The 51,541-nt window shown below is 42.3% G+C and carries 39 protein-coding genes; 16 read left to right on the top strand and 23 right to left on the bottom strand.

The window, feature by feature from the left end:
* Positions 1-209: 209 nt before the first annotated feature.
* The 6 genes from ACI2IW_RS13145 to cysM form a co-directional block, all read right to left on the bottom strand.
* Positions 210-650, bottom strand: coding sequence for a hypothetical protein (locus ACI2IW_RS13145; protein WP_201571495.1), 441 nt, complete (start codon positions 648-650; stop codon positions 210-212).
* Between the two features lie 290 nt (positions 651-940).
* Positions 941-1,882 (bottom strand): bifunctional DNA-formamidopyrimidine glycosylase/DNA-(apurinic or apyrimidinic site) lyase, encoded by a 942-nt coding sequence (mutM, locus tag ACI2IW_RS13140; RefSeq protein ID WP_404693903.1) that lies wholly within the window; start codon positions 1,880-1,882, stop codon positions 941-943.
* Between the two features lie 55 nt (positions 1,883-1,937).
* Complete coding sequence (locus tag ACI2IW_RS13135; protein ID WP_404693902.1) at positions 1,938-4,475, bottom strand: RelA/SpoT family protein; 2,538 nt, start codon at positions 4,473-4,475, stop codon at positions 1,938-1,940.
* Positions 4,476-4,898: 423 nt separating this feature from the next.
* The gene (rlmD, locus tag ACI2IW_RS13130) at positions 4,899-6,470 is read right to left on the bottom strand and encodes a 23S rRNA (uracil(1939)-C(5))-methyltransferase RlmD (RefSeq protein ID WP_379543768.1); all 1,572 of its coding nucleotides are present in this window, start codon (positions 6,468-6,470) and stop codon (positions 4,899-4,901) included.
* Positions 6,471-6,532: 62 nt separating this feature from the next.
* Positions 6,533-7,357, bottom strand: coding sequence for a 3'-5' exonuclease (locus ACI2IW_RS13125; protein WP_404693901.1), 825 nt, complete (start codon positions 7,355-7,357; stop codon positions 6,533-6,535).
* A gap of 148 nt (positions 7,358-7,505) precedes the next feature.
* Positions 7,506-8,474: a cysteine synthase CysM gene (gene cysM / locus ACI2IW_RS13120; protein ID WP_404693900.1), complete on the bottom strand. Its 969-nt coding sequence runs from the start codon at positions 8,472-8,474 to the stop codon at positions 7,506-7,508.
* 591 nt (positions 8,475-9,065) lie between these two features.
* Between cysM and ACI2IW_RS13115 the strand changes: the two genes are divergently transcribed.
* The 10 genes from ACI2IW_RS13115 to tsf all read left to right on the top strand — a co-directional run bounded on the left by ACI2IW_RS13115 (position 9,066) and on the right by tsf (position 22,640).
* Positions 9,066-12,680, top strand: a complete 3,615-nt coding sequence (locus ACI2IW_RS13115; protein WP_404693899.1) for an ATP-binding protein — start codon at positions 9,066-9,068, stop codon at positions 12,678-12,680.
* Between the two features lie 223 nt (positions 12,681-12,903).
* Positions 12,904-13,716: a crotonase/enoyl-CoA hydratase family protein gene (locus tag ACI2IW_RS13110; RefSeq protein ID WP_404693898.1), complete on the top strand. Its 813-nt coding sequence runs from the start codon at positions 12,904-12,906 to the stop codon at positions 13,714-13,716.
* A gap of 355 nt (positions 13,717-14,071) precedes the next feature.
* Positions 14,072-15,331 (top strand): multidrug effflux MFS transporter, encoded by a 1,260-nt coding sequence (locus ACI2IW_RS13105; protein WP_101204230.1) that lies wholly within the window; start codon positions 14,072-14,074, stop codon positions 15,329-15,331.
* A 359-nt stretch (positions 15,332-15,690) separates the two neighbouring features.
* Positions 15,691-16,560, top strand: a complete 870-nt coding sequence (locus tag ACI2IW_RS13100) for a transporter substrate-binding domain-containing protein (RefSeq protein ID WP_404693897.1) — start codon at positions 15,691-15,693, stop codon at positions 16,558-16,560.
* Between the two features lie 12 nt (positions 16,561-16,572).
* The gene (locus ACI2IW_RS13095) at positions 16,573-18,753 is read left to right on the top strand and encodes an ATP-binding protein (RefSeq protein ID WP_404693896.1); all 2,181 of its coding nucleotides are present in this window, start codon (positions 16,573-16,575) and stop codon (positions 18,751-18,753) included.
* 61 nt (positions 18,754-18,814) lie between these two features.
* Complete coding sequence (locus tag ACI2IW_RS13090; protein WP_057758425.1) at positions 18,815-19,177, top strand: response regulator; 363 nt, start codon at positions 18,815-18,817, stop codon at positions 19,175-19,177.
* Between the two features lie 30 nt (positions 19,178-19,207).
* Positions 19,208-19,657, top strand: coding sequence for a chemotaxis protein CheX (locus ACI2IW_RS13085; protein WP_201607363.1), 450 nt, complete (start codon positions 19,208-19,210; stop codon positions 19,655-19,657).
* 35 nt (positions 19,658-19,692) lie between these two features.
* Complete coding sequence (locus ACI2IW_RS13080) at positions 19,693-20,142, top strand: chemotaxis protein CheX (RefSeq protein WP_102091536.1); 450 nt, start codon at positions 19,693-19,695, stop codon at positions 20,140-20,142.
* A 464-nt stretch (positions 20,143-20,606) separates the two neighbouring features.
* Complete coding sequence (gene rpsB, locus ACI2IW_RS13075; RefSeq protein ID WP_057758431.1) at positions 20,607-21,398, top strand: 30S ribosomal protein S2; 792 nt, start codon at positions 20,607-20,609, stop codon at positions 21,396-21,398.
* Positions 21,399-21,758: 360 nt separating this feature from the next.
* A complete protein-coding gene (gene tsf, locus ACI2IW_RS13070) occupies positions 21,759-22,640 on the top strand; it encodes a translation elongation factor Ts (RefSeq protein WP_057758434.1) in 882 nt (293 codons plus the stop codon).
* Between the two features lie 156 nt (positions 22,641-22,796).
* Here the strand turns inward: tsf and ACI2IW_RS13065 are convergent, their stop codons facing one another.
* From ACI2IW_RS13065 to hflX, 4 genes are all read right to left on the bottom strand, one after another.
* Positions 22,797-23,603 carry a lytic transglycosylase domain-containing protein gene (locus ACI2IW_RS13065; protein ID WP_102094603.1) on the bottom strand — a complete coding sequence of 269 codons (807 nt, stop codon included), beginning with the start codon at positions 23,601-23,603 and terminating at the stop codon, positions 22,797-22,799.
* Positions 23,604-24,089: 486 nt separating this feature from the next.
* Positions 24,090-24,779, bottom strand: a complete 690-nt coding sequence (locus ACI2IW_RS13060; protein ID WP_101204237.1) for an LrgB family protein — start codon at positions 24,777-24,779, stop codon at positions 24,090-24,092.
* Positions 24,780-24,795: 16 nt separating this feature from the next.
* Positions 24,796-25,230 carry a hypothetical protein gene (locus ACI2IW_RS13055; protein ID WP_057758440.1) on the bottom strand — a complete coding sequence of 145 codons (435 nt, stop codon included), beginning with the start codon at positions 25,228-25,230 and terminating at the stop codon, positions 24,796-24,798.
* 376 nt (positions 25,231-25,606) lie between these two features.
* A complete protein-coding gene (gene hflX / locus ACI2IW_RS13050) occupies positions 25,607-27,034 on the bottom strand; it encodes a ribosome rescue GTPase HflX (RefSeq protein WP_057758442.1) in 1,428 nt (475 codons plus the stop codon).
* A 306-nt stretch (positions 27,035-27,340) separates the two neighbouring features.
* On the opposite strand from hflX, the gene ACI2IW_RS13045 reads away from it, so the two are divergent.
* Positions 27,341-28,141 carry a 1-acyl-sn-glycerol-3-phosphate acyltransferase gene (locus ACI2IW_RS13045; protein ID WP_201568507.1) on the top strand — a complete coding sequence of 267 codons (801 nt, stop codon included), beginning with the start codon at positions 27,341-27,343 and terminating at the stop codon, positions 28,139-28,141.
* Positions 28,142-28,314: 173 nt separating this feature from the next.
* Here the strand turns inward: ACI2IW_RS13045 and ACI2IW_RS13040 are convergent, their stop codons facing one another.
* Positions 28,315-29,355, bottom strand: a complete 1,041-nt coding sequence (locus ACI2IW_RS13040) for an aldo/keto reductase (RefSeq protein WP_404693895.1) — start codon at positions 29,353-29,355, stop codon at positions 28,315-28,317.
* A 100-nt stretch (positions 29,356-29,455) separates the two neighbouring features.
* Positions 29,456-29,953 (bottom strand): peptidylprolyl isomerase, encoded by a 498-nt coding sequence (locus tag ACI2IW_RS13035; RefSeq protein WP_179799027.1) that lies wholly within the window; start codon positions 29,951-29,953, stop codon positions 29,456-29,458.
* A gap of 183 nt (positions 29,954-30,136) precedes the next feature.
* On the opposite strand from ACI2IW_RS13035, the gene ACI2IW_RS13030 reads away from it, so the two are divergent.
* Positions 30,137-30,805: a DUF1294 domain-containing protein gene (locus ACI2IW_RS13030; protein ID WP_404693894.1), complete on the top strand. Its 669-nt coding sequence runs from the start codon at positions 30,137-30,139 to the stop codon at positions 30,803-30,805.
* Positions 30,806-30,943: 138 nt separating this feature from the next.
* Here ACI2IW_RS13030 and lspA read toward each other — a convergent pair whose 3' ends face one another.
* The 4 genes from lspA to ACI2IW_RS13010 form a co-directional block, all read right to left on the bottom strand.
* Complete coding sequence (gene lspA, locus ACI2IW_RS13025) at positions 30,944-31,588, bottom strand: signal peptidase II (RefSeq protein WP_404693893.1); 645 nt, start codon at positions 31,586-31,588, stop codon at positions 30,944-30,946.
* Positions 31,581-34,442 carry an isoleucine--tRNA ligase gene (gene ileS / locus ACI2IW_RS13020; RefSeq protein ID WP_404693892.1) on the bottom strand — a complete coding sequence of 954 codons (2,862 nt, stop codon included), beginning with the start codon at positions 34,440-34,442 and terminating at the stop codon, positions 31,581-31,583. Before ileS ends, lspA begins: the two co-directional genes overlap by 8 nt.
* A 450-nt stretch (positions 34,443-34,892) precedes the next feature.
* Positions 34,893-35,441 carry a protein disulfide oxidoreductase gene (locus tag ACI2IW_RS13015; protein WP_404693891.1) on the bottom strand — a complete coding sequence of 183 codons (549 nt, stop codon included), beginning with the start codon at positions 35,439-35,441 and terminating at the stop codon, positions 34,893-34,895.
* Positions 35,442-35,627: 186 nt separating this feature from the next.
* Complete coding sequence (locus tag ACI2IW_RS13010; protein WP_102094613.1) at positions 35,628-37,265, bottom strand: carbon-nitrogen hydrolase family protein; 1,638 nt, start codon at positions 37,263-37,265, stop codon at positions 35,628-35,630.
* Between the two features lie 537 nt (positions 37,266-37,802).
* On the opposite strand from ACI2IW_RS13010, the gene ACI2IW_RS13005 reads away from it, so the two are divergent.
* The gene (locus ACI2IW_RS13005) at positions 37,803-38,432 is read left to right on the top strand and encodes a BLUF domain-containing protein (protein ID WP_114701153.1); all 630 of its coding nucleotides are present in this window, start codon (positions 37,803-37,805) and stop codon (positions 38,430-38,432) included.
* Between the two features lie 92 nt (positions 38,433-38,524).
* Here ACI2IW_RS13005 and ACI2IW_RS13000 read toward each other — a convergent pair whose 3' ends face one another.
* The gene (locus ACI2IW_RS13000) at positions 38,525-39,961 is read right to left on the bottom strand and encodes an FAD-binding oxidoreductase (protein WP_404693890.1); all 1,437 of its coding nucleotides are present in this window, start codon (positions 39,959-39,961) and stop codon (positions 38,525-38,527) included.
* Between the two features lie 336 nt (positions 39,962-40,297).
* On the opposite strand from ACI2IW_RS13000, the gene serA reads away from it, so the two are divergent.
* Positions 40,298-41,524 (top strand): phosphoglycerate dehydrogenase, encoded by a 1,227-nt coding sequence (gene serA / locus ACI2IW_RS12995; protein WP_057758460.1) that lies wholly within the window; start codon positions 40,298-40,300, stop codon positions 41,522-41,524.
* 149 nt (positions 41,525-41,673) lie between these two features.
* Here serA and ACI2IW_RS12990 read toward each other — a convergent pair whose 3' ends face one another.
* From ACI2IW_RS12990 to ACI2IW_RS12975, 4 genes are all read right to left on the bottom strand, one after another.
* Positions 41,674-42,747, bottom strand: coding sequence for a rhodanese-related sulfurtransferase (locus tag ACI2IW_RS12990; RefSeq protein ID WP_404693889.1), 1,074 nt, complete (start codon positions 42,745-42,747; stop codon positions 41,674-41,676).
* Between the two features lie 229 nt (positions 42,748-42,976).
* Positions 42,977-43,558 carry a tetratricopeptide repeat protein gene (locus tag ACI2IW_RS12985; protein WP_057758462.1) on the bottom strand — a complete coding sequence of 194 codons (582 nt, stop codon included), beginning with the start codon at positions 43,556-43,558 and terminating at the stop codon, positions 42,977-42,979.
* A gap of 413 nt (positions 43,559-43,971) precedes the next feature.
* Positions 43,972-44,580, bottom strand: coding sequence for a methionine biosynthesis protein MetW (gene metW / locus ACI2IW_RS12980; RefSeq protein WP_404693888.1), 609 nt, complete (start codon positions 44,578-44,580; stop codon positions 43,972-43,974).
* The gene (locus ACI2IW_RS12975) at positions 44,577-45,962 is read right to left on the bottom strand and encodes a homoserine O-acetyltransferase (RefSeq protein WP_404693904.1); all 1,386 of its coding nucleotides are present in this window, start codon (positions 45,960-45,962) and stop codon (positions 44,577-44,579) included. The genes metW and ACI2IW_RS12975 overlap by 4 nt, the downstream gene beginning before the upstream one ends.
* Before the next feature lie 468 nt (positions 45,963-46,430).
* Here ACI2IW_RS12975 and hemH point away from each other — a divergent pair, with 468 nt between their 5' ends.
* Positions 46,431-47,450, top strand: coding sequence for a ferrochelatase (hemH, locus tag ACI2IW_RS12970; protein WP_102090514.1), 1,020 nt, complete (start codon positions 46,431-46,433; stop codon positions 47,448-47,450).
* A 117-nt stretch (positions 47,451-47,567) separates the two neighbouring features.
* Here hemH and ACI2IW_RS12965 read toward each other — a convergent pair whose 3' ends face one another.
* Together ACI2IW_RS12965 and ACI2IW_RS12960 are read right to left on the bottom strand one after the other, a co-directional pair.
* The gene (locus tag ACI2IW_RS12965; RefSeq protein ID WP_101204249.1) at positions 47,568-47,942 is read right to left on the bottom strand and encodes a hypothetical protein; all 375 of its coding nucleotides are present in this window, start codon (positions 47,940-47,942) and stop codon (positions 47,568-47,570) included.
* Positions 47,943-48,232: 290 nt separating this feature from the next.
* Positions 48,233-48,691 (bottom strand): hypothetical protein, encoded by a 459-nt coding sequence (locus ACI2IW_RS12960; RefSeq protein ID WP_227684724.1) that lies wholly within the window; start codon positions 48,689-48,691, stop codon positions 48,233-48,235.
* Between the two features lie 420 nt (positions 48,692-49,111).
* Here ACI2IW_RS12960 and ACI2IW_RS12955 point away from each other — a divergent pair, with 420 nt between their 5' ends.
* Positions 49,112-51,367 carry a restriction endonuclease gene (locus ACI2IW_RS12955; RefSeq protein WP_404693887.1) on the top strand — a complete coding sequence of 752 codons (2,256 nt, stop codon included), beginning with the start codon at positions 49,112-49,114 and terminating at the stop codon, positions 51,365-51,367.
* Positions 51,368-51,541: the final 174 nt, after the last annotated feature.

Here is a 51,541-nt window from a genome sequence, read left to right as displayed (position 1 = left end):
TTGCTCGGCCAGTTTTTTAATGTCAGATTGAGTAGTCATTGCTTATTCTCCTGTTAATGGATTATAAGCAGTTACACAGTTTTTAGGAAACTCCCAAATTATTAACTCGTTGACAATAAAAAAGGCTAACTTCTCGTTAGCCTTTTTGCTATGAAATAGTCACAGTCATTTTTTGTGAACTATTTGATGTGCCTACTAAAAGCAAATTGTTATGGAGTGACCACTACATAGTCATTGGTATTAATTAGAATTTCTGATGGTTGATCGACAACGATACGTACCACGTTATTATCAACAACTTGAGACTTATAATAGTTGTCTTCAGCAACTGTACAGCCTAAACAACGTCCCATCGCATCCCAAGGTTCAACAAATAGTTTCTGTTGTGCTTGATCTGCATTACCACCAATAAGTGAGAAAGGTAAGCTAACGATATAAGCTGCCGTACCAGCTACCGCATTCACGAGTTGCAGTGGTTTGCCGACAATCGTATCAACTACCATCGTCTCGTATGAAGGCCCGAAATCAGTTTCATCAATTTCTATAGCTGCAAAAGTAGGCTGAATGGTCACAACTACCAATCCTAAAGTTGCCAATACAGTAAAAAATCTCTGCTTAACTGTGCGTTGAGTTTTTGCTTTAACAGTCATAACGATATCCTGAAACTCATAGTAGTATGATTAATGGCTGCTGCTATCTTCACACAGGAATTTTGCGGCAACAATAGTTAGGCTAAATATTACAGAAAAATAAATGATACGCACTATTTATGTAAGCGCTAGCACTATTAAAGCAAGATGTGCGCTAATAAGCAACAAAAATGAGAATAATCTAACTATAGCTTTGGCAATATATAATGATTTTGAAAATGAATGCTCTGTTCAAATATTGTCTTCATTTAATCTAAACGCAGCACAAGTAAGTGGATATCATTTATTAGTTATTCTAACGGCTGACAATTTGGACAATAAACACTGGCTCTACCAGTAAGCTTAATGTTTTCTAGCGTCGTGCTGCAATGTAGACAGCTTTCTCCTTGTCTACCATACACATTTAAGGTTTGCTGAAAGTAACCAGTTTGACCACTTGCTACTGTGAAATCTCGTAGTGTCGAACCGCCCAACTTTATCGCTTTCTTTAAAATTTCTTTAATATGATTCACTAAAATGACAATCTGATCGTATGAAATTTGATTGGCTGGCGTAGCAGGGTGGATGCTGGATAAATACAGGCTTTCAGTCGCATAAATATTGCCAACACCGACCACGACTTCTTGTTCCATGATGACAGATTTAATCGCCCGAGTAATGGGTTTTAGTCGCTTATTCGTTTTAGTATCATCTGACGATGACCCATTGCTATCTTGACTAGATAAATCAATACGCTGGATTAAACTATATAAATAGTCTGCGGTAAAATCTTTTGAAAGCGGCTCAGGACCTAGATGATCTAGTAGTTTATTGCCGTAATCTTCATGCCATAGTACTGAACCAAAACGTCTTGGATCATAGTAATGTAGCTGAGATTTTTTATTATCAGTATCATTAAAAACGATGACCAGATGATCATGTTTACGCTTATCAGTACCATAACTGTGTTGCTGTAAGCTACCTGACATTCCTAAGTGAATAAGAAGCTGACGTGGTTCAACTTTGCTGGCTAACATTGGAGCGTTATTCTGTACATCTACTGGCAGAAAATTAAGAATCAGATACTTTGCTCGGCGCTCGACACTCTCTAATGTGTAATTAACCAGCTCGTCCAAGTTATCTGGCATCATCCATCGCAGCTTTGGCTGAAATACTTTAACATCAACTACCTGTTGCCCTAATAATGGAGCAAGACTGGCTTTAGTGGTTTCTACTTCAGGTAATTCAGGCATAGTATTTTTTGACAACTCTATTATGGAATAAACAACGACTGACTTAACGTTTTATTTACACGACTGCACGGCGTGCGTGCAAAATACCATGTTGCTGCTCTAATTTTGCGAGCAACTTAGACAGATGTGCCAAGCCTGAGACTTCAATATGGAACTTTAAAAAAGCAATATTGTCGTCATTGCTTAACGTTTGAACTTGGCGAATATTGACGTTTTCTTTATCAATTATCTGTGTCAAATCACGTAGCAAACCGCGTCGGTCATATGCTTCGACATGAATATCAACGGGTTGATAACGCCCCGTCTGCACTTGCCAAGCGGCTTCTATCTTACGCTCAGGGTCACGCTCGACCAGACGTAAGTACTCTGGGCAACCTCGATTATGCACGCTGACGCCACGCGATAAAGTGATGTAACCAGCAATCGGTTCGCCATGCACAGGGTGGCAACAACCTGCCAAATTGATTTCAATATTATCCAAACCATCGATATGGATTTTATACGCATCGAGCTTACCTGTATCTCGGTTATCTACATGCGGTACAAAGCTATCTGGTGGTATCTCAGGCTCTAGATGTAGCTGACGAGAGATATGACTGGTTAACTGATTAAGGCCAATATCACCTGTCACTAGACCCACGATAATGTCGTCGGTCGTATTGACATGAAAATGCTGAATATAGTCGTTTAGATCAATACTATTAGGATGAACAGATAGGCGCTCAAGCTCTTTGCTGAGCATTTGGCGACCTATTTCAATGTTCTTATCACGGTCTTGCTTATTAAACCATTGGCGCAGTTTTGAACGGGCACGGTTAGTATGAATATAACCTAGCGATGCTACCAACCAATCCCGATTGGGCTCACGCGATGCCTTAGTGATAATCTCAACTTGCTCGCCTGTTTTCAACTGATAAGTCAGTGGCACATAGCGCTGATTAACACGGGCTGCCTGCGCACGGTTGCCAACTTGAGTATGCACATAGTAGGCAAAATCGAGAACGGTCGCGCCTTTTGGTAGTTCAGTAATATCACCGTCACGACTGAAGATATAAATACGTTCTAGCTCATCAAAATCAACGAGTTGCTCTTCTTCGTCAAACTCAATATCATCTATCTCTTCGCCCGCTACCACAGCTGAGCGTGGTTGATTACGTGTCTCATTATTGATGGATAATAATTGGCGCAATGAGCTGATTCTTTGATTCAGATAGTTGTCTTTCTTGTTCTTTAGCCCTTCTTTGTAATTAACGTGCGCACACATGCCAAGTTCGGCCTCAAAGTGCATCTCATGAGTACGAATTTGGACTTCCAATGATTTATTTTCCGCGATTACAGCAGTATGTAGCGAGCGATAACCATTGGACTTAGGGTTGGTAATATAGTCATCAAACTGCTCAGGAATGTAACGCCATAAACCATGTACTAGGCCTAAAACGTGATAACAGTCAGAAGGGCTGTTGACCAAGACGCGCAAGGCACGAATGTCATAAAGCTGATCGAAAGATAAGCCTTTGAGCTTCATTTTTCGATAAATAGAGTAGATATGTTTGACGCGCCCAGATACTTCGCCTTCGATACTGGCATCTGCTAATGATTCATTTAATTTGTCTTGTACGCGCTGAATATAGGACTCACGTTCGCTACGTTTTTCTGACAGTAGCTTAGCAATTTCTTTATAGCGATCAGGCGCGAGATAACGGAAAGCTAAATCTTCGAGCTCCCATTTTAGCTGCGCAATACCTAAACGATGGGCTAATGGCGCATAAATAGTCATGACTTCACGTGCGACACGCGTTTGACGCTCTGGCCTAGAAAACGTCAGCTCACGCATGGCAAAGGTACGCTCTGCCAGTTTTATCAGTACAACGCGCACATCGTTAGTAACAGAGATGAGCATGCTATAAATATTTGATAGCTGATCACGTTGATTATTGACGAAATGGTCTTCTAAGCGCTTGTTGCTCTCGATAATCTCCGACAGCTTACCCATTGCAAGGGTATCTTTAACAAGCGTCAAAATATCTGGACCAAAGTTTTTTTCAACTTCAGCCAGACTAATGATTGATTTGCGCGCACTGCGATACAGCATGGCCGCGACCAATGCGTCTTCATCTTGGTAAAGATAGGTCAGAATATCGGTCATACCAATACCGGTCACATAAGCGCCTGAGCGCTCAGATTCACTGGTATTCATGTGACTGCGAATAAACTCGCAAGCTGCACTTAGGTTGGGTACTGACTCTTGTCCAATACGTTTTGCCACATTATCTAGCCAAGTAGGTACGTCGATATTGGCTTGGTCTAAGTCGACCGCCTCAAGCTCATCGTTTGATAGCGGATTGGTATCATCCAAATACTCGTCTTCAGTGTGAGGGTCATGCAAATGATAAGTGTGTGCGGCTGAGCGATCAAAAGTAGTATGTAGCTTGTGGGTTGCCAACTGGTATTTGATGTCGAGGGGAATTTGAGCATAACTATTGGCTGACTGGTGAGAGCGTTGGCTCGCCACCAGTTGCGCCGCAAGTGTTGCACTATCGGCCTGCGTGGTCTGTCCATCCACCAGCGGTAATCCTTCACGAATTTTTACCATAGCCGACTCCTCTTAGCTATTTTGAATTGATTATAACCTCATCTACTATGCACACACTCTGAATTAACGATCCATAAAGTGTCAGCTATAAACCAATACAACTGCTAAAAATGTTATTTTTAGCAGCTATAAAATGCGCGTAAAATATATAAAGCTATGAGTGCAAATGCTTGCTATGTAGCGATTAGAAACATCATCAAAAACATAGGAAGATTGTTTACTATTATCTCATTTTAAAGTGACAAATCAAGCGAGCCTCTGTACGGCTGTGGTCAATTACGCTAAATAATGGCTATTTATTAGCACAAACTTATCAAAGCTTTGAATCATTTTAGATAATTGTAATAACGCTTAATTGTCTCTTTAATTAGGTTCAACTATCAGTCATTTCCAGCTATTAATAATTTTTGAAAATTAATAACGTTAAACCGCTACCTTCTCGAAGCGAGCGATAGATTCAACATGACCCGTATGGCAGAACATATCCATCACGCCAGCATGAGTCAGACGATAGCCTTGTTCTAATAATGCTTTTGTATCACGAGCAAGGGTCGCTGGATTACAAGAGACATAAACAATGCGCTCAGCATTAAATTTTGGCAAATATTGCATAATCTCCCAAGCACCAGAGCGTGGTGGATCAATCAACAGTGCATCAAAGCCTTGGTTGGCCCATGGCTTATCAGTACAGTCTTGAGTCAAATCTTGACTGTAAAACTCAGTATTGTTGATACCGTTGCGACGGGCATTGTCAGCAGCACGTTCGGTCATGGCTTCACTGCCTTCGACACCGACTACTGAGCCTGTCTCGCCAACGAGGCGCGCTAGTGGCAAGCTAAAGTTACCTAAACCACTGAATAAATCTAGTACGCGTTCGCCTGCTTTTAAGTCCAACAAGTCACAGGCAAGTTTGGTCATCTGACGGTTTACAGATAAATTTACTTGAGTAAAGTCAGTAGGGATAAATTCAAAAGTCAGATCATACTCTGGCAATTGATAATATAAACGCCCAAATTGCTCGCTCAAATCATCAGCGTCTGTCAACGCAATACGTTGGATGCTATCAACGCCTTTCGACTGCAAATATAGCTGCCAATTACGCGCCGCGAAAAATACTTTTAGTTTGTCTATATCAGCGTCTGACAACGGTTCTAAATTACGTACGATGAGCGCAACTGGCTGATTGCCATCAGGTAGTTCTGGTAGTTGCTCACCCATTGCAAGCTCAAGCTGAGCAATCTTGTCACGGCTCTCTAAAGTGCTAATAAGCGTTTTTAGGTTTTCAATCTCAAAACCAATACGCGGATCTAGGATATGACATTCATTTAGCTCTGCCAAGAAGTTACTTGAACGCTCACGGAAGCCGACAAGCGCGGTTTCTTTTTTGACAACATAGCGTACGCCCAAACGTGCTTTGGTACGATAACCAAGACGATCACCAACCACAGGGGCGAGCCAATTGTCAGGTTCCGCGTTGGCTTGATGCATCAGCATTTCAGCCAGTACTGACTGTTTAAAGTTTATTTGTCCATCTGGTTGCCAGTGCTGCAAGTTACAACCACCGCAAGTACCGAAATGCGGGCAGGGTGGTACAGCACGTTCAGGGTTTGGGTTAGCAGTGATACTAATGGCATCGCCTTCTTCAAAGCTAGCACGGCTGTTGGTTATTTTTACTAAGGCGCTTTCACCTGGTAGAGCAAAGCTAACAAAGATCTTTTTGCCGTGCTTGTCTTCAGCATGGCCTTCCGCAACATCAAAACCATTACCATAGACAGCAACACCGCGACCATCATGTGACAAGCCATCAATATTAAATGGAATTGGCTCTGCGTCTTTTAGGCGACGACGTGTCTTTGATGATGGCTTCGATTTTTTCTTACTAGGCGGAATGACAATCGTTTGGGTGTCGTTTGTTTGAGCTTCATTCGTTTGAGCGTTACTGTTTTGCGCTGCCATATCAGATGCTGTAGATGTTTTTGAATCGGTGGGTTGCATAAACCTGCCTTAATAATAAATAACTAGAAAAGGGGAATAAAAAACTACTAATAATGCGATTTCTATAATTCGGGTGCCGATGACCAGTCAGCGATAAACTCTTGATGTCGCGGACTACCGTCAGCTTGGGTATACTTTGCCAGATAGTCATAGCTCTGCTGCTGCCAAGCATCAAAATCTTGTGAAGACAACTGTCCTGTTAGACGTAACCAGCGTAAATAAATAAGCCAAGTATTTATAACATCAGACTCACAGTATATAGATAGGGTCTGCCAGTCACCGCTACTAACAAGCGCGCCAACCATGCTGCCATCCACGTCAGTTTTACCGGGTAATCCGTACAGACTTGCGACGATATCCATGGCTTCGCGGCGACTAGCACCATACTGGCTAAACCGATCCATCAAGTCTAGATGACGTGTATGAAAACGATTAACATAGTTATCAAAGCGCATGTTTTTAATACGCTCGCCTTCTTCGAACAGCCATGGTGCTGACAAATCATATTGCATGGCACGATATATCAGTACAGGTATGTCAAAGCCTGAGCCATTCCAGCTAATAATTTGCGGCAGTGTCTCAATGTCGTTAAATGCTCTAAAGAATTTGGCTAGGATTTCTTTTTCACTAAATTTATCGGCAGTCAAAGAAAATAGCGATAACTTACCATCCTTGATATATAGAGCTGAGATACAGACAATACACTGTAGTGGCAAGCGCATAAAGTCGTGCCCTGCCTCTTGCGTACGTATGGCTGTCAGCGCGCTTAAGGCATCTGCATCATTAAGATCGGCCAATTGCGGATAGATACGGCGTGCTGCATCGACATCGGCGACAGTCTCGATATCAAAAACCAATATAGGGTCGGATGGTAGCGCTTGTGACATAGATAATCCTGACTATTTATGAGCTTATAGTTAATTCATTATAAAAGAATGACAACATTAACCTTGATTGAAGTATTACGTTTACATCTGCACTTGGCCGCTTTGCACTTTTTTTAAATTAACGATACTAAATGGTATTTCTTATGCATTAATTAACTTCTGCGTCATTGTCCGTATTGCTATCGTCAACGTTATATAAACCCGTTGATAAATAACGATCCCCACGATCGCAGACAATAAAGGCAATAACAGCATTAGGATTTTCTTTTGCCACTTGGGTCGCTGCCCATGCAGCTGCGCCCGAAGATACCCCAGCAAAGATACCTTCAGTTTTCGCTAATTTACGCATATAGACTTCGGCAATACGCTGATCGATATCCATCACTTCATCAATCAAATCTGCATCAAAAATACCAGGCATATAGGCAGCAGGCCAACGGCGAATACCAGCAATCGAAGCTTCTTCGTCAGGCTGTAGGCCGATAATTTTGACGTCTGGATTTTGCTCTTTTAAGTAACGTGATACACCAGTAATCGTACCTGTCGTGCCCATCGAGCTAATAAAATGCGTAATTTTACCTTCGGTCTGTGCCCATAGCTCAGGGCCTGTAGTCAGGTAATGTGCTTGACTATTATCAGGATTATTAAACTGATCCAATACAACCCCTTTGCCATCTGCTTGCATCTGCAATGCCAAATCACGCGCAGCTTCCATACCTTCGTCTACTTCAATCAGCGTTGCGCCATAAGCAATCATGGCATCTTTACGCTCTTGGGTAGAGTTGGTTGGCATCAGCAACGTTATTGGGTAGCCACGCATCGCGGAGACCATGGCCAATGCAATACCAGTATTGCCACTAGTGGCTTCAATCAACATATCGCCAGGCTTGATATCACCGCGCTGTTCTGCTTGATAAATCATATTAAAAGCAGGACGATCCTTTACAGAACCCGCTGGATTATTGCCTTCAAGCTTAGCTAATACTGTAGCACCATTGGCAATGTGCTCTTGCTCAGGCAGGCGTTGAAGTTTTACCAGCGGCGTTTGACCAACGCAATCAGCGAGGATAGTGATTTGAGTAATAAAGTTAGCATTTGACATGGCCGTAGTGGACATAAAGTATCCTTTTCTATTTTTTAAATATGTTTTTAATGGCTTGTTCTTGATGGAAGCGCTGTTTTTATTGTTTAATCATAATTTTAGACAGTCGCTTGGGTTATAGGTTTACGGTGATAAGCGAGCTAAAAACGAAAGGCATTAGAGTGCGCTCTCATATGTTATGACTATGAGCGATATATTGTGGTAAATAAAAAGTGGCTTTATTATATCATTTTGTTTTCAGCTGCGCTTATCGCATCAAGGATTAATAGTCACTGTATCAGGTCAGTACTAATGCTACGTTGAAGGTTGCAAAAGTAGGACCATTTCTTAAAGCCATATTCTCTTTGACACAGAGTGGTTGGTACTCTAATTATAACGTTGTTCATCATATGGAATGCCTAACCAGTACTTATAGAATCCTGTTAAGATAATCTTGAACTATTTATCAACTGTCTTATCAAAATTAGTGACCTTATTAACGATTAATAGCTTCATTAAGAATAGCGTCTTACCCAGATGCTCTGATATGACGCGCTGCAAGTATCACGAATACTGACGTTATCACAAAAATTCACGGCAAGAACCTTAGTAGAGAGTAGACCTAGCATGGCATATAAAAAACGTTTCGATACCAGTAGTGCTTATGGTCAGCTGATCATACTGGTGTTTTTGCCTATCTGTGTGTTGGCAGCAGTAGGCGGCATTTTGGTATTTCACGAAACCATGCGTGCGAGCGACTCGGAGCAAGAAGTATTGGCTGAAGCGGTACTTATTCGTTATACGCCAGTCATAGCTGAACTGATTCCTGAACTGCTAGAACAAGAGCGCCAGCAAGTAGGGAGTAGTGCTGAGAGGACCCAGCAAGCGGCAATGACGACGCTAGAGGGTATCCAAGATAAGCTTGGACGTATGCAGTCTGAGCAGCATGTACAGCGCATTGCTATTATTAATGAAGGCAATCAAATATTAGCAACAGTCGGTTATGGTCTCAATGAAGAATGGCCATTGATCAGTGATTCCGCCAGTTTTTTGTCACAACGACCAACGCCTGTAGGCACAGCATATGGCAGTGTATTGGGAGAGTTTGAAGGGCAGACATTGTGGCTGCTCGTCGATATGGATAATGAGCCGCTCTACATTGCACGCTACCGCATTGCGATGGCGTTAGTGATTACTGGCTTGTTTACTATCTTGATTCTATTACTGAGTTTAAATATCTATTCGAAACGTTGGATTGCCCCCATTTATGAGCTGCGATTGCAGTTGCAACGTACCCATGTTGATAATTTATACCAACCTGTACCAGTAGAGTCAGATGGCGAGCTGAATTTATTACAGCAAGACCTAGTCAGAACATTACGCCGCTTACATAGAAGCTTTCAAGAGCTCAAAGACCATGCCGAGCAAACTGAGGATGATTTACGTCTGGCATTTGATGAGATGGAGATGCAAAACATTTCTATTCGAAATGCACGTGATGCAGCGATTTCAACCAGCCAAGCCAAGTCTGCATTTTTAGCCAATATCAGTCATGAACTGCGCACACCATTGAACAGTATCGATGGCTTTATTAATTTGCTGGCACGCCATGGTGAGCTCAATCCTGAGCAGGACTTGTATGTACAGACCATACGTAAGTCCTCAGCACACTTGCTCGCTTTGGTAAATGATGTCTTAGATTTTTCTAAGATTGAGGCAGGCAAGCTAGTACTGGATCGCCATGAATTTGACCTCTATGACACCATTTACGATGTGGTCGATATGCTATCTCCTGTCTCTGCGGAGAAAGGTTTACGCATGGCAGTACTGTTTTACAATGATGTGCCGATGCGCATCAACGGCGATGCGTTACGTCTTAAGCAAGTATTGACCAATATCGTTGGTAATGCCATTAAATTTACGGATAGTGGTGATGTGGTGGTGCGTGTGAGCTTAGATGACCACCGTGACAATTATCTGATGATTAGCGTGCAAGATAGCGGAAAAGGTATTTCTCTGGCAGATCAAAAAATGCTGTTCCAAAGCTTTAGCCAAGGCGACCCATCAATCACGCGACAGTATGGTGGTACAGGGTTGGGTCTCGTTATCTCCAAACAGTTAACACGCTTGATGGGCGGGGATATTGGATTTCATGATAATGCGCAAGAGAATATTGCCAATCAAGGTGCGACGTTTTGGTTTCGCATGCCAGCCCATGTCGACGTGCTAGAGGCGGCCACAGGGCAGACGATCGAATTACCAGTATTAGCGCCACTAGCAAGCGAGACCGATGAATTTAATGTACTGGTTTGGATTAATCATACCGCTTCGATACAAGTACTCAAGGCCAGTCTGCAGTATTTACCGATTAAGTTGACTCAAGCAAACTCATTACCGGGTGTACTGGAGTCACTAAAAGAGCACGGTAACTATTGGGATTGGGTCATCGTTGATGATGACACGCAAGACGATATGATGGCGCTCCTCAAGCAAATTCGTCTGCATTATCAAGGCAAGCTTGCTGTGTTTGGCTATCAAGTGGCGGCCGATCAAGCGCTACTGAACCGCTATCATGCCAACATACTATATGAACCATTAGACAAAAGACAGCTATATGCAATGCTCGATACTCAAAGTCGTAGTACGCCGCAAAGCTTGCAGGAACCACGCTGGAAAGGGGTCACGGTACTGGCAGTTGATGACCATTTGCCTAATTTACTAGTGCTTGATGCTCTATTAAGCGAGCTGGGTATTCAGGTAGTCACGGCGAGCAGTGGGTTTGATGCTATCGAGATTATTAGTAAACAGCAAACCAAAAACATCAAAACTGCCAAGAGCGATAAGCAAAGCCTATCGAATAAAACGCAACTTTCTAAAGCAGAAACACGTGATGAGATAAATAAGAAAACAAATAGCGCGTTCTATCATGAGGATACGAGCGCTGACGATAAAGCAGCTACGCAAGACAAAGATAATATTGATTTGATATTTATGGATATTCAAATGCCGCGTATGTCAGGTCATGAGGCGGCTAAGCAGATTCGAAATATCGAAAATGCGGATAGTCGTATCCCTATTATCGCTCTGACCGCGCATGGGTTGGCAGATGAACGTGACAAACTTATAGCTAGCGGTATCAACGACTATGTCGGCAAACCTATTAGCCAACCTCAGTTATTACAGGTACTACAGAAATGGCTTGGTCGTAAGAGTACCGTACCACAATTGACCGCATTGCCTGATACAGATTTGCAAAGCTTTGGCTTACAGCATTCTGATTTGCAGAGTGCTAATTCACAAGGTGCTAATGTACAGGGTACCGACTCATCAGAGGCTGAGTTAACTCCTATTGACTCGCTGCGCGGTTACTCAATCAATGATAATGATTTATCGAACGACTTGCTCTCTAACAAGGTAAATAATAAAGAGTCTCAAGCCAGTTCAGGTATGTCTTCAGATGACTCAACCGCTACTTATCCAATAATAAGAGGAGACGGGGTAGATCGTAACAGCACTTCTGTCAGTAGCGAGCCGAAAATTACCCGTCCACTATCCCTGAAAAAAATCCGTGATGATTATTTGCGCGATAGTCAGCCTCGTGAAGGCTATAGACGAGATACTGCGCGTGATATTCAACCGCGCTATGAGAGCTTACGCCAACAAAAACAAGGTCAGTCGCCACTACTACAATCAACAACAAAGTCTATCGACAGCTCTCAAGATAAAAGCCCTCAAGACCAAAGCTCTCAAGATAGAGCCGCTCATGATAATACGACTTTACACGAGCAAATCAATAATGACCTTAGTAACAACAATATAAGCAAAAGTGATACCTCAAACATTTTAGATTGGCAAGATGCGCTCACTCGTTCAGCGAACAAACCTGAATTGGCGGCCAAGCTTATTATCATGATGATCGATACTATCAATGATGAAAAACAGGCGCTTATTCAGGCATGGGAAGCGCATGACCGCAATATGTTGGCACAAATTGCCCATCGTATACTGGGCGGTAGTCGATATACAGGTGTACCGCAACTGCGTCAGGCTAGCCAAGATTTGGAAGATAAATGTCTGCTGAATGTACAGCATACGACACCTGTACAATTTGCAATGATTGAGCCCTATTATGAGGCATTATTAACGGCGCTAGACAACTTGCAAAAGGTAGATTTATCTTCTTATCCGCAGCTTAATTATCATCGCTTGAGCGAAAATGACATGACGTGGAAAATGATATAAGTTGAGGGTAAGGTAAAGCAGATAAAATCATTCAGGTTCAGAAAGCGATAGGTAGTCTTGTTAGATTTGCTTATCGTTATCAACTAAACACTCTATATCTGCTGTATATGAAACTGACTATAGTATCGTGGCAGTCAGTTATTACTACGGTACAACAAAGACAAGCCTGCTAATATTGTGAATATCAGCACCATATTTATTTTATTCATTAATAAGGATTGTTATGAACGCGATTGCAAGTTACCAGTATGAGACCTTACAAGTTAGTATTACAGACAACATACTGACGGTTACCTTAAATCGTCCACATAAAAAAAATGCCATGAGTTTTCAGGTAATCAATGAGTTGATTAAGTTGGCAGGTCGTATTAGCAAGGACAGAACCATACGCGCGGTCATTCTAAATGGGGCAGAAAGAACGTTTTGCGCAGGGATTGATTTAGGAGACTTAAATCATCCAAAGAATACAGCATTTGCGCTTTGGGAATTGATTAAACCATGGCAAAGTGCGTTCCAACGAGTATGCTTGGTATGGCGTGATCTGCCAGTACCTGTCATAGCGGTATTGGAAGGGTATTGTATCGGCGCTGGACTACAGTTGGCATTGGCTTGTGACGTACGTATCAGCCATCCTGACTGTCAATTATCTATTATGGAAGCTAAATGGGGTTTAGTGCCAGATATGGGACTGACTCAATCAGCATTTGGGGTCCTAAGAGAAGATACTCTAAAAGAGCTCGCCATGAGCGCTCGTATCATCGATGCTAATGAAGGCAAAGAATTAGGCTTGATTAGCCACTGTAGTGAAGCGCCTCTTGAACAAGCACAAAAACTTGCTGCCGAATTCGCAGAGCGCTCTCCTGATGCGGTGCTAGCAAGTAAACGCGTGATAAATGCGATGTATGATCAACCTGCTAAGACTTTATATAAAGAAAAAGCATGGCAGCTTAAAATGATGCTTGGTCGCAATCGTAAGCTTGCCCTCAGAAAAGCAAAGCAGGCCAGCACCTTATTTGCCAAACGCCAATTCCGCTAAATTTTTTCCACTAGCAACTTTGCTAGTTCTATTTTTTATTTGACTCGCTTTAATAGAAGAGGTTACTACTTAAGAATACCAGACATATTTTGGTAAATTATTTTAACAGGTTTAATTGTTAGCGGTTGTTTCGCCAATATCTTATAGCCATTGAAATGCAAGCAGATAGCACGATATAGCATTGTCTGCTTGCACCAATCTGGGTAAAGATGCACTATTGTTGTTAAAGGTATCTATTTTGATTACTGGATAAGCCAGTAAAATGATGAAAGCCTACCTAACAATACGTGCAAGCAATTAAACGTCAAAAAATAAAATATTAAAAATAATAGCCACTATATAAAACGGTCTAAATATGTCTGCTTCAAAACCCTCCCTTCCAAACAAACCTATCGCTTCTGAGCGAGTGCGCTCTGCTGATTTGCCTGTTGCATGGATTATGATGCTTGGGCTGATGGTTGCGGTGGGCCCATTATCAATTGATATGTATCTGCCAGCATTGCCATCGATGGCCGATGATTTCGGTGTTTCAACGGCTTTTATGGCCAACTCTGTCCCTGCATATTTTTTGGGCTTGGTATTTGGGCAGTTATTTTACGGACCTTTCAGTGACCGTGTCGGTCGTGTCAAACCCTTATATATAGGTATGACCTTATACGTTATCGCTTCTATTCTTTGTGCGACCACTGACAATGAGTACGTACTGTTTGCAGGCCGTACTTTACAAGCATTGGGCGCGTGCGTCGGTGCAGTAGTTACTCGTGCCGCAATTCGAGATCGCCTCACTGCCAAACAAACGGCAAAAGCTTTCTCCATCATGATTTTAGTGATGGGGTTAGCGCCCATATTGGCACCGTCACTAGGCGCGCTATTCTTACAGTTTTTTGATTGGCACTCTATCTTTTGGTTCTTAGCTGCATTTGGCGCTCTAAACTTGCTGCTTACTAAGTTTTTCTTTTTTGAAACTTTGACCGAAGAAAATCGCAACGTACGCCCTGCAAGAGAAGTGCTCAGTCAATATTGGGATTTATTAAAAGACCCGACTTTTAACTATCCAGCAATTGGTGGCGGCTTGTTAATGGGAGCGATGTTTGTCTATATCAGCTCCGCTTCAGAGCTAATCATGGATACTTATGGCGTCTCAGCGACACATTTCGCTTGGTTGTTCGGAATGAATGCGGCAGGTTTTGTAGGTTTGACTCAGTTGAACCAATGGCTTACCAACCGCTTTCGAATACTAAGTATTTTGCGATTTGGGGCAATGATGCAGGTTATCTCCGCGGGCGTGCTATTTGTGACTGGCTTACTTTTAGGGACGGATGCTTGGTTGCCACTGGTGCTGGCTTGTATTTTCTTTTGTATCGCAGGACTGGGTCTGACTCAGCCTAATGCTTCTGCAATTGCGCTCGCTTTTCAGAAACGCCGTGCTGGTATGGCAAGTGCACTACAAGGCTCGCTGATGTTTTCAGTCGGTATCTTCGGCGGTTTATTATTGAATCTGTTTCCAGTCAACCCAGTTCTCAAAGTTGGTATTGCCCTGTTCTCACTAATGAGTTTTGGTTCTTTCCTGATTTGGAAGATTGATCGTAATCTCAATTTGGACGACGCAGAGTAAAAGTGTCTCTATTTTAAGTTAACTGTATTTTAAAAAAAGCACTTATACGTTCACAGCGTATAAGTGCTTTTTTGTGCGCTCTATTTATTTTTATTCAAAGCCAAATTAAATTTTATAGGCGTTTTATATGATGGAATTTATTGATTATGAACGAGTATATGTTATTTACGATTATATGCAGCCTTTGCTATATATGGTTTACCTTAAATAATGACCAAACATAATTATTGCAATCGTGAAATTAGGCAAGTACTATCTAGCGTAACTTTCTGTAAGTTAATATGTATAGACATTGCTTAACCTTGCTAGATTGTCAATTAATTAAAATGTAAAACAACGTTAGGTTTCAAGGATAGATTATGAAGCAGTTATATCGAGCGTTACCGATTTTATTGAGTGTGGGCCTATTTGGCTGTGGTAATTCTGCTACTCAAGAAAATGCAAGCGCCCCAGTAAAGGAAAATACAGATAGCTTTGTGAGTAAGCTACCTGATACAGCGCCAACATTGAAAGTTGCCATGACTGGTGATTTGCCGCCTTTTTCATTCCAGGATGACTATGGCAATATGCAGGGCACTGATGTTGATTCAATTCGTGCTATTGGTGAAGAGCAGGGGTTCAAAGTCGAGTTTTACAAAGAAACTTGGCAAGACATGTTCGATAGCGTCGAAACAGGAAAGCGTGATCTAGCGATTTCTGGTATTTCTTACAAAGACGATCGGGCAGTGAGATATGGTCTATCAACACCATACTTTTTCAACCCAGCTACTATCATGTATTTGGAAGGTAAGTTCGATATAAAAGGCTTAAACGATATAAAAGGTCTAAGAGCAGGTACGTTAGAAGGCTCTAAAGAAGAAGACACGCTAAAAGAGATGGGCAATTCAGTTGAGCTAGTTTCAAGACCTACAGCATTTTTGGCGTATCAGGATTTGGTTCAAGGCAATACGGATGTCTTCTTGTACGATATGCCAGTCTTACAATATATCGTCAAAGGCTATCCTGAGCATAAAGTGAAAATTGTACCCTATGAAGCTGCAGATGCGCCTTCAGCCCAGCAAGTGGTGCTCATGGCAAAAGAAAATACTCAGCTTATCAAAACGGTTAATGAAGGTATTGCCAAACTAAAAGAAAAAGGGACATTTAAAGAAATTGAGGCGCGCTGGTTGGGTGAAGCTGACCCTACTGAAAAGAGCGAATCTGACACCAATACTAAGCAATTGAACTAAGGAATTCTGAAGATGGCAACCGTACCTAATGTCGACAATAAGCGCTATCAAGGTCTGATTATTTCAATTGCACTATTTTTATCTCTAATCGGTGCTTTGCTAGCGTTCACGTTTTATACCTCAAACTTATTAGAAAGAAACACCGCTTTAATTGACCAAACTAACCAAGTTGCAAACAGTGCACAGGCAGTAATTAAAGATCTTTTCGATTTAGACAGTAGTTATGGTGAGGATACTAATTCTCCACACATACAACGAGTACTAAGCCGTTTAGAGCAAAATACTGCGCTAATCACCAGCTCGATTGCTGCTATTGAGCAAGGCAGTACAATTACAGATGCAGAAGGTAATAGCTATGACTTGCCAAAAATTGATAGTCAAGCACAAGCCAATATTGCTGCGGCCAATGAGCAATGGAAAGCGCTAGAGCCTAAGATTCAAACATATCTAAAAGATGCTGATAATATCATGGTAACGTCTGCTGATGAATTGACACAGGCCGTTGAGCAGGCGAAGACATCAAGTTTGTTTATTAACGACTCTTTGGATAATTTGACAAAAGACGTGTTCGATAGTGCACAACGTCAAGCAACTACCATTCGTCTTATTCAGGTACTTGGTGTTGCCGCTATCTTTACCTACTTTCTAATCTTCGTATTCTTCTTTGTACGTCGTCTACGTGAGACGGATGCTGAAGCATCTGCCGCTCGCCAAGAAACGCAAGAGATTATGGAAACGGTAAATACAGGTCTTTTCCTACTTGATAAGGACTTGAATATTGGTCAACAGCATTCTCGCGCGCTGAACAATATCATCGGCTCTGATAGCCTGGCAGGGGAGAACTTTACCAATGTCTTACGTGGTCGTATCTCTGATAAAGACCTCAAGACCACCCAGCAGTTTATTGAACAGCTCTATAACCCTCGAGTGAAAGAAAAACTGGTAGATTCACTTAACCCATTAAACAAAGTCATGCTGCATAATTTGTCTGAAGACAAGAGTCTTGATAATCGCTTCTTAGATTTTAAATTCTCACGTGTTTATGACAATAAAGACATTGCCCGTATTTTGGTCAACGTGAATGATGTATCAGATGCAGTCTATTTAGAACAGCGCCTAGAAAAAGAGCGTTCGCAAAACGATATGCAGATTGAGATGTTAACGACTATCTTGAATGTAAATCCAAAGATTATTAATGAGTTTATTGGTAATACCCAAGCACATATCGAGAAGATGAATAACATCTTAAAAAATCCTGGTAGCTCACAATACGAGCTTGAAGGCAAATTGAAAGCTATTTATCGTGAAATGCATAGCTTAAAAGGTGAAGCATCAGCACTAAAACTACATAGCTTTACGAAGATTGCTTCTGATGCTGAAGACAAGTTACATGCATTGCAAAACCAAGGTCAGTTGTCTGGTAATGACTTCTTACCATTGGCAGTACATTTGGATGATTTGCTCAGCTTATCGAACACGATTGCGACGTTGGGTGAGCGTATCAACCGCTCAGCACCGACAGCAGCTAAGTCGTCAACCGTACAAGCGCCAATTGCTACCCAAAGTCCAGTAGCAGACCATGCAGCTAGTAATGCTGACTTTGATGGTGGGCTAGATATCGACTTAGACAATGAAGCAGATGACGATTTATTGTCTTTCTACAATGAATTTACAAAAGAGATTGCTGCAAGACAGGGCAAGCAAGTACAGCTAAAAAGTACGACGCTAACCCAAACCAGCATTCCGGAAAATCTGGCAAAGCCAATCAAAGAAATCAGTATTCAGTTGCTGCGTAATGCGGTAGTCCATGGTATCGAGTCGCCAAGTGTGCGTCATACTACTGGCAAAACTGACGTTGGGACTATTGACTTGGAAGTGCAAGACAACGGTTCAAACTTTATGCTGGTTGTGCAAGACGATGGACAAGGTATCAACTATGACAACATCCGTAATAAACTGATTCAAGAAGGTCGTTTCGGTACGGAAGAGGCAAATCAGCTTAGCAAAGGTGACTTGCTCAAACAGCTGTTTTCTTCTGGATTCTCTACCAAAGAGCATGCAGATGAAGACGGTGGTCGCGGTGTAGGACTTGACATCATCAAAGCAAAAGTAAAAGAGTATGATGGCAAGCTTAACGTAAATAGCGAGCTGGGTCAGATGACACGGTTTGTCATTACTTTACCTAAAGCTTAATCAAAATAGTAATTATATTGTCAGGGACGACAAGCACTTCATTAAAGGTAGTAGATAAGTTATGCATAAGTTAATGATTGTTGATGATTCAAATATTATTAGAAACCGTATTCAGCGCGCATACGATTCAGGAAAGTTCATGTTGGTTGCGACAGCGACTAGCGGTGTTCAAGCCATCGAAAAGTTCAATGTCCATCGTCCTGATGTGATCACCATGGACTTAACCATGCCACAAATGGATGGGCTAGAATGTATTGAAAAAATCATCGCGATTGATCCTGAAGTACGCATTTTGGTGGTATCAGCGTTATCGGACAAAGCCACCGGCATTGAAGCATTGTCACTAGGTGCCAGTGGCTTTTTGTGCAAGCCTTTTTCAGAAGAGGAGCTTGTAGAGTCTTTGTATGAGCTGATGCAAGACTAATACCATTCATCGACCAAAGCAGATGTCATTATGAAAGAGCAAAAGCTACAGATTTTTTTAAGTATTATTAGTAATTATTTTGACCAGTTTGGGGGAGAAGAGCTTATTGCCGATACTCCTTACTTACTAGAAAACAAACAGCCAAAAGTCCACGATTATACGGGCGTGATTGGTATATCTGGTGGCCAAAAAGGCGTGGTATATTTTTCGGCGACGCGTGAATTGCTGTCTTCAATATTAGACAGCATGGGCGAAACCGATAAAAGTGAAGAGAACTATGTAGATCTGGCTGGGGAAGTGGCTAATACCATCGCAGGCAATGCACGTAAAGAGTTTGGCTCAGAGTTTCATATCTCTGTACCATTTGTGTTCAAAGGTGCGCCGCAAAGTATTGTGTTGCCGAACGATGAGCGTTCTTTTATTATCCCCATCACTTGGCATTCTCAAGTAGGCGAGATTGTGGTTTGTTTGCAAGACTAATGCTGCCACGTAATACAGATGGATATTAATATATTATGGTTAAAGTAGAAAAATTGGGTGTATTTCTAAGCTCGATCAATGCGTTTTTTGCGCAAATCGATGGCTCGGAAGTGTCAATTGATACCCCTTACTTGAACAACAACAAAAGCGCGATTGGCTTTGATTATAGCGGTGTCATCAAGATATCGGGTCCTTTAGAAGGTTGCGTCTATGTCAGTGCACCAAGCGCGATGTTGCGAGAAGTCATCAAAGTGATGGGCGAGCCTGACTCTTCAATCACTATGATGAAAGATTTGTTGGGTGAAATGGCCAATACAATCTCAGGTAACGCTCGTACAGAGTTTGGTTCAGAGTTTATTATCTCTCCGCCGCACATTGTAGAGAGTGCGCCAAGCGTGTCTTATTTGCCTAAAGATCGTCAAAGTTACATCACACCATTTACGTGGCGTGGTTACAAGGCGGTCATTGGTATTTGCATTGCATAAATTATAGTCAATCCTCTATAAACGAGTGATAACTATAAAAGAGCGACAGCATTAACCTCACTTAAAAAATAGCTATTAAAAAGACAATCATGAAAAAAGCGATACAAATGTGTCGCTTTTTTTGTTTTATTATCGCCATAGTTTGTTTTTATCTTATTGATACGCTACAAACAAACTGCTGGAGATTCCAAGACGTTATGTGATAAAATACAGCGCAGCTATTTTTTATGATTCACTTTATAGTTTAGATTTGGGCATTTGCTTCAATCTAACGATAGCTTCTTTTTTTAAACCAACCAATGACACACACATCATGGCAAAAAATTGCTGGGTGTTTGGCGACTTGATTAATTTGTGATCTGTTAGTGCTTTACTAATGAAAACTAACCGGTAGCAGATGCGTGTCGCTAAATAGGCTGTTTTTGTGATGTGGAGGCATAACCCAACCAATAGGATATATTCTCATGGCTACAAAGAATCCAACCAAAATCGAAATGCGCGACTTACTACAAGCAGGCGCTCACTTTGGTCACCAAACACGTTTTTGGAACCCAAAAATGGGTCCATACATCTTTGGCGCACGTAACAAAATCCATATCATCAACTTAGAGCACACCGTAAAAGCGTTCAACGAAGCGTTGACTTACGTAAACGGCCTAGCTGCTAAGAAAAACAAAGTATTATTTGTTGGTACTAAACGCGCTGCAAGCGGTATCGTACGTGAGCAAGCAGCTCGCGCTGGCATGCCATACGTTGACCATCGTTGGTTAGGTGGTATGTTGACTAACTGGAAAACTCTACGCCAGTCAATCAACCGTCTAAAAGAGCTAGAAAAACAAGCAGAAGACGGTACTTTCGCTAAGCTAACTAAACGTGAAGCGCTAGAGCGTACTCGCGATATGGAAAAACTTGAGCGTTCACTAGGTGGTATCAAAGACATGGGCGGCCTACCTGACGCTATCTTCGTAGTAGACGTAGATCACGAAGCTATCGCTATCAAAGAAGCCAAGAACTTGGGTATCCCAGTTATCGGTATCGTTGATACTAACTCTAGCCCAGACAACGTTGATTACATCATCCCAGCTAACGATGATGCTATCCGTGCTGTGACTTTGTACGTAACTTCTATGGCTGATGCTATCATCGCTGGTAAAGAATACGCACAAACTCAAGCTGGTGGTAAAGCTGAGCAAGCACCTGCTGCAACTGAAGAAGCGCCAGCTGCAGAAGAAGCTGCTGCAACTCCAGCAGAATAAGTAGCTGACTTAAAAAGTTTAACTTTGTAAGGATGTCTTGATAGTGTATCTATCAGCATCCATATAATGTTTTGAACAGCGTATAAGCTCATAATAGGCATGATGTAGTTTTACTCGTCATGCCTTGTTATTGAATAAAGCCTTATTAATAACGCCATGCGTATAAGCGAGTAGCTATTGGGCGAGTATTATCGTTCCTACTGGTCATATCGCTATATTGTACAGATGTTATTTGTTTGACATCATTGATGGCTATATTGGTAATCGTTCAAGATGAGCTGTCTGCTAGATTTTAAGTAATACCAAGATATCGAATAGAAATACAGCACTCCTATACATAACTATACTAAGGTGACTCTTATGACAGAAGTAAAAGTATCTGCCAAAATGGTAAAAGAATTGCGTGACCGTACTGGTCTTGGCATGATGGAATGTAAAAAAGCGTTAGAAGAATCAAACGGTGATGTTGAAGTTGCCATTGATAACCTACGTAAATCTGGTCAAGCTAAAGCAGCTAAAAAAGCGGGTAACATCGCAGCTGACGGCGCTATCATCATCGCTCAAGGCGAAAACAAAGCATTCTTGTTAGAAGTTAACTGCCAGACTGACTTCGTTGCAAAAGATGATAGCTTTACTGCATTTGCAGAAAAAGTTGCTAACCTTGCGCTAGAAAACAACGTAACTGACGTTGCTGCTATCTCTGAATTGTCTTATGGCGAAGGTCAGACTGTTGAAGAAGCACGTGTATCTCTAGTACAGAAAATCGGTGAAAACATCCAGATTCGCCGTGTTGAAACACTTGAAGGTGCTAACATCGCTGCATACCGTCATGGTCTACGTATCGGTGTAGTTGTATCTTTTGAAGGCGGCGACGCTGACACTGGTAAAAACCTTGCTATGCATATCGCTGCATTCAACCCTGTTGCTGTAGATGACGAAGATGTTGCTGCTGACGTATTGGCACGCGAAAAAGACATCATCGAAGCAAAAGCTCGTGAGTCTGGCAAGCCTGACAACATCGTTGAAAAAATGATCGAAGGTGGCCTACGTAAGTACCTAGACGAAGTAACTTTACTACGTCAGCCATACGTTATGGACAACGACAAGAAAGTTGGCGAAGTCCTAAAAGCTGAAGGCGTAAAAGTACTTGGCTTCAAACGTCTAGAAGTTGGTGAAGGCATTGAGAAGAAGCAAGAAGACTTCGCTGCTGAAGTTGCTGCAACTCAGGCTGCTAACAAGTAAGTATCAAATAGTGTTGGATAAGGCTGTGAGTCCTTAATTGTGGCTTACAGTTTGGCTTTATTACTCTTAATGCATCAAGATATAAAGCATCCAAACATAAAAAAGCCCATTAATTCGTTAATGGGCTTTTTTATGTCTGACTTTTAGGTAATTGGCTTAGCGTAAAGCCGCATAGGCTGAGTTGGCATAGCTGGCACTATTCACATTGCTGCTAGTACCATAACTGACGTTTTGTAAGCCATTATTTGTACTGGTGCTACTGGTTTGATTGTTAGCACTGATACTCGCACCAAACAGTCCTGCATCGTTCTTATACAGGCTATGATAACGGCTCATCACTCTTTGAACATAGTTACGTGTTTCTTTGAATGGAGGGATGCCACCGTATTTATCGACATTGCCTTCACCTGCATTGTAGCCTGCGACAGCATGTTCGACATTATTGTTGAAGCGGCGCATAAGCCATGCAATATATTTGGCTGATCCTTCGATATTATCTGCAGGGTTCCAAGGATTGCTGACATTGAAACGGCGCGCAGTCGCTGGCATCAACTGCATCAGGCCTTGTGCGCCTACTGGTGAGCGTGCGTTTGGATTAAAAGCTGATTCGGTATGCATCATCGCTTTCATAAGAGCAGGGTCAACACCATTGCGCTCAGCGGACGCACGAATGTAGCTGTCGTAAGAGTTGCGACTTCCGCTGTTGCTAGCGGCACTGCTACCATAGCTATCGCTGCTTCCGTCATACATCTTAGAGTCTTTATAATAAGTTACTTTTACTTTTTTCGTAAACTTATCAAAATTTCCACTAGGATTGACGTTGGTCAACAGTACTTGTCCACCTTTGTCTTTGTAAATATACATGTTGCCTGCATTGGCAGCGACAGAAAAGGTCGAAAGAGCAATGGCACTTAGTAAAAGGGGAGATAAGCAGCGAGTCATCAAAGTAGCCGTATTTATCATAGTAAAATCACTTTTTATCGAATAACAGCAAATTGTTTTGCCTACATATGCATTGATTTAGGCGCTTAAGCGGTTACTGATTTTGCAGAATTATTTAGCCCACTGTGAAGACAGCAGCTTAGCAATTATCACTTTCAATAAGGAACCACTTGCAATAGATACAAAAAATAATAGTTGCTTACTATAACATATAATAACTTTTTGGCGCATCAGATTGACAAACTAAGTTGTAAAATCAGATTTCTATTATTAAATAACCTTAGATAAATCAATATACTAACTTTTCTAAGTGACTTAATGAGCCATTTGTAGTAGGTTTTTTACGCTTATGAATTCATATAAATAAAGTGTCTCAATTTTTTAAGAAATAATAATGACACTTAAATAGTCGAGGTGATCTTCAATCTGAAATCAACAGTAAATAAGCCTATTAGTGGTTAAATTTTTAAAAATATAAGAATAGTTTAGGCAGGGTTTTAGTGATGACTAGATACCAATAGCGCTGATAAAGATAGGCACCCAAACCGCGGTAACTAACCCGTTCACTGCCAAGCCAAATGCTGCATAACGTCCTGCTGTATGACTGATTTGCCATGCCTCTACTGTACCAAACGCGTGAGCCGCTAACCCCAGTGCTAAGCCTTTGGCTCGGTCATCATTGATACCGCGGAACAAAAAGCGAGCAACAGTGCCGCCTATCAGACCTGAAACGATGATAATTAGGTTAGCCATTGCCAGTGGTGCTTTGATTAAATCTGCGACACTCAAGCCAATAGGCGTAGTCACAGAACGGGTAGCGAAAGCCAATAGGGTCTCATGACTGAGCGAAAATAAATAAGCCAGTGACATAGGCAATAATGCGCCAACGACACTAGCAATAGCGACAATTAGAGTGAGTTTTTTGACTGGTAAGCCTTTAAAATTCATCGCCGCCAATGGCACAGCCAGAAGTACTGTCACATATCCCAACAGATGGTCAAATACAGGTTTTGCCGCGCTGTAATAGTTGTTGTAATCCCATTGCAGTACAAATAGGAAAACAAGTACTAGGACAAGTGCGGTAATGACCATCGGTAGCCATGATAATTTACGTGCCAATACACGTGCAATTACGTGTGCTGCTAATGTCAATAATATTGCGGCTAGGGTTGCCATAAATACGCTGTCAAAAGTCATAATATTTCTCCGCAGCTCACGGCTGTCCCTTTTGCTCAGTGGTAGTCGTACTATCAGTGTTTGCAGCGTGATTGAGCCAACGATTGGCCAATAATGCTAGTCCCCACAGCGGTATGAGCGTACTAACGATCATCGTTATCATCACACCCAATAGCTCATCTCCTAGAGCAAATAGCAACAAGCCTGCACCAGCAGAAACTGGTAAGAAGGCAAAACCACTATCGACTAGCAATGTATTACTGGCCTGTGTGAGCCAGCTCGGCAACCCTTTAAGCAGTCGCCACGCCATCAAAATGACAAACATCGCAACCAAACCGACAATATTGGCCGCTTTTTCGATGCCTGCCATTTGACAGAGAACAACCGCCGTTTCTCGAACAACGATGACCATGGTCAACGTTAGAATTAACGCAAGCCATAGTGGGAGATGGGGAGAGTGAGCGGGCTTCATAAGCAATTTTGGCCAAGTCAGATATAAATGGATGGTGTACAAAATAAAATTCGTGGTTGCACCAAGAACACAACGTAGAAAATGATGCTATAAATACTGATAGTAGCAATGATTCACTTTCGAGAGATTAACGCTATCTATCAATATTTGTTGAATGTATAACAGGCGATTATATAGAGAGTGGGGCAACTAATAAAGCCTATGCACCGTGACTGGTCATATCCAAAAAAAATAGACGATATCAATGGATATCGTCTATTCTATTTTAACGTACTATATAAGGGTTGGTGATCTAACAGTATGAATCAAAAGTTCATTCAACTACTGTCGCAAATGTCTCACTTTAACAATAGCTCTTATTATACAGAAACAACGATTATTTTTCTGAATCAGCTGTTTCTGAGTGTAATGCATCAAACTCGTCAAATGCTTTTTCTTCAGCCTCTGTCATGGTTGGCTCTTCAACGTCATCAACTTTCTCAAACTCTTCTAGTACCGGCATTAGCAGTGTTGCTTGTGCAAGCGGCAATACATCGATAGGTTTCAAGTTAGCTTGACCCAGTAGCTGTCTTAAGCGGTCACTCGGCAAACGAATCGTCAGACACTCACGACCTGTATCGTCATAGCTTTCTTCTTCAATAACACCCAGTTCATATAGAGTGTTTTTGAATTGTCCAGCATCATACGGCAAGGTCAAATCAAACGTCGTCAGTTTACCTGTCAGCAGTTGCTGTACGGCAAGCGTTAGCTCTTCCATGCCGAGGTTCTGTCTAGAAGAAACATAGACGCGGTTTGGCTGACCTTCGCTAGCATAGCCGATATGTGCAGGCTCATCAGTCAAATCAATCTTGTTATAGACATTGAGCACAGGTACATCGTTATCGATTTCTGCCAATACTTCTTTGACCGCCTGAATCTGCTCGTGCATATCTTCGCTAGAGGAGTCAATGACGTGCAATAACAAGTCTGCTTCTAGCGTTTCCTCTAGGGTTGCATGAAAAGACTCAACCAGCTCATGCGGCAGATGACGAACAAAACCAACCGTATCGACCAAGACGACACGACCAACTCCCTGCCAGTCTAAACGGCGTAGAGTAGGGTCTAGCGTCGCAAATAGCTTGTCAGCAGCGTAGATATTTTCATCGACCAAACGATTGAACAAAGTAGATTTGCCCGCATTGGTATAGCCGACCAGTGAGATGGTCGGTACGTCTGATTTTTGGCGACGGGCACGACCTTGCGCACGGGTCTGGCGAACTTTTTCTAGTTTGCTCTTTAGCTGATTGACGCGAGTCTGTAATAGACGACGATCGGTCTCAAGCTGGGTTTCACCAGGTCCACGCAGACCAATACCACCTTTTTGACGTTCCAAATGCGTCCAACCACGTACCAGACGCGTTGATAGATGGTTAAGCTGAGCCAGCTCTACTTGCAACTTACCCTCATAGGTACGGGCACGCTGCGCAAAAATATCCAAAATTAAACCAGTACGATCCAACACGCGGCACTTCACTAATGCTTCGATATTACGCTCTTGTGATGGCGACAAGCTATGGTTGAACAATACGATGTCTGCTTCGTGTTCGCGTACTAGTTCTGCGATTTCTTCTGCTTTTCCGCTACCAACGAAGTATTTGGCGTCAGGGCGTGAGCGTGATCCAGTGACTAATGCCAAACGATCGGCACCTGCTGAATCAGCCAACAGCTCAAACTCACTAAGATCATCAGGATCTTGAATTTGGCGGATGTCTAAATGTACTAAAATGGCGCGTTCGCCACCTTCATGTCTTTCAAAATAATCCAAAGAGTATCACCTATTTAATAAAGTAAATGTCTCGCTATGATCAGCTCAAGAAGCTTTGACGTAGCGTTCATATGATTATCTATATATGGTCTTATCACTTGATATTAAAGCGTATTAGCATAATTAGCGATGGTTTTATGTTACAGCGTTTGCTGCGGATAATTTTTTATAAATCTGCTTTATTACCCGTTTGTATAAAAGTCGGCACTCACTGAGTGAACAAGCTATCACTGAGTGTGCGAACTTTGTTATACTGGGCTCGTTTTTTGACTATTAAACACCCGTTATTTAATCATGAGGGCGAAGATGAGCCAAGCTAAATCAAGCTTTTCACTCAGACGACAGTTGAGCCGAGGCAGACAGGTGGCTGGTATGACCACGACCATGGTCGGCGGCATACGCGCGGCGAAGCGTATCGGTGCATTTAAGCAGCCACCACGCGAGACCCTACCACGCTATATCCAGACATTCTGCCGCAAGATGGCAGGCTCTTTTGGGGTAAAAGTGGTAGAAGTGGAACCTGTAGAGCAGTTCCATGGCTTGTGGGTATCGAATCACGTGTCATGGATGGATATCCCTGTCGTTGGTACTGTGAGCCCAGCGTTCTTTTTATCAAAGGCTGAAATCGGTGAATGGCCTGTATTTGGCAAACTTGCCCATGCCGCAGGGACACTTTTCATTGAGCGTGGCTCCGGTGATGCAAGCTCAGTATCGGCGCAAATTGCTGACTTTTTAGCCAAAGGATTTTCGATTATTTTCTTCCCTGAGGCGACCACTACCAGTGGTAAAAAAGTAAAGCGCATTCATGGAACATTGCTGCAAGCAGCCATAGATGCTGATGTGCCTATCAGACCGATCATCATCGCTTACGTCAATAAAGACGGCACACTAAGCGACGCATTGCCATACTATGGTAAGCTGACAATGAAAGAAAGTATGAAGAAAGTGCTTGATAGCAAAAATGTGACCGCTTACGTATTGCCACTCGCGCCTATAGATCCAGAAGGTCGTAATAAAAGCGAGCTGACCAATTTATTGCAAGCACGCATGAATGAAGGGCTAGCAGATCTACATTCAAGAGTCCTTAGCGCACCAGTTGAAGACTGATTATTTACAGTTGAGCTAATTAGAGTTGAGCTAGTGTAGCTAATCTCAGCCAGTCAATAAAAGGGCGCAAATCGAAACGATTTGCGCCTTTTTTTATGGAAGTTTTAATAGAGCGAACTTAGTATTATTTATTCAGTAGGCTCTATTAACATCCAGTCTCTATAAAAGACCAACTATGGCGATGGATTAGGCTGCTGTGTATGCACCGCTTCAATCGCTTCTAACACATCTGCTGTTAGCTCCACATTGACACTGTCGATGTTTGATTTGAGTTGCTCGGTCGTCGTTGCCCCAATGATGTTACTGGTGACAAAGTGACGAGAGTTTACAAAAGCTAATGACATCTGCGCCATGTCCAAACCTGCATCAGCAGCTATCTTGGCATATTGTTCAGTGGCTGATTTGGCTTGCTCATTCACATAACGACCGAAACGATCATACATAGTCAGACGTGCGCCAGTAGGACGTTTACCATCAAGATATTTACCAGACAACACACCAAAACCAAGCGGTGAATACGCAAGTAGACCAACGTTTTCACGATGGGCAATCTCAGCCATACCAACCTCGTATAAACGGTTCAATAAGCTATATGGGTTTTGCACGGTAAGTGGTGGAATTAGGCCATTTTTATCTGCTTCCCATAGATAGCGCATCAGTCCCCACGCGGTATCATTTGATAGGCCGTAAGCACGAATACGACCTTTTTTGATTTCATCGTTCAACGCTTGAATAGTCTCTAAAAATGGCGTTAAATCGCCTAATGGCTGTGCTGCCATTTCTTCATCATAGCCGCGCTGACCAAAGAAATTCGCCTGACGCTCTGGCCAATGCAGCTGATAGATATCGATATAGTCTGTCTGTAGACGCTCCAAATTCCCGTCAATAGCGCTGCTAATGTGCTCGGCATTAAAGCGCGTTTGACCATCACGCAAAAAGTTCATTGGCGATATTTTGCTTGCGAGAATGACTTTGTCACGCTGTTTGGTCTTGTTAAACCAAGTGCCCATAAAGCGCTCAGTATCACCTTGTTTGTCTTTATCTGGTGGTGACGGGTACATCTCGGCGGTATCCCAAAAGTTCACACCTTCACTGAGTGCCATGTCCATTTGTTCATGTGCTTCGGACTCAGTATTTTGCTGTCCCCATGTCATCGTACCTAAACAGATTTTAGATACTTTTTCATCGAGTTGCGGTAACGTTTGATACTGCATATAAGTCTCCCTTTTGGCTGTTTTTATCGATATTAATTTTTATCGTCGTGAGCTTTTATCTTAGTTAACGTTTAACGAGTTTTTGATAGTCTTTAAGCGACTACATTAATTTGATGCCTGTGACACCGGGCGGTGTGACTTTAAAGATTTTTACTTTAAATAATACGTCTTGTCCTGCCAATGGGTGGTTAAAGTCTACTTCGACTTGATCTTCATCGATGGCACTAATCGTACCGGGCAGCGTGTTTTTACCTTTGTCTTCGAACTCAACCATCATGCCAATCTCTGGATTGTCAGCGACTAGCGCAAACTGAGTACGACTAAAATGTTGGATGTTTTCAGGATTCCACTCACCAAATGCTTGCTCTGGCTCAAGGTGTGCGGTACGAGTGTCACCGGCGCGTAGATTCATCAGTACTTGCTCAAAACCAGGTAACAAGCTCTCATCACCAATGGTCAAAGACACAGGTGCATCACGATTAAAAGTTGAGTCGATGATGGTGCCGTTCTCTAGTGAAACTTCAAAGTGCAGCTTAACGAGGCTGCCGTAAGCGATACGAGTGTCTTCGTTTGGATTAATAAATTGAGATTGAGTCATAATAAAAAGCCATCGGTTGCTAGAATAAAAGAATAGAAAATAATGCGTTTGATTACAGTCTCTTTAATTGCAGTATTATAGTGTAAGAAATAATAAGCCATCTAAGACCAGATGTAAGCGTCAATAATGTAACGCAGATGGTGTACTATAATTGGCAATTCTAAAAGATATGAGGTGTCGGTAGTGAATAAACAACAAGGCACTGTCAAAAAATGGCAGGACGATAAAGGGTTTGGCTTTATTGAAACTGAAACGGGCGAGTCTGTTTTCTTTCATGTGAGTGAGTTTAAGGCTCAGCGCCGTCCTAATATCGGTGAGGCAGTGGTCTTTAGCATTGGACAGGATGCGGAGGGACGCAAGCGAGCCAAGCAAGTACAAGAGCTTGGGTTTGTACAGCAAAAAATGGCACAAAAAAATCAGCAAATCCGTCAGCGCAATCAGAAAAGTAGCCATCAGACAGAGTTTGAAGCGGGTCAAAAAAAACGTTCGTTCCTTGGGCTGGCTTTTTATGGTGTTTTAGCTTTATTAGCAGCGACAGATAAACTGAGCTGGCTAGTGGTCGGTTGGTACGTCGTGCTAGGGATTATTACTTATGGCATGTATGCCAAAGACAAAGCTGCTGCGCAAAGTGGCGACTGGCGTACGCCTGAGTCTACACTGCATATACTAAGCGCGCTTGGCGGTTGGGTAGGAGCGCTATTGGCTCAGACGCATCTGCGTCACAAATCACAAAAGCCTGAGTTTCGAGTGACTTATTATTTGACGGTTGTCGTCAATATGGCAGGTTTGTTGTTTTTATTGGCAGGTGGTAGGTTAGAGACTTTGACTGATTTACTGTCAGAATTGCTATAAATAATAGCATTCACGATTAGCAGTATTGCTACGTGTCTGACGAAAGCACTAAAACGATCGACAAAAAAAGGTGGGTTACGACTGCGTAACCCACCTCTTTTATTTATAAATTGAATTAATGTCTCTAGCTATAGACGGTTATGAACGTGGCATTTCACGCTTTTTTTCCAAAAACAGCATATCAATGACAATCAATAATACACCGATAGAAATACCAATATCTGCGATATTAAAAATCGGATAATGCCAAACATCAGCATAATGCACATGGATAAAATCAATAACATGACCATGTAATAAGCGGTCGATTAAATTACCAACTGCACCGCCCAATACTAAGGCTAGGCCAAAAGATAACAGCGTGGCTTTGCGAGGTGCTTTAATCAGATAAATGATTAGAAACAATGACATTAGTAAAGCCAGTCCTGAAAAAAACCACTTCTGCCAACCGCCAGCATCCGCCAAAAAGCTAAATGCCGCGCCGTAGTTATAAGCCAATGTCCAATTGAGAAATGGCTCAATCACCGGCACTGGATCATGAAAGGTCAGTTTGGTTTCTGCCAACCATTTGGTCCACTGATCGATAATGACGATAACCAATGCCAGAATATACCATACAAAAGCACGACTGCCATTTGCCACCATTTTCGGGGTCTTGGTCAGGCGACTTCTAGGTGTAGTCGAGCTACCTGTGGTTGCATGAGCAGGCTTAGGCGAATGATCGACCTTAACTTGCGGCTGCCGGTCATTCTGGCTTTCAGGCGAATCAGTTGGGTTAGGCATAGTGACGTACCTCGCCATCGCCACTGACATTGGTTACGCAGCGCGCGCATAGCTCAGGGTGTGCGCTATCTGTACCGATGTCATCACGAATGTGCCAGCAGCGTACGCACTTAGTACCAGTAGCCGCACTTACTTGTACCACTAAATCTACAGATTCTTCGGTATTGGTGTCGGTCGCTTCGTCTGTCTGTGCGATGCTATCAGCAGGTGCTTCGCTCATTGGCTTTAGTGCAGCGTGACTAGTAATTAGTACAAAACGAAGCTCTTCATCAAGCTTAGCTAGGCTTTCATACATAGCACCGTCAGCATATAGACTCACGTCGGCAGACAAGTTGGCATTGATGATTTTTTCGCCACGTGCAGTCTCGATATGTTTGTTCACCATGTCTTTGGCGAACATGATGCGCTGCCAGTCATCATTGCTAATAGCACTTAGCTCAAACGCTGGGAACTCGTACCACTCTTGAGTGAATACATAGCCGCCTTTATCCGCATCACGTTGGTTCAGTACTTCCCAAGCCTCTTGCGCCGTGAATGATAGAATTGGGGTAATCCAGCGAATCAGCGCATGAGTAATATGGTAGATAGCCGTCTGCGCAGAACGACGAGGCTGACCATCCGCCTGCGTGGTGTACTGGCGATCCTTGATAATATCTAGATAGAAGCTACCCAAGTCTTGCGAGCAAAACGCAGTGACGTGCTGAGTGACTTGGTGAAAGTCCATCGCATCGTAAGCGCTAATGATTTGCGCTTGTACGGTTTGCGCACGTTCAATAATGAATTTATCAAGGCTAACCAATTCATTGATATCAATGCTATCAGTCGCTGGATCAAAGTCATCGGTATTGGCAAGCAAGAAACGTAGCGTATTACGGATACGGCGATATTGATCTATTGCCCCTTTAAATGATGCTTTACCAGCGCTCATCTCATAACGGTAATCGCTAGACGCAATCCACAGACGCAGCATGTCAGCGCCTGTTTTATTAATCTCTTCTTGCGGCGTGATGATATTGCCCAGTGACTTACTCATCTTGCGACCGTTTTCATCGACCACAAAACCATGGGTCAATACTTGCTTAAACGGTGGGCGCTCATAAATCGCTTCTGACGTCAGTAGTGACGTCTGGAACCAGCCGCGATGCTGATCAGAGCCTTCTAGATACATGTCAGCTGGGTTGGTCAACTCATCACGTTGATCAAGGACAGCGAAATGCGTCGTACCTGAGTCAAACCAAACGTCTAACGTATCAGTTGCTTTGTCATAGTCAGCAGCTTCACTACCTAAGAAGTCTTCACAGCTAGCATCAAACCACGCTTCTACGCCGCCTTCATTGATTTTCTGTGCTGCAGTTTCCATCAGCTCCAGCGTGTTTGGATGCAACTCGCCTGTTTCTTTGTGCGTAAAGAAAGTAATCGGCACGCCCCATGTACGCTGACGTGAGATACACCAATCAGGACGACCCGTCATCATTGATTCGATACGGTTTTGTCCCCACGCTGGCGTCCAACTTACTGATGGAATATCAGCAAGCGCGCGAGCACGTAAGCCTTTAGTTTCCATGTTGATAAACCACTGAGGCGTAGCACGGAAAATGATTGGCGACTTATGACGCCAGCAATGCGGATAGCTATGCTCAATTTTGGTATGGCTGATTAGATGGCCATTTTCATGTAGTGCAGCGATGATTTTTGGATTGGCTTTATAGATGTGCTCGCCTGCAAATACAGCAGCGCTATCTAAATAAACGCCCGTACCGCTTACTGGGTTTTCCACTGGTAAGTTGTATTTTAGACCAACGATATAATCGTCTAAACCGTGACCAGGTGCCGTATGTACTAGACCAGTACCACTATCGGTAGTCACATGGTCTCCCAAGATGAGCGGTACTTGACGGTCTTCAATCAGTGGATGCTGGGCATTTAGACCTTCAAGCTCGCTGCCTGATACAGTTGCTAGGATGCCGTTATTTTCTAATTTTAGCTCACTTAACGCAGTTTCGACAAGATCCGCTGCGAGTAGCAGATTGCCTTTTTCAGTAGCAACCACGCTATAGTTATGCTCTGGATGTACTGAGATAGCTTGGTTGGCAGGTAGTGTCCATGGCGTGGTGGTCCAAATAACAGCAGCGATGTTATCTGCGATATCTGCCAATGCGGCTACTTTGTCCGTACCGAGCACATCAAAGCTGACATAGATCGCGTCAGAGACTTTGTCTTGATATTCTACTTCAGCTTCTGCTAGGGCAGAGCTACAGTCCAAGCACCAGTTGACCGGCTTCATACCGCGAGTCACATGACCATTGTCATAGATTTTGGCAAGCGCACGTACGATGTTGGCTTCTTGATGGAAATTCATGGTCAAATAAGGATTGTCCCAATCACCAAACACACCTAGACGCTTGAAGTCTGCTTTTTGCAATTCAATTTGAGTACTCGCATATTCGCGGCATAGACCACGGAATTCGGTCGCAGAAACTTTTTGACCAACTTTACCGACCTTGGCTTCGACTTTTTGTTCGATTGGCAGACCATGACAATCCCAACCAGGGACGTAAGGCGCATCAAATCCTGATAAGGTTTTTGATTTTACAATAATGTCTTTTAGTACTTTATTGACCGCATGACCCAAGTGAATCTGACCGTTGGCGTATGGAGGGCCATCGTGCAAAATATATTTGGTTGCACCAGCACGCGCCTGACGAATTTTACCGTAGACGTCATCCGCTTCCCAAGCAGCCAACCAATCTGGCTCGCGCTTGGCAAGGTTTGCGCGCATCGCAAATGGCGTATCCGCAAGGTTCAGCGTGTCTTTGTAATCTTGGCTTGGTGTGTCAGTGCTTTTATCAGTCATAGAAGGTATCTTTTTAAAAGGTAGGTTTGTGTGTCGGTTCAAAACCGGATACAAGGCTCGATGTTCAATGTAGTTCAATATAGTACTGAAGGTCGCGCGGTATTGATAATGCTTAATTACTAATAGTAGGTATATTGCTCATCATAGTCGGTTTAACAACCATCATGTCAATAAATACCCATTGTCGCTTATTAGTCGGTAAATAGTTACGTCAATAATAAATGGTAACGAGACGATTGCAACATAAAATATGCTAGTAAAAATAATTCAAAAAAATATTTAGATCGGCAGCTATTATATGACAAAAAGGGTAGGGTAAAAAGAGCTGTGCGAGGTCAGCCCAATTTTGTCCAATATCAATCGTTTATCTACGTCGTATATCCTTAGCACGGACGTAACTATAAGCACTTTAAATAATGATTTATTGAAATATAAAGTACGGCTCAAGTGCTAAAACACAGATGCTAACCACAAGCGCAGTTTCAATGACCATAATGGCTGAATACCTGTTAGCCCTTGTATCATCTCGCCATTCTCTAATACCACATAGGACGGTGTGACTTGTCCTTGCCAATCTGCAAAGATATTGCCTTGTTGATCATTTATGGTGGTGAAATCAAACTTATGTTGATCAAGGTAGCTGCGTAGCTCTTGGTTTGAGCCTGACTGTACGGCAATAGTGACCACGGGATAATTATCTGCTGCTAGTTTATTGATGGTGGGCGAAGTAAAACTACAGACTGAACACCACGTACCCCAAAAGTATACCAGTGTAGGACGCTCGTGACTCATCGCTGCTAGATCGATAGTCTGTCCTTGGTAATCGGTCAGTTGCAATTGAGGGTTGGCAGGCATGACAGGCTGTCGCCACCAATTGACCACGCTATAGATCACGACAAACATAAGACCATATAACATTATCGTTTTAAGTATCGAAATGATCTTTCGCTTCGGCTGCTTCTTTGGCTTTACTTCTGTTTGCTCAATATCAGTCGTCATGACATCCGCTTTTTAGTTTGTATATTGTTTTCAGTTATTTTCAAATAATGGCTTATCGTTACTGCTTATCTTATCGTGATTGCCTATATGATCATTGCACAAAGAGTGGACAGTAGATAAAAATAAACGGCTGAAAATCAGCCGTATTATTTATAAAGTCTACTATAAGTGTGCGACGTCAACCTATTATGGCTTTTGTGCTCGGTTTTGTAATGGATCACCAATCAGTACGCTACCTGAATTTTCACGGCGCTGCTCATCACTCAACTTGCTCGCTGGCACTTTGGCCTTGCGCTTCCACTTTAAGCTAAACAAATCATCACGGCGGTCAATCAGGTTATGTACTGAGCCTTCGTGACGAACGTGAGTGAGCTTGTCTAAGTTCACATCAGAGAAAAATACCATCTCCGTGTTGGCAGTGGTCTCTGCCATAATCGCATCATGCGGGAACGCAAAATCTGATGGTGAAAAAATCGACGACTGAGCGTACTGAATATCTAAGCTCTCAACTTGCGGTAAGTTGCCCACTGAACCGCAAATCATCACATAGCATTCGTTTTCGATAGCACGGGCTTGTGCACAGTGACGGACACGTAGATAGCCGTTTTTGGTGTCAGTCCAGAAGGGCACAAACAAGATATCCATGTCATCAAGTGCCATTAAACGTGCAAGCTCAGGGAACTCAACATCATAGCAGACCAAGATGCCGATACGACCCGCATCTGTGTCGAATACTTTGACTTCATCGCCACCTTCGATTACCCAAGCGCTACGCTCATGCGGAGTAATATGAATTTTGCGTTGCTCTTCAACCGTGCCATCACGGCGGCACAGATAGCTGACGTTATATAAGGTATCGTCTTCGTCCAATAACGGCATCGAACCGGTGATGACGTTGACGTTATAACTGACCGCTAAATGCGAGATTTCATTTTTGAACCACTCGGTATAACCCGCCAAAAATCGAATGGCAATATTTTGATCGGTTTCTTCGCACAGACCCATCAATGGCGCATTGAAAAACTCAGGTAAGCAGGCAAAGTCTGAGTTGTAGTCAGCCATGATATCGACAAAGAACTCAACTTGTTGCAGTAATTCTTCAGGTGATTCGACTTCACGCATCTGCCACTGAATACCACCAATACGCACCTCAGACTTGCGAGTATTAGGCTTATAGTCTTTAGGCTCGTAGTAGATATTTGCCCACTCAAGCAAGGTAGCAAAGCCTTTTGACTGTTTATCATCTGGTAGATAAGCGGTCAAGATACGTTTAACGATAAAGCCATTAGATAGCTGGAACGACAAAGCTGAATCGTGAATTTCACGGCTTTCAACGGCATCAATATATTCGCCTGGAGTCAGATCTTTGTGATTATGATAGTTAGGTATGCGTCCGCCGGCTAAGATAGCACGGAAATTCAACTGTCGGCATAGCTCCTTGCGTGCATCATACAGACGGCGACCGAGACGGTAGCCGCGATAATCAGGGTCGATGAGCGCATCTAAGCCATAAATGGCATCACCTTCTGGATTGTCTCTGATGATTTCTTTTTGCCCAATCAAATCGTCATAGGTATGCGGGTTTGAAAACTTGGCATAGTCAACGCGCATAGAGAGCACGATACCAATCAGCTGATCATGATCAAACAAGGCAATCTGACCTTCAGGGAAAGCATCAATCAAAGTATGAATGGTTGTCTTCGACCACGCGCCACCCAAGTTTACATAGACACGATCCATCAAGGCTTTTAATTGTGGATAATCTTTTTTCTTAATCTCAGCAATCGTGAGGTGAAAATCATCTAGTTTTTCCATCTTACTCATAAGTTTCCTGTTTTAAATAGCTATTGAATGTAGTGGTATCACATAATGGGGTCATAGCACCTTGATGTGCCGATTTTTGTGCAAAAAAGTAATAAAAACATTCCAATAGAAAGATATTGTCGTTACAATAATTTATTGCCGTATTTACAATAGGTTATGTTGATATCTTCGGCCGTTTTACTCACTATATTTAGTACTGTTTTTGACTAACGTAGAGGGTTAAAGGATAGCGACTGCCGCATTCTATATCGCTTTATATCTATTAGGTTTGTGAGCACCGATAAGCGCCTAACTCTGCATTATCATTGTACCTGCGACTGTCTTGCTATTTATTATCTCAATATAGAATCTAAATAATATCTATCAGCACCTTTTGTTTTGCTTGTTATCATAGCAAGCTGTAACGGTAATAACAGTCTCACGTAGTAAATATTTGCTACGTTTTTGTGAGTCAATTTTTTGGTTCAACTCAGGCATAGTATTGTGTTGCTTGTATCGTTTAGCCGTATCTCATCGGCTTCTTAGGATTATTTTATTATGCCTTTAAATCATACCAATAGAATCATGAAGTGGGATGACATAGATGACTCCGCTTTGGTTCAGTTGGTTTATGTCAGTACGCTGACTCTTGGCTCGCGTTTGAGCACCTCTATTTTTGATGAAGTAGAAGGCCACGCACGTAACTACAATCAGCAGCATAACATCACAGGCACGCTATGCTACGGTAATGGTCACTTCTTGCAATGTATTGAAGGTAAAAAGTCAGACGTATTTAATCTGCAAGAGCGTATCTTTGTCGATAGTCGTCATAAAAATGTAGAAGTGTTGCTATTACAAGTCATCAATCATCGCAGCTTTGCCGACTGGCGTATGCGCTTGCTGTTTTTAGAGCGTTGGTTATGGTCACCCGCGACCAAGAAACAGGCCGTACAATTATCTCCATTTTTACCATTTGCGCCGCACGGTTGGTCATCTGATCGGACCGAACAGTTTTTGCAAATTATCAAAACTTTCGATAGTCCACCTCATATTAAGGCGGCAGGTATTACTTATAATGCATTGGGTAATATGGTGCGTCATATCGCGGCACCGCATCAGGCATTTCTGATTATTCAAGGGTTTTTGAGCATATTACTGGTTGTCGCATTGATACTGTTATATTTATAAATCGTAGTTTTTGCGAATTATAAAGCCATAAAAAAGACGCTAGCCTCTCGGTTTAGCGTCTTTTTATTTGGGTTAAGTGTTTAGCATGCTCATCACATATCAAAAATCTTACCACGGTTCATAATGTTATTTGGATCGAATACTTTTTTGACTTCCTTTAGGTACTCAATCTCAGTTTCACTACGGCTATAGTGCAGATACGGCTTCTTCGTCATACCAACCCCATGCTCAGCAGACACTGAACCACCATATTTCTGTACCGTCTCAAACACATATTTATTGACGACCTGACACTCAGCAAAGAAATCATCTTTGCTCATATTCTCAGGTTTTAAGATATTGAGATGCAAATTGCCATCACCGATATGACCGAACCAACAGACTTCAAAGTCAGGATAGTTACTGCTGACAATGTGATCAATCTCTTCGATAAAGGTCGGTACGTGGCTTATCAGCACCGATACATCGTTTTTATAAGGGGTAAATACTGAGATAGTCTCTGAGATATACTCGCGCAGCTTCCATAGCTCGGCCGCTTGTGTGAGGTTTTGGCTCATGACACCATCGACCACCCAGCCTTGCTCCATACAATGCTCAAATATGGCCATGGCTTTATCCATGATTGGCTCATAAGGCGCTTCAAACTCTAACAGCGTATAGAACTTGGTACGTGATTCAAACGGCTCTTGTACTTGACCATGTGCCATTAGCTTATCAATCGCTACATCGTCAAAGAACTCAAATGCCGTCAAATCAATCTGTGCTTGAAAGGCAGAGAGTACGTTCATCACATCGTTAAAGCTGTCCATGCCAAGTACCATGACGTTTAAATCTTGTGGCTGACGCTCAAGCTTGATTTGTGCATGAGTGACGAAACCAAGCGTGCCTTCACTACCGATGAATAATTGGCGCAAGTCATAACCAGTAGCGTTCTTTACCATACCGCGATTGAGGTGCAAGATGTCGCCTTTACCCGTGACGACAGTTAGCCCCATAATCCATTGACGGGTCATGCCATAACGAATGACTTTGATACCGCCAGCATTAGTACCGATGTTGCCGCCGATTTGACTAGAGCCTGCTGAGGCAAAGTCGACAGGGTAATATAAGTCTTTTGATTCAGCGAATTCTTGCAACTGCTGAGTAACCACACCAGCTTCGACTTCAACTATTCGATCGGCAGGATAGAACTGTCCAATCTGGTTCATTTTATCCATGCTCACGACGATTTCGCCGTTGGCAGCGACTGCACCAGCAGAGAGTCCTGTACGACCACCACTCGGGGTGAGGACGACGTTGTGCTCATTGGCAAGCAGTACGATAGTCTGTACTTGTTCAGTGGTCTTTGGGAAGACGATGGCAGCAGCCGCTGGCGCAAAATGCTTGGTCCAGTCTTTACCCCAATGCTCTAAACTTTCAGCATCGGTTTTGATTTGGGTTGGGTCGAAACTATGGGTATCAGTAAGCGTGCTCAAGATGGTTTGCACGGCATTGGTTTCGGAGGTGTTCTGAGCGGTAGTTGGCGTCATGGTCAAATCTCAATATTAGCGTAAGCACGATGCTGGGACTGTTTATTATATAGCGAAATAACTATAAATTCAGTGATGAGTCAGCTCGTAGAGGTAATAAGTGGGTGATAATTTCTACCTATAAGAAAAGGTAAGTAATAAACAATTGATTCGAGCGGTTTCAAACAGAATAATTCACTATAGCATAAAAATTTTTCAGGCTTGATAACCAATAATTCATCTAATCTGCTAACATCGACCTCAAATTTTGTGTAAGATATCGGGACTGTTTTCGTTTCCTCCATCATAGATTATCCAACAGGTAATCTTATAAAACAATTATAGGACAGTTCTCATATGGCGTTATCACTACAAAAAGACAAAATCCGGTTTTTATTGCTTGAAGGTCTACATGACAATGCCCTAAAAGTATTGGAAGGAGCTGGTTACCACAACATCGAGAATATCAGTCACGCCTTAGATCAAGACGAGCTGATCGAAAAGATCAAAGATGCTCACTTTATCGGTATTCGTTCGCGCACTCAGTTGACGCGTGAAGTACTTGAGCACGCACACAAGCTTATCGGCATTGGTTGCTTTTGTATTGGTACCAACCAAGTAGATCTAGACGCCGCTCGTGATCTTGGTATCCCTGTCTTTAACGCGCCATTCTCGAACACTCGTTCGGTAGCTGAGCTAGTATTGGCCGAGGCTATTATGCTGTACCGCGGTATTCCCGAAAAGAATGCAACCGTACATCGCGGCGGCTGGGGCAAGTCTGCGACCAACTCACACGAAGTGCGTGGCAAGACTATCGGTATCGTCGGTTATGGATCTATCGGTTCGCAGCTGTCTGTGTTAGCAGAAAGCTTCGGTATGAAAGTCATTTATCATGATGCTGTGACCAAATTGCCACTAGGCAACGCGGTACAAGTTGGTAGCCTAGAAGAGCTGCTATCAACGGCTGATATCGTGACATTGCATGTACCTGATGTACCAAGCACTCGCTATATGATGAAAGCTGAGCAGTTCGCTCAGATGAAAGAAGGCAGCTACTTTATCAATGCGGCTCGCGGTACGTGTGTTGAGATTGATGATCTGGCAGATGCGCTTGAGTCTGGTAAAATCTTGGGCGCGGCTATCGATGTGTTCCCAAAAGAGCCAAAATCAGCTGACGAAGAGTTTGAGTCACCACTACGTAAGTTTGATAATGTGATTTTGACGCCGCATATCGGTGGTTCAACCCAAGAAGCACAGGCCAATATCGGACTGGAAGTAGCAGATAAGTTTGTTAGATACTCTGACCAAGGTGATACGGCGACTGCTGTGAACTTCCCAGAAGTTTCTATTCCGTTTAAAGAAAACTCGCATCGTCTACTACACATTCACAAAAACGTGCCAGGCGTACTGTCTCAGATTAACCGCTTGTTTGCTGAAGCTGGCATTAACATCCTAGCGCAGAGCCTGATGACAGAAGGTGATGTTGGTTATCTAGTGATGGATGTCGATTACAATGATTCGACCGCTGCACTAGACCAATTAAAAGATGTAGAAGAGACTATCCGCGTACGTATCTTATTCTAATATAGTCAATCCGCTTTCAAATTGGATTAACTGTATCAGTGCTATTAGTTTTGATACGCATTGAAGATTTATCATAAAAAAAGAGAGGCTTTATTGATTAGAGCCTCTCTTTTTTGTTTCACTTCTCTTTTATTGCACTAATGCTAAGTTTAGTTCGCTTTAGTGTTGTTTGCAGCTTCCGCTTGTAGACGCGCTTCCGTCTTAGCGGCTTTACGCTTTTCAATTACATCCATCACGTCGCTACCGATATGGGCTTCGCCGCGCTTCTTCGCTAGTTGCATCTGATGCTCGCGCTCACGGAAACGGGCTTTTTGCTCATCGGTTGCCTTGTCGATACAGTGTGGGCATGACTCGCCTTTGATATAGGCAGGGCTTTGCATGTCATCGACAGTGATCGGCATACGGCAAGCAAAACACTGCTCGTAGCTGCCTTTTTCTAAGTTATGGTTGACCGAAACTCGATTATCAAAAACAAAGCAATCGCCTTGCCACATAGAGTCACTAGCAGGGACTTCTTCAAGGTATTTTAGGATACCACCTTCTAAATGATAGACCTCTTCAAACCCTTGCTCACGTAAATAGGCAGTCGACTTCTCACAGCGGATGCCACCTGTACAGAACATTGCGACTTTTTTATGCTTGGTTGGATCGAGCTCTTTTGAGACGTATTCTGGAAACTCGCGGAACGTTTCAGTGTTTGGGTTGACTGCATTTTGGAAGGTGCCGATTTGCACTTCATAGTCGTTACGCGTGTCGATCAAGGTGACTTCAGGATCTGAGATCAACGCATTCCACTCGCTTGGTTTTACATAGCGACCAACGGATTCCAATGGGTCGATATTCTCGACACCCATGGTGACGATTTCTTTTTTCAGTTTCACCTTAGTGCGATAAAAAGGCTGTGCGTCAGTATAGGACTCTTTGAAGGTAAACGTACCAATCGCCTCAATACTACGCAGGTAGTCAAGTACGGTATCGATACCTTGACGCGTACCAGAAATCGTACCGTTAATGCCTTCGCTTGCAAGTAACAACGTACCTTTCACATCGTGATCGAGCATAGTGTTTAAGATAGGCTCACGATATTGCTCAAAATCAGCAAAGCGGGTGAACTTATATAGTGCGGCAACGACGATATTATTAGTTACACTATCGTATACAGGGGCTGAATTGTTGTCAGTTATCGCGGTTGCTTTGATATTACTATCTTGAGAGGTGCTCATGTCTTTCTCCTGCTGGCTAGGTCGCAAACCTAGTGCGTTGGGGTTAAAGTAACTTTTCAGTTTAAAGCATTAACAAAATTGTGGAATTGATTAATGCGCACGTAGTGTAGCAAATTTTACGTGGGTTTTGAATAGTTTGTAATGCTTGGCTTGATGTTATAGAAAACAAAAAAGCCCAGTAAAATACTGGGCTTTTTAGATATTCAATTCGTAGTACGAAAGTTAGAGTTTACTTACTCTGGAACCAAGTATCCGCTTTGCTACGAGCACTAGCGATATCATCACTTGATAAGTTTAATGCCAACTGACCAATTTTACCGCGCGCTTTGTTACGGACTTTTTCATCTAGCATGCCATCACGGGCAGCTAAGTCATACCATTTATAGGCATCGACCAGATTTTTTTGTTTTTCGTCTAATAGCGCAAGCGTGTAGCTGGCACGGTTATCGCCACGCATTGCAGCTTTTTCTAACCACAGACGGGCTTGTTGCAAATTAGGCTGTACGCCTTCGCCGCGCAAATACATGATGGCAAGATTCAACTGAGCAGGAGCAACGCCTTGCTGAGCCGCTTTTGTATACCACTGGATTGCTTGTTGGGTATTTTGCGCAATACCTTCACCTTTTTGCAAACGCTTGGCCAGATAGAACTGTGCGTGATCGTTACCTTGGGCGGCACGACTAGACAGCTCGCTCACAGGCATAAGCTCAAAACGTGAGGTATCAAGCGGTACGTTTGATATTAACTCAGCATTGGCTAAACCAGCACAAGAAAATAATGCAGTAAACAACGCAGCTTTTAATAATTTCATAGCAGCTCCAAAATTAGGCAGTTAATAAGCAAAAAAAATTGTACCGCTAAACATTGTCTCGCTAAAGACAGTCAGACGGCGATAACAATTAGGTGGAATCTTGCGATATGAACTTACCTAATCATTAGCAAAAGGGGGTTGTCATCTCTAAATCAGAGATTTCACCCTAACTGATTAGACAAACGGTCGTAATAGTGGGGTGGCTGACAATATTTTGCTAGCTTAACACCCAAACTTACGAAACTCAAATACTAATTACAAGGTCTCATAGACGTTTGTACTTGATTGTCCTTAACAAAATCAGACAGTTACTAAAAAATTATATTAAGTTAACAATCTATTAAGGTTAATATCAGTACTTACAGCACTGTTTAGTAGTCTATAAAGTATAAAGATAGCTGATGGTTTAGCGCCTATTTCTTGGTCACTCGGTAGATAGCGACGTCTGCTAACAAGTTAGGCGCTTGCCTAATTAACGCCTTCATCAAAGGTGTATGACCTTTTTCAGAATCACTAACGGCAAAACGATTAATAATATGAATATCATGCTGCGCACATAACAGCTCAAAATCTTTAAAGGTACATAGGTGAATGTTTGGCGTGTTGTACCATTCGTAAGGCAGCGCTTCAGAGACAGGCATCATGCCTTTTAGTCCTAAATGAATGCGGTTTTGCCAATGCGCAAAGTTAGGGAAGGTGATGACGGCTTCACGAGCAACTCTCAGCATATCAAGCAACAACTCGTCAGGTGCTTTTACTGCTTGTAGGGCACGTGCCATGACGACCGTGTCAAAGCTGTTATCAGCAAAGCGCGCTAGACCATCGTTGAGATCCTGCTCGACAATTGATAAGCCATTACCAATTGCCTCATTGATTTTGTCTTCATCAATCTCTAGTCCGTAACCTGTTACGCCTAGTTTTTGCTGTAAGTGGGCAAGTAGCTCGCCATTGCCACAACCTAAGTCCAGTACATGTGCTTGCGGCGCAATCCAGCGCTCTGCCAGTCGGTGATCCATTCTCATGAGCGTTCTCCTATGGCTGAGCGGCTAGGGGTAATAAATGGCGCAGTCAAAAACCCTTTAACCGCACCCATGTAGCGAGGAATATCAAACAAGAATGAGTCATGTCCGTGCGGCGCGTCAATATTGATATAACTGACTGGTTTGCCAGTGGCCATCAGCGCATCGACAATCTCTTGCGAGCGCTCAGGTGCAAAGCGCCAGTCAGTGGTAAATGATACGACCAGATACTGGCATTGTGTATGGGCAAAGGCCGCTTTGAGCGCAGAAAGCTCTTGTTGACGATCAGACTCAATATCTTCAATCGTCGTTACTGCATCTTCTAACTCACTCTGTGCATTCGCTTTGCTAGATTCGACTGACGCCGCGATTGAGTCTTCTATTTGCACTGCCGACTCTGTAGTATCTTTTGCTACGGTTGATGGGTAGTCGCGTATTGGATAATCGCGCGTCGGATCAAAGTAATCTAAGGCTTTGGTCATGAGTAGATAAGTATTGGCATCGAAGTTTTCACTAAAGCGTTCGCCTTGATAGCGTAGGTAGCTTTCGACCTGAAACTCGACATCGTAGCCATACATGAATTTACCTGATTTTAAATCACGGCCAAATTTGGCTTTCATCGCGTCATCAGTTAAATAGGTAATATGTCCAACCATACGCGCCAATATCAGTCCGCGACGAGGGTAAGTGCCTTCTTGTATATAGCGCCCGTCTTTAAAGTCAGGATCGGATAATATAGATTGGCGCGCCACTTCGTTAAAGGCGATATTTTGAGCAGATAGCTTTGGCGTACTGGCGATGACCACACAGCGCTTTAACCGCTCTGGATAATCAACAGACCATTGTAGCGCTTGCATACCGCCCATTGAACCACCAACAATCGCATGCCAAACGTCGATGCCTAGACGATCTGAGAGCATTGCTTGGGTTTTTACCCAGTCTTTGATGGTGATCAGCGGAAAATCAGGGCCATACACTTGCGGCTCATCGCTGCTATTTGCATCAAGGCTGTCCGAACTAACACTATCCGAATCAACGCTATCAGGGTTAATAGTGGTAGGCCCTGTTGAACCAAAACAGCTGCCGATATTATTGACACATACTACATAAAACTGATTGGTATCAATTGCTTTATTGGGGCCAATCATATTGTCCCACCAGCCTGCTTTTTTGTCATCAGCACTATGGAAGCCAGCTGCATGATGATTGCCAGATAACGCGTGGCAAATCAGAATCGCATTTGATTTATCGCGATTGAGCGTACCGTAAGTCTCTACCATCAAGTCAAACGAGGGTAGGGTACGGTTGCATTCTAACGTTAAGGGCTCCGCGAAATGAAAATTTTGGGGCGTAACGACACCCACAGACCCTACAGCACTTTCAATATTGGCTGAGCTATTAGGGTGAGGTTGTGAATTAGGATGCTGGTCACTGGTATTATCAGAGCGTGCGTTCAAAGCTACCTCGCAAGACTACAATCATCAATAAAATAAAAGCAAAATGGCACATTACTAACAGGCTATTTTACCTACACGGTTTTTATAAACTGGGCCTGCCTATTGTATGGTGATGCGCGTTGGAGTACAACCGTCGAGCGCGCCTTTCGAGCGCATCGATCGTAGTTTTTATGGAACATACTTTATAAATGAATAACGAGTAAGCCGCCAGCATCAAGTAATCAAGAGTCAATAAATAGCAACTGCGTATCAAATTGTATAGGGGCGCTTTTAGCCCGCGTCATTAATAGATAAAATGCTACACTAATGAGGTGTTCGTTCAACTGTGTCTTAACAGTATCGTCTCTTATTATTTTGACCTAACCCTTAATAACTTACTGCTAATAAAGTGCTGCTATGAAACCTAAATTGCCCCCACGTATTGCCGTTTTGTTAGTGAATCTTGGTACCCCAGATGAGCCAACGGCACCTGCCGTACGTCGCTACCTCAAACAGTTTTTGTCAGACCCACGAGTGATCGAGATTCCCAAATTCCTATGGGCTATTATTCTGAATCTATTTGTCTTACCAAGTCGTCCTAAGCGCGTAGCAAAGGCTTACGCCAGTATCTGGGAAGGTGATTCACCGATTCGTAAAATACTAAAAAGCCAAGTTGAGCTATTAGAGCCACGTTTGGCCGATAGTGTGGCACCGTTTCGTGTCTCTGTGCATCCTGCGATGAGCTATGGTAATCCTGGTTTGCCTGATGTGATGGACGCGCTACGTGGTGAAGGGGTTGATCACTTTGTCATACTGCCGTTGTTTCCACAGTACTCTGCCTCTTCAGGCGGTGCCGTATATGATGCGCTGACGAAGTGGACGCTCAAGCAACGCAACTTGCCAAATTATACGATTGTCAAAGATTACTTTGCCCATCCACTATATATCCAAGCATTGGCCAATTCTATTCGCCGTTTTCAAGAGAAGCATGGCAAGCCTGAAAAATTGATGTTTAGTTTTCATGGTATTCCGCAGCCTTATGCTGATAAAGGCGATCCTTATCCTAAACGCTGTAAATGTACGGCTGCGCAAGTGGCGCATGAACTTGGCCTGACAGAAGATGAGTGGATTATTAGTTTCCAGTCACGCTTTGGTAAGCAAGAGTGGGTTAAGCCATATACCGATGTGGTGTTGGAAGATTGGGGTAAGTCAGGTGTGCGCTCGGTACAGGTGATCAGTCCGGCGTTCTCGGCAGACTGTTTAGAAACACTAGAGGAGCTAGCCATTGAAAACCGTGATAACTTCCTTAATGCTGGCGGGCAAGAGTATCATTATATTCCTGCATTAAACCTTGATGAGACACATATTGAATTGCTTGAAGCGTTGAGCTTGCCTCTAGTAAAAGGTTGGGCTGGCACATTAGATGGCTGGGTTTAGATAATCGAAAGTCGCTGTTTTAGTTAATTGAATAGTAGAATAAAAAAAGGCACGCTTAATATAGTTAAGCGTGCTTTTTTGGTTTAGAGGGGTAGGTCAACAAAATCGTATTAAGTGCTAAAAATCATCATCGTTGCTACGTTCGGCCGCTTCTCTATCCACAATATCCATCGCATCTGGATAATCGCTGTCATCGAGGTTATCCTGAACCAAAATCTCATCGACACGTGACTCATCGATATTTTGACGATGCGCAGGTGTCAGTCCTTGGGTCGCATCACTACCGACTTCTGAGTTATTAAATCCCGCACTATTGTCAATCACATCATCGTTATCGATGGTATGCAGCATAGGATTGTCCAAATCGACCAATTGGTTATCTTGTTCATCCTGATTGTTGTTATCTAAGTTATCGACGTTGTCATTATTGTCACGACGATTGCCGTCAATATGATCCATCTCTTCTGGTAGTGGGTTTTTTGAATTTTCCATGAATAATTCCTTATTGTAATTATTAAATGTTGCCATCATTAGAAATAAAAATATCGCGCTGACTTGTTAAAGTCATCGCTCATTGCACTGTAGATAATATGCTTCTCAGTTTGTACGCTTATTCAACTTTTCACTAGTAGTAAGGTGTGACAGGATGTTCAAAAAATGTAAGACGATGACTAGAATACAATTACGGCTACTCAAGATGAGTAGCCGTAATTATTTATGAAATTTATGCTAAGTCTTTGTACGATAGCCAGATCGCTACATAAATAATAAAACTTATAGTTTTAATTATTGGCGTGGTCGAACTTATAATTTAACTTCTGAACCAGACATGACTGATAGTCAGCCAGTTTAAATCGCCATAAATAGGTCAAGGCAATACCGTAGATTGCAGTCTCAGCCAGCTCTTCGACAATTTCACCAAATGTATGCGGGAACATAATAGCGTTCTCGCCCATGTACTGAATGACAGCAAGTACAGTAACGCTAAGATAGAGCGAAACTGGCACGTTTTTTAGCACTGCCCATAGGTAATGCCTCGAATAGACCAGCAAACCAAGCGCGACGAGATAGATAACGGTAAGGACGCTGTCCTCCCACCAGTCATAAGACTGACCAAGCATCGAAAAGTCGCTTGGAACCAGTAAGTCTGGTAGATAGTTCAACTCTCGACGAATGACAGAAACAAATATAAGTACGGCTGCCAGCCAAAAAGCCTTAATTTGTTTGACATGACTTTTCATAACATATTGTAAAATACGCAACAGGCATGCTATCAAAAGTATAATGCCAAGGACTTCAATGATGCCATCTGAGCTCAAAATAAATGACTCCTGCGTATCAAAAAGAATGTGTTAAAAACAAAAAAGTGAGCCCAAAGGCTCACTTTAAAGCAAAAATATCGAATAATTAAGGTTTAATAGATGTCCTATTATAAACCTCATACCCAGATATTACTGTTATGAAATATAACTAACTGGTCATAAGTGATTGTTAATATAGATGATACATTAAGGTTAAATGCAATATTTTACAAGAGGGTTGAGAGTCTGGCTTACTATAAAGACAAGCTAGCTATTTTTATTGAAACGCCGTAAGGTATGCTATTCAGAGACTCCAAATGACTTAATCTGATTTGATATATCTTAATGGATGTTATACCTATGAGTGACTACACTTTTGAAACTCTGAACGACAAAGAGTTTGAAGTTCTAACGGTTGATTTACTGTCTAAAGAATTTAACACTCATGTAGAGCGGTTCAAATCAGGTAGAGATGGAGGAGTTGATGGGCGTTTTTTTGAGGGAAGTGTCGCGAATGATGTTGTAATCATTCAATGTAAGCATTGGCTGAAATCAGGCATTACGGCATTAATCGCAGAATGTAAAAAGCATGAAGCTAGTAAAGTAAAAAAGTTGAATCCTAGTAGATATATCTTTGTCACTTCTTTACCGCTTTCGGCCCAAAACAAAAAAGATATTTCGGATGCTTTTATACCTTATATTAAAAATGAATCTGACATCATTGGTAATGAAGATATAAACAGTTTATTAGCCAAACATCCTGATGTAGAGCGCCAACACTACAAACTATGGCTAGCAGGTACTAATGTTTTACAGTCAATTTTATCTAACGATGTATTGGGAAGAAGTGATTTTCAGTTGGAAGAGATTCAAGAGTTTCTACCTAAGTATGTGCGAACTGAAAATCACAAAAAAGCGTTCGAAAAGTTAGAAGAACTTGGCAGTATCATTATTAATGGCGAACCTGGTATAGGCAAAACAACTTTAGCGGAACAGATGTGCTTTGATTATGCTTCTCAACGTTATCAGTTAGTTGTGGTGCATGAGTCTATCATGGAAGCTGAAAAGCTATATAACCCTGAATTGCAGCAAATATTCTATTTTGATGATTTTTTAGGAAGTAACTTCTTATCAGCCATAGACGCAAAGCAAGACTCACATATTGTGAGTTTTATGAAGAGAGTTAGCAAGGACAGCTCAAAACGATTTATTCTAACGACTCGCTCGAACATATTAAATCAAGGGAAAAGACTATCAGAAAAGTTCGAACAAGGTAACCTTGATAGGAATGAATATGAGATAAAAATTCAGTCTCTGACAGAGTTTGATAGAGCACAAATTCTTTATAACCACATCTATTTTAGTGATTTACCAGAAGACTTCATTCAGCAAATATATATTGATAAGCGCTATAGAAGCATTATTTCACACAAAAATTTCAATCCGCGGTTGATTGAGTTTATTACTGATGCTATCAAAGTTGAGAAGGAAGCAAGTCCTGAGGTTTATTGGGATTATATTCAAAAGTCTCTCGATAACCCAAAAGATATTTGGCGTGGCATGATAGAGACGCAAATAAGTGATTTGGATAGGCATATAGTAATCGCCATCGTCTTAAACGGCAGTCCCGTTAGCGAAGAGCAGATAGTTGCATTATTAATCAATCTGAAGGAGTCAGGATTAGATCCAACATCCGAGTATCCTACCATTGGTAATATCATGCGGGGGTTAGTAGGGTCTGTTTTAAACAGGAATATAAATAAAGATGGTCAGGTGACCTACAGTTTATTTAATCCTTCGATTGCTGACTTTGTGATCTCGGAACATCTCAATAGAGTTGATTATCTAGCAAAATTGATGAGTTGCTTGAGAACAACTAATGTCTTAATTAATGTTGGAATATTAGTGAAACCTGATGAGATACAATTAGATTTTGATGCATTGTTAGTTAGATTGTTTCATTTAGAGTTAGATTCAGAGTTAACTCCAAACTTATATTCAATGCAATTAGCAGAACTCATAGAAAAACTTGAGTGTAATATATCTGAAATGGCAAAGAAATTAATTGGTTCACATGCTAATAATTTATTCGAAGAATTTGGTTTGTCTTCGGTGAAAGTGTTAATGATGGCTTTAAAGCACAATTTTATTAGTCCTAGCGACCCTTATATAAGAGAAATAGTCGTTAAAGCATTGGAAAATATAGAACTTAGCTTTTTAGGCGCCATTACTGCATTAATTCAAAATTCAAGTTATGAAGATGAATTAACCAAACTTTTTAAAAAAGAAGTTGTTTACTCAATTTGTAGAGAAGTAACTGACTGGGCAATTGATAGTAATCAATTTGATAATATATATTGTGAGTCTGAATTAGATGCTAGTGAAGTTGAGAGTTATATTGAACAAGTTTTGAGTGACTTAAATTACGGTTTTGATTTTGATGATGCGGAATTCGATGAGGTTATTGATGCTTTAGATTTAGATGCTGTCGTTACATATAACAGAGAAGCAGCTGAAGATAGTGTTAGAAGGGCTGATTCTTATAGCGAATATGCTGATCTAAGTAGTTCAGATTTTGGTATTCATCCAATTGACGATTTATTTGATAGAGAATAATAAAAGGTGCTAGCGACGAAGTCGCCAAATCTATAAGTTTAGATTTTAAAAAAGATGGGTTGCTTTATTGCTAACCCATCGAGACCATCCCAGATTCTGTGTAACTGCCATTTAGATTAAATGCCTGCTTATACGATCATCAAACATAATCATAAAGCGATTCAAAGCAGACGT

It is taken from the genome of Psychrobacter sp. NPDC078501 (genome assembly GCF_044900935.1).
Classification (GTDB): Bacteria; Pseudomonadota; Gammaproteobacteria; order Pseudomonadales; family Moraxellaceae; genus Psychrobacter.
Note: the sequence above shows the minus strand (reverse complement) of the source record. Positions and strands in the feature narration are given on the sequence as shown.

What these genes read in the sequence shown, in the direction of transcription:
- ACI2IW_RS13145 (WP_201571495.1), bottom strand. Translation starts at nt 650, where the DNA reads ATGACTGTTAAAGCAAAAACTCAACGCACAGTTAAGCAGAGATTTTTT.
- mutM (WP_404693903.1), bottom strand. Translation starts at nt 1,882, where the DNA reads ATGCCTGAATTACCTGAAGTAGAAACCACTAAAGCCAGTCTTGCTCCA.
- ACI2IW_RS13135 (WP_404693902.1), bottom strand. Translation starts at nt 4,475, where the DNA reads ATGGTAAAAATTCGTGAAGGATTACCGCTGGTGGATGGACAGACCACG.
- rlmD (WP_379543768.1), bottom strand. Translation starts at nt 6,470, where the DNA reads ATGCAACCCACCGATTCAAAAACATCTACAGCATCTGATATGGCAGCG.
- ACI2IW_RS13125 (WP_404693901.1), bottom strand. Translation starts at nt 7,357, where the DNA reads ATGTCACAAGCGCTACCATCCGACCCTATATTGGTTTTTGATATCGAG.
- cysM (WP_404693900.1), bottom strand. Translation starts at nt 8,474, where the DNA reads ATGTCCACTACGGCCATGTCAAATGCTAACTTTATTACTCAAATCACT.
- ACI2IW_RS13115 (WP_404693899.1), top strand. Translation starts at nt 9,066, where the DNA reads ATGGCATATAAAAAACGTTTCGATACCAGTAGTGCTTATGGTCAGCTG.
- ACI2IW_RS13110 (WP_404693898.1), top strand. Translation starts at nt 12,904, where the DNA reads ATGAACGCGATTGCAAGTTACCAGTATGAGACCTTACAAGTTAGTATT.
- ACI2IW_RS13105 (WP_101204230.1), top strand. Translation starts at nt 14,072, where the DNA reads ATGTCTGCTTCAAAACCCTCCCTTCCAAACAAACCTATCGCTTCTGAG.
- ACI2IW_RS13100 (WP_404693897.1), top strand. Translation starts at nt 15,691, where the DNA reads ATGAAGCAGTTATATCGAGCGTTACCGATTTTATTGAGTGTGGGCCTA.
- ACI2IW_RS13095 (WP_404693896.1), top strand. Translation starts at nt 16,573, where the DNA reads ATGGCAACCGTACCTAATGTCGACAATAAGCGCTATCAAGGTCTGATT.
- ACI2IW_RS13090 (WP_057758425.1), top strand. Translation starts at nt 18,815, where the DNA reads ATGCATAAGTTAATGATTGTTGATGATTCAAATATTATTAGAAACCGT.
- ACI2IW_RS13085 (WP_201607363.1), top strand. Translation starts at nt 19,208, where the DNA reads ATGAAAGAGCAAAAGCTACAGATTTTTTTAAGTATTATTAGTAATTAT.
- ACI2IW_RS13080 (WP_102091536.1), top strand. Translation starts at nt 19,693, where the DNA reads ATGGTTAAAGTAGAAAAATTGGGTGTATTTCTAAGCTCGATCAATGCG.
- rpsB (WP_057758431.1), top strand. Translation starts at nt 20,607, where the DNA reads ATGGCTACAAAGAATCCAACCAAAATCGAAATGCGCGACTTACTACAA.
- tsf (WP_057758434.1), top strand. Translation starts at nt 21,759, where the DNA reads ATGACAGAAGTAAAAGTATCTGCCAAAATGGTAAAAGAATTGCGTGAC.
- ACI2IW_RS13065 (WP_102094603.1), bottom strand. Translation starts at nt 23,603, where the DNA reads ATGATAAATACGGCTACTTTGATGACTCGCTGCTTATCTCCCCTTTTA.
- ACI2IW_RS13060 (WP_101204237.1), bottom strand. Translation starts at nt 24,779, where the DNA reads ATGACTTTTGACAGCGTATTTATGGCAACCCTAGCCGCAATATTATTG.
- ACI2IW_RS13055 (WP_057758440.1), bottom strand. Translation starts at nt 25,230, where the DNA reads ATGAAGCCCGCTCACTCTCCCCATCTCCCACTATGGCTTGCGTTAATT.
- ACI2IW_RS13045 (WP_201568507.1), top strand. Translation starts at nt 27,341, where the DNA reads ATGAGCCAAGCTAAATCAAGCTTTTCACTCAGACGACAGTTGAGCCGA.
- ACI2IW_RS13040 (WP_404693895.1), bottom strand. Translation starts at nt 29,355, where the DNA reads ATGCAGTATCAAACGTTACCGCAACTCGATGAAAAAGTATCTAAAATC.
- ACI2IW_RS13035 (WP_179799027.1), bottom strand. Translation starts at nt 29,953, where the DNA reads ATGACTCAATCTCAATTTATTAATCCAAACGAAGACACTCGTATCGCT.
- lspA (WP_404693893.1), bottom strand. Translation starts at nt 31,588, where the DNA reads ATGCCTAACCCAACTGATTCGCCTGAAAGCCAGAATGACCGGCAGCCG.
- ileS (WP_404693892.1), bottom strand. Translation starts at nt 34,442, where the DNA reads ATGACTGATAAAAGCACTGACACACCAAGCCAAGATTACAAAGACACG.
- ACI2IW_RS13015 (WP_404693891.1), bottom strand. Translation starts at nt 35,441, where the DNA reads ATGACGACTGATATTGAGCAAACAGAAGTAAAGCCAAAGAAGCAGCCG.
- ACI2IW_RS13010 (WP_102094613.1), bottom strand. Translation starts at nt 37,265, where the DNA reads ATGAGTAAGATGGAAAAACTAGATGATTTTCACCTCACGATTGCTGAG.
- ACI2IW_RS13005 (WP_114701153.1), top strand. Translation starts at nt 37,803, where the DNA reads ATGCCTTTAAATCATACCAATAGAATCATGAAGTGGGATGACATAGAT.
- ACI2IW_RS13000 (WP_404693890.1), bottom strand. Translation starts at nt 39,961, where the DNA reads ATGACGCCAACTACCGCTCAGAACACCTCCGAAACCAATGCCGTGCAA.
- serA (WP_057758460.1), top strand. Translation starts at nt 40,298, where the DNA reads ATGGCGTTATCACTACAAAAAGACAAAATCCGGTTTTTATTGCTTGAA.
- ACI2IW_RS12990 (WP_404693889.1), bottom strand. Translation starts at nt 42,747, where the DNA reads ATGAGCACCTCTCAAGATAGTAATATCAAAGCAACCGCGATAACTGAC.
- ACI2IW_RS12985 (WP_057758462.1), bottom strand. Translation starts at nt 43,558, where the DNA reads ATGAAATTATTAAAAGCTGCGTTGTTTACTGCATTATTTTCTTGTGCT.
- metW (WP_404693888.1), bottom strand. Translation starts at nt 44,580, where the DNA reads ATGAGAATGGATCACCGACTGGCAGAGCGCTGGATTGCGCCGCAAGCA.
- hemH (WP_102090514.1), top strand. Translation starts at nt 46,431, where the DNA reads ATGAAACCTAAATTGCCCCCACGTATTGCCGTTTTGTTAGTGAATCTT.
- ACI2IW_RS12965 (WP_101204249.1), bottom strand. Translation starts at nt 47,942, where the DNA reads ATGGAAAATTCAAAAAACCCACTACCAGAAGAGATGGATCATATTGAC.
- ACI2IW_RS12960 (WP_227684724.1), bottom strand. Translation starts at nt 48,691, where the DNA reads ATGAAAAGTCATGTCAAACAAATTAAGGCTTTTTGGCTGGCAGCCGTA.
- ACI2IW_RS12955 (WP_404693887.1), top strand. Translation starts at nt 49,112, where the DNA reads ATGAGTGACTACACTTTTGAAACTCTGAACGACAAAGAGTTTGAAGTT.